Below are 57,671 nucleotides of genomic sequence, written 5' to 3' on the forward strand. Positions count from 1 at the left end.
GTCACGAAATATCCCTGTCAGTGGTGGTATCGGCGCCGACGAGGCGGCGCTCAGCGGTAGTGGCCCCGGAAGTCCGGCTGCCGGAGCGTCGATGACGTTGACGCAGTCGATGGTGTTGACGCATGAGGGATGTCTGTCGTCCTGATGAGGCGACAACGCGGCGAGCGTGCCTGCCAGGCGTCGCGGGCCAGGCGGGACTTTCGCAACAGTCCCTAGTCCGTAGCGGCTGGATCCGCCCGGCGCGCCAGGCCGATCTGGAAGCTCCGGCCCCACGCGCGCTGGATCTCTCCGCGCTCGGCACGCTTCTGCCACCGGTACAACTGGTCTGCGAGCAGTCCGTAGTCGAGAGGGACCGCGTCCGCACGCAGCAGCAGGACGAGCTCCCGCAGCCGCTGCGCGAGACTGTCCAGCGTCTGAGCCGTCCCGGCCCGGACAAAACGCTTACGGATGGGCTCATCGATTTCGCCCTCGGGCATCAGCCGACGTACGGCCGCGCCCAGCCCAGGCCCAGTGAGATGCATATTGGCCTCACGATGGCCCTGCTGGTGCAGCGCCCACAGTGTCACCGAGATATGCAGAGCCTCGTCGGCCCTGTCCACATCGAGGCCGGCCAGAGCCGCGTCGTCCAGTAGCTCCAGACCGGTCATGCCCCACAGGTCGGGAACCGCGCCGGCCGCTTTGCCCGCGCCCCTGCGGATGCGGGCCGACGCGGACACCGGGCCAGGAATGTCCTCGCGATAGCCGTACTGGAGGGAGCGGATACGCGCGGCCGCCGCGGTGCCCACCGCTCCCGGGCTCTTGCGGCGTGCACGTCCTGAGGATGGTGAGGGAGACGGGTCCGGCGCGGTGGTGGTCGTCGTGGTGGTCATGCGGGCGCCTCCGAGGGCTCGTCCGTGAGCGGGGTGACGGCGGCGGGCAGGGCCCTTCTCAGCAGGCCCTTGAACCAGACGTCGGCGAGAGTGTCGTTGAGCCAGCGCGGACCCGAGCGGGTGTCGATCATCCGGCCCTCCCAAGCCGCTGTCCCCGCCGCGTCCAGCAGGCCGGTGCCCAGCTCACGGATGAGCCGGTGTGCCGTCACCTGCCAATCGCGGCGGGCTCGATGCGGGTCGTCGCTCTCGCCCAGCCCGCGCAGCCACTGGCGGTACGGGCCGTCGAGCGCGGCGAATCCGAGGTCGCGGGCGGTCTCGGAAGGCGCACCCGGCTCGGCTCCGCGCGCCCTGGCGAGGTTGTCCGCGAGAGCCCCGAGCGCACCGACAGCGGCATCGGCGTCCTCGACGGCACCCACGGCGGACTGTCCGTAGCGGTGATCTCTCTCGTGCAGCAGGACGACGGCGAGGGTGACTCCGTCATCGACCATTTCGTCGAACACGGACTGCTGGGTGCCGTACACGGCACCGATCGTGCGCGCGCGGATCAGCGAACGGCGCGGCAAAGCACCCTCGTTGACAAGCCGGGACACCCAGTCCAGCACCGCCGGCCGCAGCCGAGGAGCTGCTTCCTGGCGCTGATCCTTTCCGTCCTGAGCCCGCCCGGCGAAGAGCAGGCTTTCCAAGCCCCGCCACGCGGCCCGGCGCGGATCGTGTTCCTGCGGCATGTAGACGAGCGGCTTGTGGTGCTTCTTCTCCTGTGCCGCGCTGCGCCGCCAGCCCGTCATGGGCTCTCTGTGCTGCATGTTGCGCGGGGCGAGCGGATCACCATAGGCGAGGACGACCCCGGTGACGGCGCCGCCTGCGACCGGATCCTCGTCGATGTGCAGGCGTACCCGCCGGGACTGCCATGTATAGAGATCGCGCGGGCCCGATGGCCGGAGCTCGCCATCGTCCATGTCCGGATCCGACTCCAGAGGAGCGGGTCCGCCCGGGTCCCGGCGCCAGGCCGGTCGGTCGTCCTTGTGCGTCCGAGGCGAGTCGTTGTCCGCCGCGATCAGGTTCAGCAACAGCGTCTCGCGCAGTGTCTTGCCTTCGGCGAAGACTCCGCCGAGGTTTCCCGCCCAGGCCACGCCCTGGGGATAGCCTTTGCCCGCCTTCACCCGAGGATCACCGACGGCTCCGGACTTGATGCCGGACGGGTCGAACGCGTGCGCGTGCACCAGCCAGCGGGCGGCTTCCGCGTAGGTGAGCCGGTCCGCGCCGGGCCGGCGCATCGAGAAGAACGGCTCGCCGTTCGGCACATCGGCGACGATCCGGTTCAAGGAGGTGACTTCGCCCTTTTCCGTGTGGAGCCCGGCCACTTGGAAGAACGGCGTGTCCGGATGCAGCAGATCGAAACGGTCCCGGTGGCGGTCCAGATACGCGGGCACCTCGCTGAAGGGCCGCGCCGCCGACCACAGCGCCTCCCAGGCGTCCACATCCTCCGGCCCCTCCAACGCGTCGTGCGCGACGGCCAACAGCACTCTCAGCAGGGCGAACTCCTGGGTGGGTACATCACCGACGAGACGTCTCACTTCTCCCGCCCGGACGAAGACATCACGCAGCGACAGCTCCGCGGTCGTCCCGTCGAGCCACTGGACCGGAAGCCAGGGCCGGGAAACCAGATCGAAAGAAGCCACGCGATCCACCACCCTCGTGTTCCGCGCGCCGACGGGCGTCACCATCAGTCCGTCGGCACGGTCGTACCGGAGTTCAAAGCCTGACAGGTGGGTCTGACAATGCTCGTCCAACACCATGATCAGCTCGCCGGCCAGCCAGGGACACTCCTTCACCTGCCAGGCGGGCACGACGAACCGCTCCAGCTCGGCGATGGTGCGATCCACCATCCATGGCTTGGAGAAGTGATACGGGAGCCTCAGCGCGCTCGCCGCCACCGCGCGGGCGGCGCGAGGGGAGGGCACGGCGTCCGTGGGCAGTTCCAGCCCGCCCCGACCCCTGTCCAGCCATGGCACCGTGATCAGCGTGCCGTCGCCGCGCCGCTGTACGACCAGGACTTCCAGGCTCTCTTCGCTGTCCCTGACCTGTGCCCGGCCCGCGGGTGTGTCGTCGGCGTCGCCGACACCGGCGTCGATCCAGCCGATCAACGGCCGCCCGGGGCGACCCACCTCACCGAGCCGGAACACCTCGGCACGCGACCGTTTGTCGGCGAGGCGGGCCCGGTGCTCACGCCGGGCCTCCGCCATGGGTTCCGTCCAGGTGTCCGGTCCTACCGGCTGGTCACCGTAAGCCTGCTGGACCAGCGGGCTGATGTCGGACGGAAGGCGGACCGGCAGCCCCTCCAGGTGCGGACGCAAGACGGCCAGGGCCCGGAGCAGCGTATGGCGGCCCTGGTACACACCAAGCGAACCGGCCACCGGCTCCGGCGGCTCCGCGCGCCAGTCGACGCCGGTCACCAGGCATCGCGCCGTGCGCAGCCGAGGCGGACGCGGCCGTGGATGGCGGTGCAATCTGCCCATCCGCTGAAGCATGAGGTCTACCGGTGCCAGGTCGGTCACCAGCAGGTCGAAGTCGATGTCAAGAGACTGCTCGACCACCTGGCTGGCCACGACGACATGACCCCCGGCGGGCCGCTGCCCGTCCCGGCCGAAACGAGCCAGCAGATCGGAGTCCTTCCGGGCCCGGTCCTCGGCCAGGAACCGGGAGTGCGCCACCGTGACCCGGTCCTCTCCCAGCCTCTCCCGCAGATACGCGGCGGCCTCCAGCACACGGTCCACGGTATTGCGGACCACCAACGCGCAACCGCCCTCAGTGAGTTCCTCCTCGACGCGGTCCACCAGCAGCGGCAGATCGTCGTCGAACGGTTCCAGTTGGATGTCCGTACGGCGATCGGCGGCGGCGGGCGGCCGGGCGGTCACGACTTCCGGCGCACCCGGAGCCGCCGCGGTCAGCAGGGGATAACTGTCGGAGGACGTGTCGACTTCGGCCACGTCCCCGGCATACGCCTTCACCAAGGCGCGACGCCGTCCGGCGGGAAGCGTCGCGGACAGCATCACCACGGGCACCCGGTAAGCGCTCAGCCAGTGCAGAACCCGTTCGAGGTAGGCGTTCATATACGCGTCGTACGCGTGTACTTCGTCAATGACGACGACCTTGCCCGCCAGAGCGAGGTGCCGCAGGGCGAGATGCCGGCTCTTCAGCCCGGCGAAAAGGACCTGGTCGATGGTCCCGACCGCGAACGACGCCAGCAGACCTTTCTTCCGCCCGCGCAGCCATTGGTGCGCGACGAGTCCGGCGGGACTCGACCGGGACGTCTGTCCCGGCTCCGGGAACTTCCCGGAGCCGTCCGAGTCGACGGCCGCGATCGTACGAGCCCCCGCCCGCAGCAGACCCGCGAATTCGTCGTTGAGTACGGCTTTGGCGTGCGCGAGGAAGACGGATCGCTGCTCCTCACCTGGCAGATGCTTCAGCCAGTTCAGCAACCGCGAGAACATGGCATCGCCGGTGGCCCTGGTCGGCAGCGCCACGAAGCAGCCACCCGCTCCAGTGCGAGCGGCGAAGATCTCCGCGACGGCGAGGGCGGCCTCCGTCTTGCCTTCGCCCATCGGTGCCTCGATCACCAACAAGCCCGGTTCCGGCATCGTGCGGGCCATCCGTACGGCCGCGTCCTGCACGGGTCTGACCGACGCACCCTCCGGCAGGTCGAATCGCGACGCGAACAGCTCCGCTGCCTCGCCCGACGGAACGTCCGGCGACCACGGCCCCGGCAGATCGAGGCCACGCCAGGCCGCCTCCAGCCTGTCCTCATCGCCGCCGGAGCCGCGGGGGGCGTAGTAGGGGAACAGCTCGGACGCACTGGCGACCCAGTCCGCGAGGATGACCAAACCGGTCAGCACCGCCTGCACGGGCTGGGCCAACTTGACGCCTTGCCAGTCGGCGAGCCGATCCCGCACGAGAGCGGTTTCCGCACAGGCGTCGAGCAGTTCGTACTGCACCGCACGCCAGAGCGGCTCACTGACCCCAGGGGTGCGCAGCAGCTCTTCGTGCAGATCGAGGTTGTGGACCTGGGCGTGGCTCGGCGGTACGCCATGATGCCCGCCGGTGACGACGGCGAACTGACCGGCGGCGCGGCCCGACCATCCGTGCCGCTCCGACAGCCACTCCTGAATAAGAAGTTGCCCGGCCAGCCCATGTGGCGCCAGTCGCCGGTCATCTCCGAACTGCTTCTGGTACGGCATCTCCAAACCGGCTTCGCGCATACGGTCGGCGAGGGCGTCGACTTGGCAGGAAAAGGCAGGCGAAGCCTTTCCCGCGTCGTGGCTCGCAGCCAGCCACACCGCGAGCCGGCGTGCGTCTTCCTCGCCCTCCGGCAGGGCCCCTGCCACCAGCCGCTTTACGTTGCCGGGAACCCACTCGTCCCACAACGTGCCTGCGACAGCGGCGCTGTCGGCCATATGCCGCCAGAGAGGCAGCCAGCCGTCGGTGTCCCTGTCGTGCTTTCCCCATACGAGCCGGGCCGCGTCGGACAGCTGTCCGAAGGGTCCCGGAGGTTTGGGACGTCCTTGCGTCATTGCGGAATTGAACATCGTGGGCTCACGCCGTGGGGTTGCTAGCCAAAGATCTGACAGCAATTGACAGAAGGTATGGGCAAGCGGACTGATCCTGAACGGAATTATCGTCAGTTGTCGTTATCAGAGTCAGCTCGGAGCGGGCTTGCCCGGTGAGCACGGGAGTACAAGGGACGAGGAGGCCGGCGGCCGACCGTCATGATCGCGACAGGCCACCAGCCGGCGGTGTTGGTCGCCAGGCGCAGGTGAAGGCGCCGAGAGCGAGGCTTCCGGCTCAGCTCGTGAGGCTGGGGGTCACGTGGTGGCCCGACTGGGCCACCACGACTCCCTGCTCTTCCATCTCGAAGTACCGGTGACAACGACGAGGATCACGATGACAATTGCGGCTGAGCGGAGGCCGGTGCACCGTGGGTCCTTCTTCGATTTTCGGGTGTTGGTCGAACCCCACAGTCGTGGGGAGCACTGTGATCCCCTGTGATCGTCTAAGGGGCAGCCCCGTGCACGCGGGGACCACACGCCCACGACGGCTCGGTGGCCCGCATCCAGCCGGGACCAACCCCGCGTGCGCGGGGAACACAGCGGACCAGGATCCCTCACCGGTCATGCTCCGGGACCAACCCCGCGTGCGCGGGGAACACCGACTACGTGCACGCGCCGCTGTTACCCGACGTGGGACCAACCCCGCGTGCGCGGGGACCACGACGGCCGGTACCACTCCGTCCCCCAGCTTGCGGGACCAACTCCGCGTGCGCGGGGACCACTCTGGTGTAGGAGATGCCGGCTTCGGTCGCGAGGGACCAACCCCGCGTGCGCGGGGACCACCGGCAGGGACGTGGCGAGCAGGACCAGGGCCCAGGGACCAACCCCGCGTGCGCGGGGACCACGCCGCGCGTGATTAGCCAGGCACGGCGGCGGCGGGACCAACCCCGCGTGCGCGGGGACCACCCGTTCGCGGTCGGCCTGGACCTCAACACCGCGGGACCAACCCCGCGTGCGCGGGGACCACCTCGCTGCCGGATGGCCCGACTACGCCGCCGCGGGACCAACCCCGCGTGCGCGGGGAACACTCTCGTGCTCGTCTGTCAGGAACCAGGTCATCGGGACCAACCCCGCGTGCGCGGGGACCACGACTGCTCCGCGTCGGTCATGAGCCGAATGCCGGGACCAACCCCGCGTGCGCGGGGACCACCGGACCGCCTCGGCGGCGAGCGCCAGGAGCCGGGGACCAACCCCGCGTGCGCGGGGACCACCGCTTCTCGCCGAACGTCGTGGCCTCGCCATCGGGACCAACCCCGCGTGCGCGGGGACCACAAAGTGCTGGCCTCGAACAAAACCCTCACCGAGGGACCAACCCCGCGTGCGCGGGGACCACAGCCTTTGCTACGGCCTCAGTCTGGTCACGCACGGGACCAACCCCGCGTGCGCGGGGACCACCCAACTGGGTATCCCTTGTCCTGGACTCTCCGGGGACCAACCCCGCGTGCGCGGGGACCACCATGTTGGAGATCGCCTCACAGGGCGGCACCAAGGGACCAACCCCGCGTGCGCGGGGACCACTACGTAAGGAGGTCCAGAGACCGTTGCTCAACGGGACCAACCCCGCGTGCGCGGGGACCACCCGGCCTCGATCTGCTGCTGCCAGTTGGAGATGGGACCAACCCCGCGTGCGCGGGGACCACCAGTGGCCCACGACGCCCACCCGTTCCGCCTGGGGACCAACCCCGCGTGCGCGGGGAACACAGGAGCTGAGCTGCAGCTTTACGTGGCCAAGCGCGCGGTTTTACTTACTTGCGGGAACTCCGACATAGAGGTGTTTCTGCTTTTTCTGGATGAATTCGCAGTGGCTTTCCTGTCAGTCATGGGCACCACCGTCTCTGTCGGCGCGTTCAGGAGATCCTTTGCACCTGCCAGCGTACTTGCGGAGATGCTCAGTCGCGTGCCCGGTGACCGATCGGTCAGGTCTTCGCCTTCCTCAGTTCTCGGAGCATCGACCGAGTCGACCCGCGCAAGGATGACTGGGCCCGGACGCGAAGCGCGGGCCGGTGAGCTGTCGGTTCCGGGTGTGGCGGCGGGACATGCGCTATCGGTGCGAGTGGACTGCCGGAGTTGGCGGTCGGACGTCGTGCCGCGCCCGTTGTTCGCCACCGTGGAGCGGACTTCAGCCTCGTGGTGAGGCGATCGAATCCGGGCGCCTCCGGCGCGTACGGCGCGTCAGATGCGCTGGTCGCCGATGACCGAGAGGAGTTGGAGCTTGCCGTAGCTCTCGGTGCCCGGTACGGCGGTGAAGACCAGCAGCGCCTGGGACTGGTCCGGGTCGACCAGGGTCTGGCAGTGCAGTTCGAGCAGCCCGAGCTGCGGATGCTGGATGCGCTTCGGCGCGCAGTACGGGCCCAGGACGGGATGCTCCCGCCAGAGCGCGGCGAACTCCGGGCTGGCAGCCAGCAGCGCGTCGACGATCGTCGCGGCGCGCGAGCCCCGGCCGTCCCTGGTGTACGCGCCATGCAGGTTCGCCGCGAAGAGACGGCTGTGCGTGGGATGGTCTTCCTCGGGATAGATCAGCCGCGACGCCGGGTCGGTGAACCACCGGTAGTGCATGCTGCGCGCCAGCCCCGTGTGCTCGCTGTCGTCGCCCATCAGCGCGACCGCGGGACGGGTCTGCTTCAGCGTCTCGCCGACGAGGTTCACCACCTGAGCGGGCGTGTCCTCCAACCGGTCGAGGATGCGCATGATGCCCGGGTTGATATGGTCCGCGCGCATGATCCGCTGCGGTGTGGCGTAACCGGCGAGGCGGAAGAGGTGGTCACGCTCTTCGAGCGAGAGATGCAGGCCGCCGGCGATCGCGGCGAGTATCTGCTCGGACGGATGCGGCCCGCGCTGCTGTTCGAGCCGGCTGTAGTAGTCGGCCGACATGTCGCACAGCATGGCGACCTCCTCGCGGCGCAGCCCGCCGGTACGACGTCGCCGGCCGCGCGGCAGCCCCACGTCCTCCGGTTGCAGCGCCTCGCGTCGCGTCCGCAGGAAAACAGCGAGTTGAGCTCTGTCCATGATTCCAGTGTCTCGTCTCCCGATGCCGGACCGATCGGGCGGGAACGCTCATCGGGCGGGAACGCTCATCGGGCGGGAACGCTCAGCGGACGGTGACGCTCATCGGACGGTGACGCTCATCGGACGGTGACGCCCGTCGGACGGTGACGCTCAGACGGTGGCGAACCGGACCTCGGCCAGCCGCTCCGAGACGTCCCAGAGCCGGGCCGCGGCGGCCTCGTCACGAGCCGACTTGTAGACGGCCAGCTCGGTCGGGCCGCCGGTGAACTGGCCGAGGCCGTCGGGGCCGTAGAAGCCGCCGCCGTGCGCCTCCGGGCTGGTGGCCGCGTACAGGGCGGGGAGCAGTCCGGCGTCCACGGAGTGCACGAACACACCCCAGCCGGCCAGCCGCGTCATGATCGCCTCATACGGTGAGGGCCGCGAGCGGCCCATGTTCGGGCCGGACGCGTAGAGGTTCGTCAGGGTCGTGCCGGGGTGTGCGACATTGCTCACAATGCCCCAGCCGCCCGCCTTGCTGCGCCGGTCCAGTTCGAGGCCGAAATGCAGATTGGCCAGCTTCGACAGGTTGTATGAGCGGATCGGCGAGTACTTCCGCTCGCTCTGCAGGTCGTCCCAGTCGATCTTGCCGGAGCGCGCGGCGCTGCTCGACATGGTGGTGACCCGCGCCCGGCCGGCGCGCAGCAGCGGCAGGAGCCGGGCGGTGAGAGCGACATGGCCCACGTAGTTCGTGCCGAACTGCAACTCCAGGCCGTCGGCCGTGGTGTGCCGGGTGGCCGGCGCCATCACGCCCGCGTTGTTGACGAGGATGTGGATCGGCCGGCCCTCACGGTTCAGGGTGTCGGCGAGCGCGGCCACCGAGTCCAGCGAGGCCAGGTCGAGCACGCGGGTGGAGACCGCGGCTCCTGGCACGGCCGCGCGGATCTTCTCGATCGCGGCCGCGCCCTTGGTGGCGTTGCGGACCGGCAGGATCACCTCGGCGCCCGCTCGGGCCAGCCTCTCGGCCAGGCCGAGGCCGATGCCGTCGCTCGCACCGGTCACCACGGCGAGCTTCCCGGTCAGGTTGGGTACGGACACATCCTTCACGGCGAACTCCCTGGTCAGCGGTGTTTCTCTGGGCTGAACCAAGAGTCGCACCGCGTGCGGGAGGGATCCATGCCATGCGTATCCATGGATTGGCATTCCATGGATAAACGCGACTGAATGCTTCCAAGTGCGGCCAAATGCTCCTGAACCACCTGGCCCGGCCCCGACAACTCGGGCCCCGACTACCCGGCCCCCAGCACCGCCGCGACCACCGGGCCCGCCGCGTCGCCGCCGTGGCCGCCGGACTGGACGACCGCCGCCGCGGCGAGATCGTCCTGGAAGCCGGTGAACCAGCTATTGGACGTCGCCTGGCCGTCGACCTCCGCCGAGCCGGTCTTCGCGCCCTTGTCGCCGCCGAGCCCGGACATCGCGTTCGCGCCCGTGCCGCTTGTCGCCGTGAGCCGCATCATGTCGCGAAGCTGCTGCGCCACGGAGTACGGCAGCGAGCGCGTGGCGGTGGCCCGTTCCCGGTCGTCCAGCGAGAGCGGCACGATGATCGGCTGCTTGAACGTGCCCTGCTTGGCGGTGGCGGTGATGGACGCCATGTTGAGGACGTTCATCTGTACCGTGCCCTGCCCGATGTACTGCGCCGCCGCCTCGCCGCCGGTCGCGGACGGGACGGTGCCGTCGAAGGACGTGATGCCGGTCTGCCAGTTGTCGAGGCCGATGCCGAAGACCTGCTCGGCCTCCTCCTTCAGCGCGGAGTCGTCCTTCGTGTCGTCGATCAGCTTGATGAAGGCGGTGTTGCAGGAGCGGGCGAAGCTCTGCGCGAAGGTGCCGCTCGGGATCGAGAATCCGTCCAGGTTCTGGAACGTACGGCCCTGGTACATCACATTCGGCGGGCACTCCGCCGGCCGGTTCGCGGCGGCCAGGCCCTTCTCCATCAGCATCGCCGCCGTCACGATCTTCATCGTGGAGCCCGGTGCCTGCTTGCCGAGCATCGCCGCGTTGAAGCCGTCCGCGCGGTTGTTGGCGACGGCGAGTATCTCGCCCGTACTCGGCTTGACCGCGGCGACCGACGCCTCGCTGAACTTCTTCACCGCCCGCTCGGCGGCCGCCTGTACGTTCGCGTCCAGCGTGGTCCGCAGCTTGCCCGTCCTGCCCTTGGCGAGCGTGAGCAGTGTCTGGTCCGGCACGGTCTCGTCGTTGCTCTTCAGCATGAGCTCGATGCCGGGCGAGCCGCCCGCGTCGGCGCCGTAACGTTCCCGCAGTTGATCCAGGACGGGCCCCAGCGACGGGTATTTCTCCTTCGTCAGCTTCGTGCCGTTGCGGTCGACGGCCTCGATCGGCGGAGCGTCGGCCTCGCTCGTGACGAGGTGGTTCTCCGCCGTGAGCTTCGGATGGATCACGGAAGGTGCCCAGTCGACCAGCGGCCGCCCGGTGGTGAGCCCGCGTACGACGGTCAGCTCGGAGCTGTACGACCAGGGCTTGCGCGCCCCGTCCAGCTCTACCGTGGCCTTGACGGTGAACGGCACCTTCGGGCCGACCGCCTTGCCCGGTGTGATCACCGCTTCGACGACCCGGGCCTGGTCATGGAAGCCGTCGATGACGGGCTCCGCGGCGGCCGCGTCATTGGTGAGCTGGGCGACACCGGCCGCGTCGCCTCCGCCGGCCCACCCGGTCAGGAAGTCCTTCGCGGCCTTGTCGATCTCCTCGGCGCTCAGCGGCCCGGTCTTGACCTCCTGCGACGCGGAGGTGGTCGTGGCGCCTCCGCTGTCGCCGGTGAGGCCGTCGTAGATGTTGTAGGCGCCGTACCCCACCCCGCCGGCGAACACCACGAACACTCCGCCGATCACGGCGAACTTCACTCCGCTGCGCATGTGTGCGGTCCCCCTCCCCAGGAGCTTCCTTTGAACGTGTTCAAGGAAGTAGTCGGGAGCACTCTACGGGACGGGTGTGTCACACGGGGCGAGCGTTATCGGACTGCGACGCGTACCGGTGGTACCGCGAGCGCGCACGCCACCGGTACTCCGGGCGTCGCACGCGGCCGGTACCGCGTCCCGCTCGGCGGTGTCCCACGCGGCCGTCGCCGCCGGTGTCACACCCAGGTGTCGAACCACATCCTGTTCCGCCAGGAGTCGACCGGGATCGCCTGGCCCGTGTACAGCGGGAAGAAGTAGATGAAGTTCCAGATGATCAGCAGGACCAGCACACCCGCGCCGACCGCGCCGAGCGTGCGGCGTCTCTCGTCGGAACCGGCCGGGCCCACGATCGCGCCGACCAGCATCGCGACCGCGAGACAGAGGAACGGCACGAACACGACCGCGTAGAACAGGAAGATCGTCCGCTCCTGGTACATGAACCACGGCGCCCAGCCGGCCGCCACGCCGCAGGCGATCGCGCCCGCGCGCCAGTCGCGGCGGAAGAACCAGCGCCACAGGACGAAGCAGAGCGCGAAGCCCGCCGCCCACCACAGCAGCGGGGTCCCGATCGCCAGGACCTCGCGAGCGCATTTGCCGACGGTCGACGCCGGACAGCCGTCCTTGCCGGCCGCCGGGTCCTCGTAGAAGTACGAGACCGGGCGGCCCAGGACGATCCAGCTCCAGGGGTTCGACTGATAGGTGTGACCCGAGGTGAGGTTCACATGGAAGCTGTAGACCTCGTTCTCGTAGTGCCACAGACTGCGCAGCCAGTCCGGCAGCCAGCCGGGGCCGCCCGAACCCGCCGGGGTCTCGGCCCAGTTCCTGAAATAGCCCTTGTCGGTGACGATCCAGCCGGTCCAGGACGCGATGTACGTGATGATCGCGACCGGCACCGTCGAGAAGAAGGCGGGCACGATGTCCCGCCGGAGGACGGCCGACCAGGGCCGCACCGCGCCGGCCGTCCGCCGCGCTCCCACGTCCCACACCACGGTCATCAGCGCGAAGGCCGCCAGGATGTAGAGCCCGTTCCACTTCGTCGCGAAGGCCAGGCCGAGCATCAGCCCGGCCGCGAGCCGCCAGGGCCGCACGCCGAGCCGCAGGGTCTCGGCGATCGAGGCGTCCGGGCGCAGCACACCGTCCTCGTCCTCCGGCAGTGCTCCGGCGAGCCGCCGCCGCGACCAGTCGCGGTCGATCAGCAGACAGCCGAAGGCGGCCAGCACGAAGAACATCAGCACGAGGTCGAGGAGCGCGGTACGGCTCATCACGAAGTGCAGGCCGTCGACGGCGAGCAGCGCGCCCGCCAGGCAGCCCAGGAACGTCGAACGGAACAGCCGGCGTCCGATCCGGCACAGCATCAGCACCGACAGCGTGCCGAGCACCGCCACCATGAACCGCCAGCCGAAGGGCGTGAACCCGAAGAGCTGCTCACCGATGCCGATGACCCATTTGCCGACCGGCGGATGGACCACATAGCCGGGATCGGTCGGCACGGGGACGGACGACGGATCGGCCAGGATCTGTTTGTCGATGTCCTTGGGCCAGCTTCCCTCGTACCCCTGGTTGATCAGCGCCCAGGCGTCCTTGGCGTAATACGTCTCGTCGAATATCACCGCCTTGGGGCTGCCCAGGTGCCAGAACCGCAGCACACCGGCGACCAGCGCGACGAGCAGCGGACCGCCCCACGCCGACCAGCGGACCAACCGGTCCGCCAGGAGCGGTGGCACTCCGAGCACGGCCCAGAGCCGCTCCGAGGGCTGGTTGTACGGCGGTACCAGCCGCTCGCGCAGCCCTGTCACCTCCCGGGGCACATGGCCGAATCGGCGCAGCCGCTGAGGCCATGCGGGCGGCTTGTCGCCGGCGTCGTGCCCGTGAAGGGCTTCTGGCGCAGTACTGGTCACCGCGCCATCGTAGGGAACACTGCTGTGCGAGGGGCGCGTCGCGCCCTGCGAGGATGGCGGATGTGAACGGAACGCTGGTACTCGCAGGGACGCCCATCGGCGATGTCACGGACGCGCCGGCCCGGCTCGCCGCCGAACTGGAGACCGCGGACGTGGTCGCCGCGGAGGACACCCGGCGGCTGCGCCGGCTCACTCAGGCGCTCGGAGTGCAGACCCGCGGCCGGGTCGTGTCGTACTTCGAGGGCAATGAATCGGCCAGAACGCCGGAGCTGGTCGAGGCGCTGCTGGGCGGGGCGCGGGTGCTGCTGGTCACGGACGCCGGGATGCCGTCCGTCTCCGATCCCGGATACCGCCTGGTGGCGGCGGCCGTGGAGCGGGACATCAGGGTCACGGCCGTGCCGGGTCCTTCGGCGGTGCTGACGGCGCTGGCGCTCTCCGGCTTGCCGGTGGACCGCTTCTGCTTCGAGGGTTTTCTGCCGCGCAAGGCGGGTGAGCGGCTCGGCCGACTGCGTGAGGCCGCCGGTGAGCGGCGCACCCTTGTCTACTTCGAGGCGCCGCACCGGCTCGACGACACGCTCGCGGCGATGGCCGAGGTCTTCGGCTCGGAGCGCCGGGCCGCCGTCTGCCGCGAGCTGACCAAGACGTACGAGGAAGTGCGGCGCGGCGGTCTCGGGGAGCTGGCGGCCTGGGCCGCCGAGGGCGTACGCGGCGAGATCACCGTGGTCGTCGAAGGCGCGCCGGAATCCGGGCCGGGCGAGCTGGACCCCGCCGAACTGGTGCGGAGGGTGCTGGTGAGGGAGGAGGCGGGAGAGCGGCGCAAAGAGGCGATCGCCGCGGTCGCCGCCGACGCCGGAGTGCCCAAGCGCGAAGTGTTCGATGCCGTTGTGGCGGCGAAGAACGCGGCGCACAGCGCCCCGTCGAACGGCAAAGGACTATCGTGAAAAGCAAAGCGCAGACCGCGTGCCGGGCCTTTTGGGCATGAGAAGGCCAAGAGCATTCCATTAATCGACAGGCGCTGATGCGCTCCCGCCGTCAAAGGCGTCCACTGGGTCGAGTGGAGAGGAGCTGGCATGAGTGAGATCATGGGCACCGCCGTAGCCCACGAGGCATATGCCTTTTGCTGTATGCACTGCGGGCACGGCTGGGAGCAGGCATACGACATAGAGCATCACGTCGACGGCTCGGGCCAGAATTTTGTCGTTTACAAGTCGGACGGCGTGAGGGTTCCCTCGCCGCTGTCGAGCCCGTCCTGCCTGAATTGTGGCGGGCACATCGTGCGCATCATGCGTTCGGGACAGGTGTCGTCCGTACGGGCGGCGCTGATGATGGAGCAGTACCGGCCCGCCAAGGGCAGGCGGGCGCAGGACACAGGGGCGGGGAAGACGGAGCCGGCGGAGGCGCCGGCGCGGCCGGCGGACGGGACAGCCGCCGGACCGGGGGAGGGCATATCCGCCGGCGCGAGCGCGGCCGGGCCCGTCCACCACTGGCATCTCTCCGATCTCCTGCACCCCTTCCACCACCGCAAGTGATCCGGTGGCATCACCGCACGTAAGCTCATGGGCGCGATCCTCGTAGGATCGCGCCCATGAGTTCGAAGCAAGCCGCACCGCCACTGCCCGAGCCCCTCAGAGTGCCGGTCGCGGACTCGCACACACATCTGGACATGCAGGACGGCACGGTCGCTGACGGCCTGGCCAGGGCCGCTTCGGTCGGTGTGACCACCGTGGTCCAGGTGGGATGTGATCTGGCTGGTTCCCGCTGGGCCGCCGAGACCGCCGCGGCGTACGAGAACGTCCACGCGGCGGTCGCGCTGCATCCCAACGAAGCGCCCCGCATCGTGCACGGCGACCCCGACGGCTGGTCCCGGCAGGGTGACCGCGAGGGCGGCGGCGACAAGGCGCTGGACGACGCGCTGGCCGAGATCGACCGGCTGGCCTCACTGCCGCAGGTGCGGGCCGTCGGCGAGACGGGGCTGGACTACTTCCGCACGGGACCCGAGGGCGTGGCCGCCCAGGAACGGTCCTTCCGCGCCCATGTCGAGATCGCCAAACGGCACGGCAAGGCGCTGGTCATCCACGATCGCGAGGCGCACGCCGATGTGCTGCGTATCCTCGCCGAGGAAGGCGCTCCGGAGCGCACCGTCTTCCATTGTTATTCCGGTGACGCGGAAATGGCCGAGGTGTGTGCGGCGGCCGGTTACTACATGTCCTTTGCGGGCAATGTGACTTTCAAAAACGCTCAGCCGTTGCGCGACGCGCTCAAAGTAGCGCCGATGGAGCTTGTTCTCGTTGAGACGGATGCGCCTTTTCTCACTCCGGCGCCTTATCGTGGCCGGCCCAATGCGCCGTATCTCATTCCCGTCACGCTGCGCGCCATGGCGGAAGTGCGCGGGATCGGTGAAGACGCCATGGCGGAGGCCATCGCGGCCAATACGGCCCGGGCATTCGGTTACTGACGTACCGTCCTCCGGAAGTCCGGCGCGCGCGGCGGCGGAGGAGCATTGCCGCCACACTGGGTAATCGAACGGATGTGGAGAGTGACGAGGACTCCGCCGCGGCGGGTCCCGGCGAGCCCTCGGCGGCGGCGGACGCCCGCAGGACGCGCCGAACAGACCTTCCGGGCGAAGAAGCGCTACGCGCGGCGGCGGGCGAGCCCGTGGCCGCACCGCGGCCGTAGGCTGACCGGGTGAGCACCACTGAGTCCGACGCCCTCCTGGGCCCCGCAGACATCCGCGAACTGGCCGCAGCCCTCGGCGTACGTCCGACGAAACAGCGCGGGCAGAACTTCGTCATCGACGCCAACACCGTCCGCAGGATCGTCCGCACCGCCGGGGTGCGCCCGGACGACGTGGTCGTGGAGGTCGGTCCCGGGCTCGGCTCGCTGACACTCGCGCTGCTGGAGGCGGCGGACCGGGTCACGGCCGTCGAGATCGACGATGTCCTGGCCGGCGCGCTGCCCGCGACGATCGAGGCCCGTATGCCGTCGCGCGCCGGGCACTTCTCGCTGGTGCATTCCGACGCCATGCGCGTACGGGAGCTGCCGGGCCCCGCACCGACCGCGCTGGTCGCCAACCTTCCGTACAACGTGGCCGTGCCGGTCCTGCTGCACATGCTGGAGCGCTTTCCGACGATCGAGCGGACCCTGGTGATGGTCCAGGCCGAGGTCGCCGACCGGCTGGCCGCCGTGCCGGGCAACAAGGTGTACGGCGTGCCGTCTGTGAAGGCCAACTGGTACGCCGAGGTGAAGCGGGCCGGATCGATCGGCCGCACGGTCTTCTGGCCCGCGCCCAATGTGGACTCCGGACTGGTCTCGCTGGTGCGCAGGGCCGCGCCGCCGCGGACCACGGCGTCCAGGACCGAGGTGTTCGCGGTCGTCGACGCGGCCTTCGCGCAGCGCCGCAAGACCCTGCGGGCGGCGCTCGCCGGATGGGCGGGCTCCGCGCCGGCGGCCGAGGCCGCGCTGGTCGCGGCCGGGATCTCACCGCAGGCGCGCGGCGAAGCGCTGACGGTGGAGGAGTTCGCGCGGATCGCGGAGGCCAAGCCGGCCCGCGACGAGAAGCGCGACGAGAAGCTGGACCGGACGTCGGACGAGACGCCGGACGACAAGGCGAGGGAGGCCGACGCGTGAGCGTGACGGTACGGGTACCGGCCAAGGTCAATGTGCGGCTGGCGGTGGGCGCGGCCCGTCCCGACGGCTTCCACGATCTGGCGAATGTGTTTCTGGCCGTCGGTCTCCATGACGAGATCACGGTGACGCCGGCGGACGAGCTGCGCGTCACCTGCTCGGGCCCGGACGCCGATCAGGTCCCGCTGGACGCCACGAACCTCGCGGCACGGGCGGCCCTCGCGCTGGCGCGACGCCATGGCATCGACCCGCGCGTCCATATCCATATCGCCAAGGACATCCCGGTCGCCGGCGGTATGGCGGGCGGCAGCGCGGACGGCGCCGGCGCGCTGCTGGCCTGTGACACGCTCTGGTCGCTGGGCTCGTCGCAGGACGAACTCCTCGCCATCTGCGCCGAGTTGGGCAGCGATGTGCCGTTCAGTCTGCTCGGCGGCGCGGCGCTCGGCACCGGCCGCGGCGAGCAGCTCACGCCGCTGGAGGTCGGTGGCGCCTTCCACTGGGTGTTCGCGGTCGCCGACGGCGGCCTGTCCACGCCCGCCGTGTACCGGGAGTTCGACCGGCTGACCGACGGCACGGACATCCCGGTCCCGGCCGCCGACGCCGCGCTGCTCGACGCCCTGCGCACCGGCGACGCCGTCGCGCTGGCCGGCGCCCTGGCCAATGACCTCCAGCCCGCGGCGCTCTCCCTGCGGCCGTCCCTGGCGGACACGCTCGCCGCGGGCACCGCCGCCGGCGCGCTGGCCGCGCTGGTCTCGGGCTCGGGTCCGACGACGGCCTTCCTGGCCAAGGATCCGGAAGCGGCGGCCGAGATCGCCGAGGCCCTGCTCGCCTCGGGCACCTGCCGGACGGCCCGGGTGGCTTCGGCGCCGGCCGAGGGCGCGACGGTCGTACAGCACACGACAGCCGTACGTCACTGAGCCATTCGATAAAACAAGTTGCCTTCACGGCAGCGGTTTGCTGTACTCCCAGCGCAAGCCGGTCGACCTGGGAGCTGATTATGCGCGGAACGTCAATGTCCATTCAGAAGGGAACTTTCGCCTATTCAGAGGACTTGACGTTCAGTGAGCACGTTGAATTTGGGGATTCTGGCGCATGTGGACGCCGGTAAGACCAGCCTGACCGAGCGGCTTCTTCATGCCGCCGGTGTCATCGACGAGATCGGCAGTGTCGATGAAGGCAGCACGCAGACCGATTCGCTGGAGCTGGAACGCCGGCGCGGTATCACCATCAAATCCGCCGTCGCGTCGTTCGCCGTCGGCGAGGTCACGGTCAATCTGATCGACACTCCCGGCCATCCGGATTTCATCGCCGAGGTGGAACGGGTGCTGAACGTGCTCGACGGCGCCGTGCTGGTGATCTCCGCCGTCGAAGGCGTGCAGGCGCAGACCCGCGTACTGATGCGGACGTTGCAGCGGCTGCGCATTCCCACACTCGTCTTCGTGAACAAGATCGACCGTGGTGGCGCGCGGTACGAAGCCGTACTGCGCGGGATTTTGGCGAAGCTGACGCCCGCGATCGTCCCGATGGGCGCGGCGCGCGGCCTCGGCACGCGCGACGCGGAGTTCACGCCTTACGGCGCGGCCGACGCCGCGTTCACGGCCGGGCTGACAGAGCTGCTCGCCGACCACGACGACGCGTTTCTGGCCGCCTGTGTCGACGACGAGACACCGGTGTCGTACGGCAGGCTCCGGGAGGAGCTCGCGGCGCAGGCCGGACGGGGTCTGGTCCATCCGGTGTTCTTCGGATCGGCGGCGACGGGCGCCGGCGTCGACGCGCTGACCGCCGGGATCAGCGAGCTGCTGCCCACCGCCGAGAGCGACGCGGAGGGTCCGGTTTCCGGCACCGTCTTCAAGGTCGAGCGAGGCGCGGCCGGAGAGAAGATCGCGTACGTCCGGATGTTCTCCGGCACGGTACGGGTCCGCGACCGGCTGCGCTTCGGCCGGGCCGGCGAAGAAGGCCGGGCCGGCGAAGAAGGCCGGGCCGGCGAAGAAGGCCGGGCCGGCGAAGGGAAAGTGACCGCGATCAGCGTCCCGGACCATGGCCCGGCCGCTTCCCGCGCCTCGGTCGCCGCGGGCCGGATCGGAAAACTCTGGGGCCTCGACGCCATTCGCGTCGGCGACACGATCGGTGTTTCCAGGAAAGCCGCGGCACCTCACCATTTCGCGCCGCCGACCCTGGAAACCGTCGTCTTTCCCTGCCGTCCGGCGGACGGCGGCGCACTGCATGGCGCGCTTTCCCAGCTCGCCGAACAGGATCCGCTGATCAATCTGCGACAGGACGGCACGAGCCAGGAAATGCTGCTCTCGCTCTACGGAGAAGTACAGAAAGAAGTCATCCAGGCGACATTGGCGAATGAGTTCGGCATCGACGCCGGATTCCGGGAGACGACGACCATCTGTGTCGAACGGCCCGTCGCCACCGGAGCGGCCGTCGAGATCATGGGCAAGGAACCCAATCCGTTTCTCGCGACGATCGGACTGCGCGTCGCTCCGGCCGCCGTCGATTCCGGAGTGCGCTACCGGCTGGAGATCGAGCCCGGGGCGCTGCCGCTCGCGTTCCGCAAGGCGATCGAGGAAACCGTCCGGGAGACACTGCGCCAGGGCCTGCGTGGCTGGCAGGTCACCGACTGCACGGTCACTCTGACGCGCTCCGGCTACGCGCCCCGGCAGAGCCACTCCCACGGCACCTTCGACAAAAGCATGTCGAGCACCGCCGGAGACTTCCGCATCCTGACGCCGCTGGTGCTGATGACCGCGCTGCGGCGGGCCGGCACCCAGGTGTGCGAACCGATGCACCGCTTCCGCCTCGATGTCCCGGCGGACGCGCTGGGAGCGGTCCTGCCGGTGCTGGCCCGGCAGGACGCCGTCCCGCGCACCACGACGCGGCTGGGCTCCTCGTACGTACTGGAGGGCGACATCCCGGCGGCCCGGACGCATGGCCTCGAACAACTGCTGCCGACGCTGACCAGCGGTGAGGGAGTGCTGGAAGCGGCCTTCGACCACTACCGGCCGGTGACCGGCACGGTCCCGTCCCGGCCGCGCACCGACCACGATCCGCTCAACCGCAAGGAGTATCTGCTGAGCGTCGTACGCCGGGTCACCGGAGGCCGGGACGGCGCGTGACGCGGAGCCTCGTCCGAGGCCGTGGTCCCGCCCAGGGCCAGGTCCGCGGCCTCGGACGGCCAGGGGCCGGTCCGGCACGACGGCGCACCGGCCAGGGCGATTACCCTGGGACGTCGATCGATCCCCCTGTACAGGAGTGAAATGGCCGTCAATCTGGTCAATGTCGAGGCAGTCACCAAGGTGTACGGCACCCGTGCGCTGCTCGACGGTGTCTCTCTCGGCGTCTCCGAGGGAGACCGGATCGGCGTCGTAGGGCGCAACGGCGACGGCAAGACAACCCTCATCCGGCTGCTCAGCAAGCTGGAGGAGACCGACACCGGGCGTGTCACCCACAGCGGCGGACTGCGGCTCGGGGTGCTCACGCAGCACGATTCGCTCGATCCGTCGGCCACGGTCCGGCACGAGGTCATCGGCGATCTCGCCGACCACGAGTGGGCGGGCAACGCCAAGATCCGGGACGTGCTCACCGGGCTCTTCGGCGGACTCGACCTGCCCGGCTTCCCGCAGGGACTGGACACCGTCATCGCGCCGCTGTCCGGCGGCGAGCGGCGCCGTATCGCGCTCGCCAAACTGCTCATCGGCGAGCCGGACCTGATCGTGCTCGACGAGCCCACCAACCACCTCGATGTCGAGGGCATCGCCTGGCTGGCGGAACATCTGCGGGCCCGGCGGTCCGCGCTCGTCTGCGTCACGCACGACCGGTGGTTCCTCGACCAGGTCTGCACGCGGATGTGGGACGTCCAGCGCGGTGCGGTGCACGAGTACGAGGGCGGCTACTCCGACTATGTCTTCGCCCGCGCCGAGCGTGAGCGCATCGCGGCGACGGAGGAGGTCAAGCGGCAGAACCTGGTCCGCAAGGAGCTGGCCTGGCTGCGCCGCGGCGCACCGGCCCGTACCTCCAAGCCGCGCTTCCGGGTCGAGGCGGCCAATGAGCTGATCGCGGACGTACCGCCGCCGCGCGACACGTCGGAGCTGATGAAGTTCGCCAACGCCCGGCTCGGCAGGACCGTCTTCGACCTGGAGGACGTGACGGTCCAGGCGGGTCCCAAGGTGCTGCTCACCCATCTCACCTGGCAGCTCGGCCCCGGCGACCGGATCGGCCTGGTCGGGGTCAACGGCGCGGGCAAGACCTCGCTGCTGCGCGCGCTCGCGGAGGCCGCCCGCAGCCAGGGCGATGTCCAGCCCGAGGCCGGGAAGATCATCGTCGGCAGGACGGTCAAGCTGGCGTATCTCTCCCAGGAGGTCACCGAACTCAAGCCGTCCCTGCGGGTGCTGGAGGCGGTACAGCAGGTACGCGACCGGGTCGACCTCGGCAAGGGCCGCGAGATGACGGCGGGTCAGCTCTGTGAGCAGTTCGGCTTCACCAAGGAGAAGCAGTGGACGCCGGTCGGTGATCTGTCCGGTGGTGAGCGGCGCAGGCTCCAGCTCCTGCGGCTGCTGATGGACGAGCCGAATGTCCTCTTCCTCGACGAGCCCACCAACGACCTCGACATCGAGACGCTCAACCAGCTTGAGGACCTCCTCGACGGCTGGCCGGGATCGATGGTCGTCATCTCCCACGACCGGTTCTTCATCGAGCGGACCACCGACAAGGTGATGGCGCTGCTCGGCGACGCGACACTGCGGATGCTGCCGCGCGGCATCGACGAGTATCTGGAGCGCCGCCGGAAGCTGGCCGAGGCCACCGTCCCGGCGCCCGCCGCGCCCGTCGCCGCGGAGCGGCCCGTCGGCGGCGCCTCGGCCAAGGACGGCCGGGCGGCGAAGAAGGAACTGCAGAAGATCGAGCGGCAGCTCGACAAGATCTCGGGCCGCGAGACCACGCTCCATCAGCAGATCGCCGACAACGCCACCAACTTCGAGAAGGTGGCCGAACTCGACGCGGAACTGCGCGGGCTCTCCGGCGAGCGTGAAGAGTTGGAGATGCGCTGGCTGGAGCTCGCGGAGGACGCGTAGAGACGGCGCCAGGAGCGCGTAACAGGCGCATCACGGGCCGGTGCTCCCTTGGGAACAGGGGCGCACCGGCCCGTCCCGTACGCCTGTCCGAGTGATAGAAAGTAGGCCCCGCTCGACTGATGTGACGATGCGGATTCCACGCCCGAATCGCTCCATTCCGGAGGCCAGTCACCGGAATCGCGGGGGAGGCCGACCGGGCGGCGGACCGTGATCAAGGGGGAACGCGCTGATGACCCAGCCGCCCAGTCAGCAACCGCCGCAGGGAGGCTTCGGCGCTCCGGAGGATCCGGCGCACGGCACTCCGGGGCCACCGGCGCAGCCGCCGCGGATGCCGCCGGAGCCGCCGCAGGGCCCGCCGCCCGCGCCGCCCGGATACGGCTATCCGCAGGGACCGGGCCCGTATCAGCAGCAGCCGGGACCGTACGGTGCGCCGGGCCCGTACCAGCAGCAGCCGGGACCGTACGGTGCCCAGCCGGGCCCGTACGGGCAGTTGCCCAATCCGTACGGTGGCGGCCATCCGCCTCAGCACTTTCCCGGCCCGCCCGTCCCGCCGCCAGGAGGCGGCGGCAAGAGCTTCTTCCGGAGCAGGGCCGGTGTCGTTGTCGCGGCGGCCGTCGCGCTGCTGGTCGTCGGCGGCGGTAGCTGGGTGCTGCTCGGCGGCGAAGGCGACGACGGCGCGAAGCCGGCGGTGAGCAAGAGCGACGACGCCAAGCCGAGCGGTTCGTCCGGCGTCGACCAGGGCGACGGCAGCGGCGGCGGCCGTGCGGCCCAGGACGATCTCAACGCCGGGCGCAGGGACGGCGAGTCCAAGGTGCTCTGGCTGGCGACCAACGATGTGGACCTGCCGCGCAACGGCGCGGACGTGTACGGCCCGTGGTTCGCCGGCGACACCGTCGTCAAGGCCATGTACAGGCAGGTGGTGGGCTATTCCGCCGCCGACGGCACGAAGAAGTGGACGCTGCCGCTGCCCGCGGAGGTGTGCGCGGCGCCGGTCGCGCCCACGGCGGACGGCAAGCTCGTCATCGGGATCAAGAACGGCAGCACCGACAAGAGCGTCTGCAACCAGCTCCAGATGGTCGACCTCACCACCGGCAAAGGCGGCTGGAAGAAGGAAGTCGCCGAGCAGGGCGCCTTCGACATGCTGACCGACATCACCCTGGCGATCAGCGGAGACACCGTCACCGCCGCCCGCACCGGCAACTCCAACGCCTACCGGGTGAGCGACGGCAAGGAACTCTTCGGCAGGCAGCCGGGCCAGTGCCAGCCGTACGCGTTCGCCGGCGGCCCCAGGCTGATCGCCGCCGAGAGCTGTCCCACCGGCGACCTGGATGTCTCGCAGAACCAGGTACAGGAACTGGACGCCGTCACCGGCAAGCCCAAGTGGACGTACAAGCTGACCAAGAACTGGGTCGTCGACAAGGTCTACTCGGTCGAACCGCTGGTCGTCTCCATCAAGAACGACGAGAAGAAGACCTGGAGCGTTGTCGCGCTCAACGCCGACGGCACACCGCGCTCGCAGATCCAGGGCGGCGACGACACGTTCCAGCCGAGCTGCGGCGGCAGCTTCGTCGTCTTCGGCCAGAACCTGGAGGGCTGCGTCGGCGTCGCGGCCGACGCCGGTTCCTTCTACATGTCGACCGCGCCCGACGGCAGCGGCCTCACCCGCACCAATGAGCTCGTCGCCTTCGACCTGGACACCGGAAAGCCCAAGTGGCGTGCCAAGGCGCCGGCCGGCCGCATGATGACGCCGCTGCGGATGGAGGGCGGAAACGTCCTGGTCTATCTGGAGGCCACATACGACACGGGCGGCGCGGTCGCGACCGTCGCTCCGGCCGGTGGCGCTCCCAGGACGCTTCAGCGGCATCCCGCGTCCACGGCCGAGATCGAGAGCTCCTTCTACTCGCCCAAGTACGCCTACGCGGGCGGCCGGTTCTATGTGACCGGCGGCCGGGTCAGCGCCGGTAACGACGCCGAGGAAAAGGCGACGAAGACCATGATGGCCTTCGGCGAGTGATCGCGGCCCGGCCCCTTCCGTCCCCGACATCCGCACTCCCGAAGCTCCTCGCGGGCTTCTTCGAGCTTCCTTCCGAGGTACGTACGCCATGACGCAGCCGCCACAGCCACCCAACGAGCCACCGCAGGAAGGCTTCGGCGCTCCGCAGGAGCCACCGGCCGGAGGCTTCGGCGCTCCGCAGGACCCGCCTCCCGGCGGTTTCGGCGCGCCGGTGCCGCCTCCGACGAACCCTCAGTACGGCTATCCGCAGCCGCCGCCACAGGGCCCGCCGGGACAGCCGCCGGGCGGGCCCGGATACGGCTACCCGGTTCAGCCCGGTCAGCAGCCCGGATACGGCTATCCGTACCAGCCGCCGTACCAGCCGCCTCAGCAGAGCGGCGGGCGCGGGAAACTGACCGCTCAGACGCAGATCATCATCGCCGCGGCCGTTGCCGTGGTGCTGATCATCGGCGCCGGCATCTGGTTCGCCTCCTCCGGTGACGGCGACGGCGGCACGAAGGCCGACACCAACAGCGGCTCCTCCGGCGCCTCCGACGGCGGTGGGAAGGGCATCGGTGGCGGCGGCAAGGAGAAGGCACCGGCCGACACCAGGTCCGAGGTCGCGTTCCAGCTCCCGGCGCCCAAGGTCACCGACATCACCGCCGTCGACGGCTCCTGGATCACCGGCACCGCGTATGTGAAGACCGGCGTCAACGAGATCGTCGGCTACGACCCCGCCCAGGGCAGCCCGCTCTGGGCGATCCCGCTGCCGGGCCAGGTCTGCGCGGCGTCGCGGCATGTCAGCGAGGACAACAGGACCGCGATCGCCTTCGAGGCCGCCAGGCGGACCGCCGCCTCCGACTACCAGCCGTGCACGGAGGTCGGCGCGGTCGACCTGGAGACCGGCAAGCTGCTCTGGACCAAGTCCGTGAAGGGCTCCAACGCGGGCGACGAGAAGGTCCGTTTCTCCGAGATCACTCTCAGCGGTACGACGATCGCGGCCGGCGGCACGGACGGCGGCGCCGCCTTCGACCTCGCCACCGGCAAGAGCCTCTGGAAGCCCGAGGTCAACGCCGAGGGCTGCTACGACATGGGCTACGGCGGCGGCGCCGGACTCGTCGCGGTCCGCAAGTGCGGTTCGTACGACGACCCGCAGCTCAGCGTCGAGAACCTCAACCCGCTCTCGGGCGCGCCGGTCTCCTCGTACAAGATGCCGTCCGGAGTCGAGTACGCGAGCGTCGTCTCCACCAGGCCGCTGGTCGTCGCCGCCGACGTCGGCGACACCGCGGGAGACGGCAGCGGCATCTCGGACCTCTTCTCGATCGACGAGAAGTCCGGCAAGCTGCGCGCCAAGATCCCGGCCGACGCCGACACGTACGCGGCCCGCTGCGCGGCGACCGAGGTCGAGTCCTGCCAGCACCTCGTGGTGGGCAACGGGCGGATCTATCTGCCGACCGAGGAGCACGAGGGCGGCGGCGAGTACGGCAACACCAACGAGATCCTCTCCTTCGACCTGGCCACCGGCAAGGCCACCTCGGACCGCGCGGACGCGGGCGACCGCTACACGATGGTTCCGCTGCGCATGGACGGCACCGACATCATCGCCTACAAGCGGCCTCCGTACGACAAGGGCGGACAGATCGTCTCCATCGACGGCGGCACCTTCAAGCAGACGCTGCTGATGGAGAATCCGGCCGACGAGAGCGTCCGCGACGCGGAGAGCGGCTTCTCCGCGGACTACGCGGAGATCCTCTACGGAGACGGCCGGATGTTCCTCTCCGAGGTGATGCTGAGCAAGCCGTCGGTCTCGTCCCAGGACGAGAAGGCGTATCTCGTTCTCGCGTTCAGCACCACATAGCGCCACCGGCGAGGCCGGTGCCGGCCCCGGCCGCGGACGACCCGCGGCCGGGGCCTCCCGGTGACCGCTCCTCGGTGGTCCGTGTCCACCGGCTCAGTCCTGAATGGCTGGGAATTCGGCAATCCGGGGGCTTCTTCCCGGTAAGGGGCGCGCGATGTCGAACAAGCGTGTAGCTTGCCGGGTCAAGAGGCCGGGGGCCGGGCCGGAGCTGTGACGGGGGGTTGGCCGATGGGCGTACGGCTCATGGTGGTCGATGATCACAGACTGCTCGCCGAGGCGCTCGCCTCGGCGCTGAAACTGCGCGGGCACCGCGTGCTCGCGGCGGCGGCGCCCACCGCCGGCGTCGCGGAGCTGGTGGTGAGCAGGGCGCCCGAGGTCTGTCTGATGGGCACGGCGATGCCCGCCGAGCCAGGGGTCTTCGACCCGATCGTACGGATCAAGCGGGAGCGTCCGCAGGTGGCGGTGGTGGTGCTCGGGCCCGTGCCCAGCCCGCGCGGGATCGCCGCGGCCTTCGCGGCGGGCGCCTCCGGTTATGTACGCCACGACGAGCGCATCGAAGGCGTCGAGCGGGCCATGGCCAAGGCACGGGCGGGCGAGGCCGCCGTCGCGCCGCAGCTTCTCCAGGGCGCCTTCACCGAGCTGCTCAATCCGGCGGCCCAGCCCGACGACGAGGGACAGCGGCTGCTGAGCATGCTCACGCCGCGCGAGATCGAGGTGCTGGTGCGGGTCGCGGAGGGCGAGGACACCCGGCTGATCGCCGCCGGGATGCGCATCGCGCCCAGCACGGCCAGGACCCATGTGCAGCGGGTGCTGATGAAGCTGGGAGTCGGCTCCAGGCTGGAGGCCGCCGCGCTGGCGGCGCGTACGGGACTGCTGGACCGGGCCGCGCCGGGCGGCGGCGCCGGAGACACGGCGGCGGGGCCGGACCGGCGCGATTCCCGCGCGTGAGGTCCGGCCCCGCCGGAAGGCGCCGGCCCGCCGTCAGTCGACCGGCTGATCTCCGGCCGGCGGGGTCGGCGGCGCCGTCGGCCGCAGCTTCAGCCACACCAGGAAGAACACGCCGAGCGCCAGCATGCCCAGCCCTGTCCACAGATTGATGTTGATGTCCTGTGCCTTCTTCAGATCGGCGTCGGACGCGGTGATCCCCGCGATCGTGACGATGATCCCGTAGAGCACGAAGAGTCCGCCGATGATGCGGCGTATGTCGAAGAGCCGCGCCGCCGTCGCGGACTTGGCCTCCAGCTCCTGGACTTCGTTCTGGTACTCGCTCATGGTGATGCGTTCCTCTCAGCCTCGGTCGGAAGCCGGTCAGAAGGAGAAGGGGACGTAGCAGACGGCGGCGAGGACGATCGCGCCCCAGCCCAGCAGGGCCGGCTTGCGGTACCACGCGTCGTCACCCTCGGCGGAGAGCTCGTCCATTCCGGGCGAGCGGGTGCCGTACACCAGGCCGGCGAGCTTCTCGGCCGGCTTGGGTTTCGTGGCGTACGAGACGACCACCATCACCACGGCACCGACGACGAACGCGACGATCGAGGAGACGAAGTTCGCGCCCTGGTCGCTGGGGATGTCGATGACGCCCTGCTTGTAGAGCCAGAAGTAGTTCACCATCGCGGCGACCGTGCCGGAGAGCAGACCCCAGAAACCGGCCGCGGGGCTCGTCCGCTTCCAGAACATGCCGATGATGAAGACCACGAACAGCGGGACGTTGAAGAAGGAGAACAGCGTCTGCAGGTAGTTCATGATGTTGCTGAAGCTGGACGCGATGAAGGCCGTACCCATGCCGATCAGCACACCGACCGCCGTGACGACGCGTCCGGTCTTGAGGTAGTAGGCGTCCTCGCGGTCCTTCTTGAGGTACGCGCCCCAGATGTCGTTCGTGAAGACGGTGTTGAACGACGAGACGTTGGCGGCCATACCGGCCATGAAGGCGGCCAGCAGACCGGTCACGGCGATGCCGAGCACGCCGTTGGGCAGCAGATCGCGCATCAGGACCGGGATGGCGTCGTTGTACTGGAGGCCGCTGCCGGCCTTGCCCAGCGTCGGCTCCATGACGAGCGCGATCAGACCGGGCACGACCACGACCAACGGTATGAAGATCTTGGGAAAGGCCGCGATCAGCGGGGTGCGCTTGGCGGCGGAGAGGTTCTTCGCGGACAGCGCGCGCTGCACCTCGGCGAAGTTGGTGGTCCAGTAGCCGAAGCTCATCACGAAGCCGAGACCGAGGACGATCGTCAGCCAGTTCGCGCCGAGCGAGTTCGGCGAACCGACGCCGGTGCCCTCCCAGGCGCTGAGGAAGGCGCCGCCGTGCGAGCCGGTGAGGGAGTCGGTCAGCCCGTCCCAGCCGCCGACCCGCTTGAGACCGACGATGGTCAGGGGTATGAGCGCCGCGAGGATCACAAAGAACTGGAGCACTTCGTTGTAGATCGCCGAGGAGAGTCCGCCGATGGTGATGTAGGCGAGGACGAAGAAGCCCGCGATCACGATCGCGACCCACTCGGGCCAGCCCAGCAGCGCCTCCAGCACGATCGCCATCGCGTAGAGGTTGACGCCCGCGATCAGCACGGACGACACCGCGAAGATGATCGAGGAGAGCAGATGGGACGACGGCCCGAAGCGGTGCAGCAGGAACTCCGGTACGGAGCGCACCTTCGAGCCGTAGTAGAAGGGCATCATCACCAGGCCGAGGAAGACCATGGCCGGGATGGCGCCGATCCAGTACCAGTGCACGGTGTACACGCCGTACTGCGCGCCATTGGCGGCCATGCCCAGAATCTCGGTGGCGCCGAGGTTGGCGGCGACGAAGGCGAGGCCCGTCACCCAGGCAGGCAGGGAGCGCCCGGAGAGAAAGAAGTCGAGGCTGGTCTTCACACTGGCGCGGGCCGCGAACCCGATGCCGAGGACCACTACGAAGTAGATCGCCAGGATTGTGTAATCGAGCCCGTTTGTGGGGAGCCGGAGCCCTTCGGCCAGGTATCGCATGGGGTACTCGCTTCGTCGCAAGAAATAACTCAGCCGGAACCTACGCCTCCGCGTTCAAGAAATGAACAGTTTTGTTGGTGTACTTTGTTCGACTGTGATCGAGTTAGCGGATATATGGGTCATCTCGGGCATATCGTTCCTGTACGCGGTGCGTGGCGTCTGCTCGTATGCCCGCCGTTCGAGCGTTGACGCAACTGTTGATTTGTGGTTTGTTGTGTTCGGTTCTGTTTGAGTATGGGCCGGGAGGCAAGCGATGAAGAAGACGGTGACGAGGCTCGCCGACGGCCGCGAGCTGATCTACTACGACTCCCGGGACGACGCCGTGCGCGACGCCGTCGACCGGCGGCCCCTCGGCCCGGTCGCCACCACCTCGGAGATCCGCCGCGACCCGCTGCTCGGAGACGCCGTCGCCATCGCCTCGCACCGCCAGACCCGTACCTACCTGCCGCCCGCCGACCAATGCCCGCTCTGTCCCTCCCGGGACGGCCGGCTCAGCGAGATCCCGGACTCCGGCTACGACGTCGCCGTCTTCGAGAACCGCTTTCCCTCGCTCGCCGGAGACGCCGGACGCTGCGAGGTCGTCTGCTTCACCTCCGACCACGACGCCTCGTTCGCGGACCTCAGCGAGGAACAGGCCGCACTGGTGCTGGACGCCTGGACCGACCGCACCGCCGAACTGGCCGAACTGCCGCAGGTCGAGCAGGTCTTCGTGTTCGAGAACCGCGGCGCCGAGATAGGTGTCACGCTCGGCCATCCGCACGGACAGATCTACGCGTATCCCTTCGTCACTCCGCGGACCGAGCTGATGCTCCGCTCGGTCCGCGAGCACGGCGCGGAGACCGGCCGCAATCTCTTCGACGAGATCGTCGGACGGGAGACCGCGGCGGGCACCAGAGTGGTGCTGGAGAGCGAGCACTGGATCGCGTTCGTGCCGTACGCGGCGCACTGGCCCTACGAGGTCCATCTCTATCCGCGGCACCGGGTGCCCGATCTGCGGGCGCTCGACGACGCGGCGCGCGCCGAGTTCCCACGGCTCTATCTCGAACTCCTGAAGCGCTTCGACCGGCTCTTCGGCGAAGGCGAACCGCCGACGCCGTACATCGCGGCCTGGCACCAGGCGCCGTTCCGGGCCGCCGGACGTGACGATTTCGCGCTTCACCTTGAGCTTTTCACCGTTCGCCGAACTTCCGGCAAGCTGAAGTTCCTCGCGGGTTCCGAATCCGGCATGAGTGTGTTCATCAACGACGTGCCGCCGGAGACCGCGGCCGAGCGACTGCGAGAGGTAGCGAGCGAGTGAGCAACAAGTACCTGGTCACGGGTGGCGCGGGATATGTCGGCAGTGTGGTGGCGGCACATCTGCTGGAGGCGGGGCACGAGGTGACCGTGCTCGACGACCTTTCCACCGGATTCCGGGAGGGCGTCCCGGCGGGTGCCGAGTTCATCGAGGGCCGGATCCAGGACGCGGCCAGGTGGGTGGACTCCTCGTACGACGCGGTGCTGCACTTCGCCGCGTTCTCGCAGGTCGGCGAATCCGTCGCCAAGCCCGAGAAGTACTGGGACAACAATGTCGGCGGCTCCATGGCGCTGCTGGCCGCGATGCGCGCCGCCGGCGTACGCAAACTGGTCTTCTCCTCCACCGCCGCCACCTACGGCGAGCCCGTCTCCACGCCCATCACGGAGGCCGACCCCACCGCGCCGACCAGTCCGTACGGCGCGACGAAACTCGCCGTCGACCACATGATCGGCGGAGAGTGCGCCGCACACGGTCTCGCGGCCGTCTCGCTGCGCTACTTCAATGTCGCGGGCGCCTACGGCGGCAGCGGCGAACGCCACGACCCGGAGTCGCATCTCATCCCGCTGGTCCTCCAGGTCGCGCTCGGCCGCCGGGAGTCGATCTCGGTGTTCGGCGAGGACTATCCGACGCCGGACGGCACCTGTGTCCGCGACTACATCCATGTCGCGGATCTCGCCGAGGCCCATCTGCGCGCGCTGGACGCGGCCGTCGAGGGCGAGCATCTGATCTGCAACCTCGGCAACGGCAACGGCTTCTCGGTCCGCGAGGTCATCGAGACCGTACGCAAGGTCACCGGGCATCCCGTCCCGGAGGTCGTGGCCGAGCGGCGCGGCGGCGACCCCGCCGTGCTGGTCGCCTCCGCGGAGACGGCGCACCGCCGCCTCGGCTGGACCCCGAGCCGCGCCGATCTGTCGGGCATCGTCGCGGACGCGTGGGCGTTCGCACGCCGGAAGGAGAACCAAGGGTGAGTGACAGCGTCGGGGCGGAACGGGTCGCGCGGGATTTCCGCCGGCTGTACGGGGCCGGGCCGGAAGGAGTCTGGGCGGCCCCGGGCCGGGTGAACCTGATCGGGGAGTACACCGACTTCAACGACGGCTTCGTGATGCCGCTGGCGCTGCCGCACACCGCGGTCGCCGCGGTGTCCCGCCGTACGGACTCGGTGCTGCGGGTGCACTCCGCGGATGTCTCCCAGGGCGTGGTCCACCTCGGCGCCGACGCTCTCGTCCCGCGCTCCGACACCGGCTGGGCGGCCTATCCGGCGGGCGTCGTCTGGGCCCTGCGGGAAGCAGGCCATACGATCACCGGCGCCGACATCCATCTCGCCTCGACCGTCCCGACCGGCGCGGGTCTCTCGTCGTCCGCGGCGCTGGAGGTTGTCACCGCGCTCGCTCTGAACGACCTGTACGGACTGGGCCTGTCGGGAGCGGAGCTGGCGGTGATCGCGCAGCGCGCCGAGAACGACTTCGTCGGTGTCCCGTGCGGGATCATGGACCAGATGGCGTCGGCGTGCTGCACCGAAGGCCATGCGCTGTATCTGGACACCCGTGACCTGACGCAGCGTCAAGTGCCGTTCGACCTGGCGGCCCGGGGACTGCGGCTGCTGGTCGTCGACACCAGGGTCAAGCACGCGCTCGGCGACGGCGCGTACGCCGAGCGGCGCGCGGGGTGCGAGGCGGGCGCGCGGGCCCTCGGGGTCCGCGCGCTGCGCGACATCGCGTACGAGGAACTGCCGGCGGCGCTCGGCCGGCTGTCGGCGGAGGGCGAGAACGTCCGCCGTTACGTCCGCCATGTCGTGAGCGACGACCACCGGGTGGAACAGGTCATCGGGTTGCTGGACGCGGGCGATGTCCGCGCCGTCGGCCCGGTCCTCACCGAGGGCCATGCCTCGCTCCGCGACGACCTGCGGGTCTCCTGCCCGGAGCTCGACCTGGTGGTCACCGCCGCCACGGCGGCCGGCGCCCTCGGAGCCCGGATGACCGGCGGAGGCTTCGGCGGTTCCGCGATCGTGCTGGTCGAGGAGTCCGACGCGGAGGCGGTGTCGAAGTCGGTGACGGAGGCCTTCGCGGCGGCGGGCCACACGGCGCCGCGTATCTTCCCGGCCATCCCGGCGCGTGGCGCGCACCGTCTGATCTGAGCCCGGCGCGCGGCCCGCTCCCGCGCCGGCGGGCGGGCCGCGCGCGCGGCGCGGGACGGCGGCGTCCGGTTCAGACCAGGGTCTTGATCAGGATGTACTCCGTCACGCCCGGCGGATAGTCGGTGACCTGACCGGCGATCTCGTAACCGTGCCGCCGGTAGAAGGCCGGAGCCTGGAAGTCCCAGGTCTCCAGGCGCGCCCGCGCGCAGCCGCGTTCCGTCCGTGCCGTCCGCTCCGCCTCGGCCAGCAGGCGCGTCCCGAGGCCCGCGCCGCGATGGCGTTCGTCGACCCAGAGCAGATCCACATGGAGCCAGCGGGCCCAGGTCCGGCCCGTGAGACCGCCGGCCAGATCGCCGGAGGACTCGTCCAGCAGCCAGACATGGAGCGGGACTTCCTCGCTCATAGGTCCGTCGCGCAAAGCCCGCATCACCGGCGAACGGTCGGCATTGGCCTCGCGCAGCCGCTCACCGAGCAGCGAGCGCCATTCCTTGTCGACTTCTGTTTCCATACGGAACATGGGTCTCACCCTAAACAGACCAGTCGATGAGTTCTGCGAATTTCCTTCCGCTACGGGCCCACAGCCGTACCCTGATGCACAGCACCGGTGGGGGCCGGTGCTGTTCAGGGGTGGAGACAAGTCGGGTACGACGCCCGGGGCAGGTGGCGGTCATCACACGGCGGCGGCCGTGCCACTGACGTACCACGCGCACCGGGCGCCGCACCCGCGCAGTCCGCTCCCCACCTTCAGGGGGTGTCCATTGGTACGTATCCGGGTGCTGGTCGTGGACGACCACCGCATCTTCGCCGAGTCGCTCGCCGCAGCTCTCGCGGCCGAGCCGGACGTGGACGTCGCGGCGGCCGGCAGCGGTCCCGCCGCGCTGCGCTGTCTGGAACGCGCGGCGGCCGAGGGCCGCAGATTCGATGTGATGCTCGTCGACGCCGAACTGGGCGCGGCGGTGGGACCGGTTCAGGTGCCGGTCGCCCGCGCCGTGCCCGACAACGGCGAAGTGACGCCGGTCGACGGCATCTCGCTGGTCGCCGGCGTCCGTTCGGGCCAGCCGTCCGTCCGTACGGTCGTGCTCGCCGAGAAGGACGACCAGCGCCGCGCCGCGCTGGCGCTCCAGGCGGGCGCCTCCGGCTGGGTCGCGAAGGACTGCTCGCTGCAACGGCTCCTCGCCGTCATACGAGGCGTCCTGCGCGACGAGACCCATCTGCCGCCCGCCCTGCTCACGGGCGTACTGCGGGAGCTGACAGCCGCGCGCAAGCACCGCACGGAGAGCGAGCAGCTCGTCGAGTCGCTGACCCCGCGCGAGCGCGAAGTGCTGCGCTGCATGGTCGCGGGACTCGGGCGCAAAGCCGTCGCCGAGCGCCTTTTCCTCTCTCCGCACACCGTCCGCACGCATATGCAGAACGTGCTGGGAAAGCTGGGCGTGCACTCCACGCTGGCCGCCGTCGCGCTGGCGCGCCGGGCCGGCGTCGGGCCGGCCGACCTAGCTGGGGACGTTGTCGAACGGGGCGGTCAACTGGCGTAGCAGAGCGGCCAGTTCACCACGCTGCGCCCGGGAGAGCTCGGCGAGGATCGCGCGCTCCTGGGCGAGCAGCCCGGCGAGCGCCTGATCCGCGCGGTCCCGCCCCTCCGGAGTGAGCCGGACCAGCACGCCGCGCCGGTCGCTGGGATCCGGCAACCGCTCGACCAGGCTCTTCTTGGCCAGCCGGTCGATGCGGTTCGTCATCGTGCCCGAAGTGACCAGGGTCTGCGTCAGCAACTGGCCGGGAGAGAGCTGATACGGCGCTCCCGCGCGCCGCAGCGACGTCAGTACGTCGAACTCCCACGGCTCCAGGCTGTGCTCGGAGAACGCGATCCGGCGCGCGCGGTCAAGATGGCGAGCCAGTCTGCTGACACGGCTGAGCACCTCGAGTGGTTCCACGTCGAGGTCGGGGCGCTCCCGGCGCCATGCTGCGACCAGTCGGTCGACCTCGTCCTCCATAACGGTCAGTGTAAAGGGTCCCTCGACATGAAGTCTCTTGACGTCAAGATATATTGCGGTGCAGGCTGGGCCGGAACAAGCGCGAAGGCCCTGCCGCCCACCGCCGGCACCCGAATTGGCGCTCCGTAACCGCAAGGGAGCTCGACCGTGCATTCCTCACCGACCTGGGACCCGAACCAGTACCTCAGGCACTCCGGGCATCGCACCCGCCCGTTCCTGGACCTGCTCGCCCGTATCCCCGATCCGCCGGGCGGCGCGCCCACCACGATCGCCGACCTCGGCTGCGGCCCCGGCAATGTCACCGCACTCCTCGCCGACCGCTGGCCCGGCGCCTCGATCACCGGCTTCGACAACTCGCCGGAAATGCTCGACCGCGCCCGGAAGGAGTACGCCGGCCCCACCCGGGGCGGCGGCACCATGACCTTCCGCGCCGCCGACGCCGCGCACTGGACGCCCGGCGAACCGTACGACCTGATCGTCTCCAACGCGGCCCTGCAATGGGTACCGAACCATCCCGACTCCTTCGCCGGCTGGATCGAGAGCCTCGCGCCGGGCGGCACCTTCGCCTTCCAGGTCCCGGGAAACTTCCACCAGCCCAGCCACACCCTGCTCGCCGAACTGACCGCCGGCCCGCGCTGGCGCGAGCGGCTCGGCCGCCTCGGCGCACACCCGGGCCATGTCCTGGAGCCCGCCGACTACCTCGCGCGCCTCACGGACCTCGGCTGCGCCACGGACGTCTGGGAGACCACCTATCTTCAGCTCCTCACCGGAGACGACCCGGTGCTCGACTGGGTGAAAGGCACCGCGCTGCGGCCCGTCCTCAGCGCGCTCGACGGGGACCAGGACGCCACGGAGGAGTTCACCGGGCAGTACCGCGAGCTGCTCCGCGAGGCCTATCCGCCGGGCCCGCACGGCACGGTCTTCCCGTTCCGCCGGATCTTCGCCGTCGCCCGCAAGGAGAGCTGATACCGGCGGCGGTCGACCGGGCGCAGCCTCAGAGCTCGTTCAGCGCGTCCAGCGTGATGTCGATGTCGATGGTGTGCGGAACACCGGTCTTGAGCCGGTCGTGGTGGATCCCCGTCAGCGCGTACGTCTTGGACAGCGGATCCAGCTCATAGACACGCACGACCGGGTGCTGGTCGGCGCCGGCCATCTCCACCAGCCAGAAATTCGGGATGCCGGCCGCCGCGTACTTCTGCGGCTTGCTGTCGCGGTCACGAGCCTCGGAGTCCGGCGAGACCACCTCGACGGCCAGCAGCACGTCGGAGGCCGGAAAGCTCGTCTGCTCCAGACCGGTGACCGCCTTGGCACGGACGACGGACACATCGGGCTCCGGGCCGTTGCGCCGGTCCAGCACCACTGTCATCTCCCGGCGGACCTTCAGCTCCGGCGGCGCGGTACGGCGCAGCCCGGTCACCAGCAGGTCAATCATGATGCTGTGGAAATCCCGCTGCGGACTCACGAAAACAAGGCTCCCGTCGATCAGCTCAGTGTGCGGCGGGAGTCCCGGCAGCGTGAACAGATCGTCCACGGTGTAGCCGTCCTGTGGGGGCACAGGCCACTGGTGTGCGGCCCTTACTGGCTCGGCGGTCATGATTCCTCCCATGGACGGAATGCTCGGCCCTGCCTCTTCACGGTAGCGGCGGAATCCGACAGCGTCATCACAACGAGTGACCAAGGCAGTCCGAGGGTGACCCAGGAGCGTTTCAGGACTTGCGGTGGCCTATCAGCCGGGGCTTCGGCTCCAGGCCCTCCAGACCGTGCCAGGCGAGATTCACCAGATGCGCGGCGACCTCCGCCTTCTTCGGTCTGCGGGCGTCCACCCACCACTGGCCGGTCAGCGCCACCATGCCGACCAGGGCCTGTGCGTACAGCGGAGCCAGCTTCGGATCGAAACCGCGCGCCTTGAACTCCATGCCCAGAATGTCCTCGACCTGCGTGGCGATATCGCTGATCAGCGACGCGAAGGTGCCCGTGGACTGGGCGACCGGCGAATCACGCACCAGGATGCGGAAACCGTCCGTATACGTCTCGATGTAGTCGAGGAGAGCGAACGCCGCCTGCTCCAGCAGCTCACGCGGATGACCGGCGGTCAGCGCGCCGGTCACCATGTCCAGGAGCTGGCGCATCTCACGGTCCACGACAACCGCGTACAGCCCCTCCTTGCCGCCGAAATGCTCATAGACGACAGGCTTCGAAACTCCGGCCTTCGACGCGATCTCCTCGACCGACGTGGCCTCGAAACCCTTCTCGGCGAAGACGGTGCGGCCGATGTCCAGCAGTTGCTCGCGGCGTTCCGCACCGGTCATACGCACCCGCCGGGCACGTCGGCCCACCGGGGCCCGGCCCTTGTCGGTACCGCCCGCGCTGTTCGTACTGCCGTCGATCGCCACAATGCCCATCATGCCGCGTTGGAGGGTGCGCCCTTGCGCCGGGAGTCCAGACGTGAAGCACTCGGCCAGCGGACGTCGGACGCCCAGCCGAGCAGCTCGAACCAGCGGATGAGCCGGGCGCTGGAATCGACCTGGCCCCTCAGCACGCCATGGCGGGCGCTGGTCGGATCCGCGTGATGCAGGTTGTGCCACGACTCGCCGCAGGACAGCACGGCGAGCCACCAGACATTGCCCGAACGGTCCCGCGACTTGAACGGACGCTTACCGACCGCGTGACAGATCGAGTTGATCGACCAGGTCACATGGTGCAGCAGCGCCACCCGGACCAGCGATCCCCAGAAGAACGCCGTGAAGGCGCCCCACCAGGACATCGTCACCAGACCGCCGACCAGCGGCGGGATCGCCAGCGAAACGACCGTCCACAGAGCGAACTGCCGCGAGACCGCGCGGATGGCCGGATCCTTGATCAGATCAGGGGCGTACTTCTGCTGCGGTGTCTGCTCCTCGTCGAACAGCCAGCCGATGTGGGCCCACCACAGGCCCTTCATCAGCGCCGGCAGCGTCTCGCCGAACCGCCACGGCGAATGCGGGTCGCCCTCCGCGTCCGAGAACTTGTGGTGCTTGCGGTGGTCCGCCACCCAGCGGACCAGCGGGCCCTCCACGGCGAGCGACCCGGCCACGGCCAGCACGATCCGCAGCGAGCGGTTCGCCTTGAACGCGCCATGGGTGAAATAGCGGTGGAAGCCGATCGTGATGCCATGGCAGCCGATGTAGTACATCGCCACCATCAGGCCCAGATCGAGCCAGCTCACACCTCCCCAGCGCCACGCCAGCGGCACCGCCGCGAGCAGGGCCAGGAAAGGCACGGCGATGAAGAGCAACAGAGCGAACTGCTCGATCGACCCCTTGCTGTCCGCGCCGAGCGTGGCGGAGGGAATCGGGGCGCCGTCAGCCGGCGATGGAGGTGTGGAGGAGTCTTCGATCACGTCGTCGGGGGTCGTCGTCATGGGGGGTCCCCTCGGGGTGAGGAATACGGCAGATGCCTGGATACGGGTGCGTAACCTACGGCATCGTAAGTATGGCAGCGTCCAACGCCGCGACAAGAGACCTGTGGATAACGCCAGGGAAAGGCCACCTATCCTTGGAGTCGTCGGACAGCGCGGTCCGCGAAGTCTCCAGAACCCTCCAGACGTGCTCAAACACTGCAAGGAGCCGCACCTGTGAGCAGTGCCGACCAGACCTCATCCGCCAGCGCGGAGCTGCGCTCCGACATCCGCCGTCTAGGTGACCTGCTGGGCGAGACCCTCGTACGCCAGGAAGGCCCGGAGCTCCTTGAGCTCGTCGAGCGAGTACGCGCACTGACGCGCGAGAACGGCGAAGCCGCCGCCGAGCTGCTCGGCGACACCGACCTGGAAACCGCCGCCAAGCTGGTACGCGCCTTCTCCACCTACTTCCACCTGGCCAATGTCACCGAACAGGTCCACCGCGGCCGGGAGATGCGCGCCCGCCGCGCCGCGGAGGGCGGACTGCTCGCCCGGACCGCGGACCGGCTCAAGGACGCCGACCCCGAGCATCTGCGCGAGACCGTCAAGAACCTCAACGTACGGCCCGTGTTCACCGCGCACCCCACGGAAGCCGCACGCCGCTCCGTACTGAACAAACTCCGCCGCATCGCCGAACTGCTGGAAGCCCCGGTCATCTCCGCCGACCGGCGCCGCCACGACCTGCGGCTCGCCGAATCCATCGACCTCATCTGGCAGACCGACGAACTCCGCGTCGTCCGGCCCGAACCGGCCGACGAAGCCCGCAACGCCATTTACTACCTCGACGAACTGCACGCCGGCGCCGTCGGCGACGTACTGGAAGATCTCGTCGCCGAGCTCGAACGGGTCGGTGTGGAACTGCCCTCCGGCACCCGCCCGCTCACCTTCGGCACCTGGATCGGCGGTGACCGCGACGGCAACCCCAACGTCACTCCCGAAGTCACCCGCGAAGTGCTGATCCTCCAGCACGAGCACGGCATCACCGACGCACTGGAACTCATCGACTACCTGCGCGGCCTCCTCTCCAACTCCATCCGCTACACCGGCGCCACCGAGGAACTGCTCGACTCGCTCCGCACCGACCTCGAACTCCTCCCCGAGATCAGCCCCCGCTACAAGCGGCTCAACGCCGAAGAGCCCTACCGCCTCAAGGCGACCTGCGTCCGCCAGAAGCTCGTCAACACCCGCGAGCGCCTCGCCAAGAACACCCCGCACGAAAACGGCCGCGACTACCTCGGCACAGCCGAACTCCTCGACGACCTCACCCTGATCCAGACCTCGCTGCGCGAACACCGCGGCGGCCTCTTCGCCGACGGCCGCATGGACCGCACCATCCGCACCCTCGCCGCCTTCGGCCTCCAGCTCGCCACCATGGACGTGCGCGAACACGCGGACGCCCACCACCACGCCCTCGGACAGCTCTTCGACCGCCTCGGCGAGGAGTCCTGGCGCTACGCCGACATGCCGCGCGACTACCGGCAGAAGCTGCTCGCCAAGGAACTGCGCTCACGCCGCCCGCTCGCTCCCACTCCCGCGCCGCTCGACGCCGCCGGCGAGAAGACCCTCGGCGTCTTCCACACCGTCCGGCAGGCATTCGAACGGTTTGGCCCCGAGGTCATCGAGTCGTACATCATCTCCATGTGCCAGGGCGCGGACGACGTCTTCGCCGCGGCCGTCCTGGCACGCGAAGCCGGCCTGCTCGACCTGCACGGCGGCTGGGCCAAGATCGGCATCGTGCCGCTGCTGGAGACCACCGACGAACTGCGCGCCGCCGACGTCATCCTCGACGAGATGCTCGCCGACCCCTCCTACCGCCGGCTCGTCTCCCTCCGCGGCGACGTGCAGGAAGTCATGCTCGGCTACTCCGACTCCTCCAAGTTCGGCGGCATCACCACCTCCCAGTGGGAGATCCACCGCGCACAGCGGCGGCTGCGTGATGTCGCGCACCGCCACGGCGTGCGACTGCGGCTCTTCCACGGCCGCGGCGGCACCGTCGGCCGCGGCGGCGGCCCCTCGCACGACGCGATCCTCGCGCAGCCCTGGGGCACGCTCGAAGGCGAGATCAAGGTGACCGAACAGGGCGAGGTCATCTCCGACAAATATCTGATCCCCTCCCTGGCCAGGGAGAACCTGGAACTGACCGTCGCCGCCACCCTCCAGGCATCGGCGCTGCACACCGCGCCGCGCCAGTCCGACGAAGCACTGGCCCGCTGGGACGCGGCCATGGACACCGTCTCCGACGCGGCCCACGGCGCCTACCGCAAGCTCGTCGAGGACCCCGACCTGCCCGCGTACTTCTTCGCCTCCACCCCCGTCGACCAGCTCGCCGATCTCCACCTCGGCTCCCGGCCCTCCCGGCGGCCCGACTCGGGCGCGGGCCTCGACGGCCTGCGGGCCATCCCATGGGTCTTCGGCTGGACCCAGTCACGGCAGATCGTGCCCGGCTGGTACGGCGTCGGTTCAGGACTGAAGGCACTGCGCGAAGCCGGCCCCGACACGGTGCTCGACGAGATGTACGGCCAGTGGCACTTCTTCCAGAACTTCCTCGCCAACGTCGAGATGACACTCGCCAAGACCGACCTGCGGATCGCCCGCCACTACGTGGACACCCTCGTGCCCGACGAGCTGAAGCACGTCTTCGCCGGCATCGAGGCCGAACACGCCCTCACCGTGCGGGAAGTACTGCGGATCACCGGCGGTGAGAAGCTGCTCGACTCCAACCCCGTCCTCCAGCAGACCTTCGCGATCAGGGACGCCTACCTGGACCCGATCTCCTACCTCCAGGTCTCGCTGCTGGCCCGCCAGCGCGCCGCCGCCGCGCGAGAGGAAGACCCCGATCCGCTGCTGTCCCGAGCGCTGCTCCTGACGGTCAACGGAGTCGCGGCAGGTCTGCGCAACACCGGCTGACCCGTCCTCGGCACCCGTACACGCCAAGAGGCTGCTTCCGTTCCGGACGTCCGGAACGGAGGCAGCCTCCTTGTACGCGGTGATACGCGGTGCTGCGCGACGACGCCGGTCAGAGCGCGAAGAACGCCGCGAGCAGCAGCGCCCCGCCCGCCAGCGCCGTACTCCACGCCGTCCGCGTCAGACGCAGCCCGCCACCGATCACCAGCGACGCCAGCAGCAGCCCGCCGCCCAGCGGCACCCACGCGTACAGCAGACCCGGCGTGCCCGTACGGACCAGCTCATTCGTGTCCGGCTTCACCACGACCGGAAACCGCCCGCCCTTCTTGACAGCCACCGACTGCTCGATGGTCATCCCGCCACGCGGACCGGCGGCGCCCTCCGGGTCGTACGAGCCCGTACACATCCCGTCCTCGCAGCCCGTGACTGAGAACACGCCGTGCTCACGCCCCTTCGCGAGCATCACATGCTGCGCGGCGCTCCAGGACGACCAGACACCCGCGGCCAGCAGCAGAAGGACGACACAGCCCATCGCGGCCCGACGGCCGAACGACAGCAAAGGATGGGGCGAACTCCGCTTCATGCAGCGCGATCTTTGGCCATGGGAACACATCCGGTCAACCTGCGGACCTTGAATGCGGGGTCTTGTCAGGAGTTGTACGCGCCCTGCGCCCGCTCCAGCCCCTCCGTCACCAGACACTCCACCGCGTCGGCCGCACGATCCACGAAGTAGCCCAGCTCCTTGCGGTCCGCCGACGAGAAATCCTTCAGCACGAAATCGGCCACCTGCATCCGACCCGGCGGCCGGCCGATCCCGAACCGCACCCGGTGATACTCGGGACCCATCGCCTTCGTCATCGACTTCAGACCGTTGTGCCCGTTGTCCCCGCCGCCCAGCTTCACCCGCAGCACGCCGTAATCGATGTCCAGCTCGTCATGGACCGCCACGACATTCGCCGTCGGCACCTTGTAGAAATCACGCAGCCCCACCACCGGGCCACCGGAAAGATTCATGAACGACATCGGCTTGGCCAGCACCACCCGCCGGCCCGCCGGACCCGGCGGCCCGAGCCGGCCCTCGATCACCTGAGCCTGCGCCTTCTGCGCCCGCTTGAACGAACCGCCGATACGTTCCGCGAGCAGATCGGCCACCATGAACCCGACGTTGTGCCGGTTGGCCGCGTAGCCGGGCCCGGGATTCCCGAGACCCACGATCAGCCAAGGGGCATTCGCATCCGTCGTCATCCGCGCTGCGTCTCCTCACATACCGGCATCAGGTGAATCAGAAGTCGTACACGGGCCCGTGGACAGCCCGCGGTCCCGAACAGACGAACGGGGTGGCGGGCCATGGCCCGCCACCCCGTGGGGCACAGCAGAGGATCAGGCCTCGGCGCCCGCACCCTCGCCCTCGCCGGCCTCGTCCGCGGCCGGCTCCTCCGCCTGCGCGGCCAGAATCTGCAGGACGACAGCGTCCTCGTCGATGGCCAGCGTCGTACCGGACGGCAGCGGAATGTCCTTCGCCAGGATCGACGCACCCGCGTCCAGACCCGCGATCGACACCGTCACGGACTCCGGGATGTGCGTCGCCTCGGCCTCGACGGTCAGCGTCGAAAGCACGTGCTCCAGCAGGTTCGCACCCGGAGCCAGCTCACCCTCGGTGTGCACGGCCACCTCGACGGTGACCTTCTCGCCCTGCTTCACCGCGAGCAGGTCGACATGCTCGATGAAACCCTTGACCGGGTCACGCTGCACGGCCTTCGGGATCACCAGCGACTGGCGGCCGTCCAGGTCCAGACCGATCAGCACGTTCGCGGTCTTCAGCGCCATCATCAGGTCATGACCCGGCAGCGTCACATGAACGGTGTCGGCGCCGTGACCGTAGATCACCGCGGGAACCTTGCCGGCACGACGCGTACGGCGCGCGGCGCCCTTGCCGAACTCGGTACGGGTCTCGGCGGTGAGCTTCAGCTCAGCCATGATGCACTCCTCGTAGTAGGTGACAGAAAGTCGGCCGTCACCCGGCCACGACAGGCCTGCTACGAAGAGCGCGTCGATAACGGACCGCCGCACAGAAGTGCGGCCTCCCTCGCCGAGCAACTCCGTGAGTCTACCCGGCGGGAAGGCCGCCTCAGAAATCGATCTTCCGCACCCGGACACAGGCCCGGACACAGCCCTACGACTACGCCTGCTCCTCGAAGAGGCTGGTCACCGAGCCGTCCTCGAACACCTCACGCACCGCACGCGCGATCGTCGGCGCGATCGACAGAACCGTGATCTTGTCGAGCTCCAGATTGCCCGGATCCGGCAGTGAGTTCGTAAAGACGAACTCACTGACCTGCGAATTCTTCAGACGGTCCGCCGCCGGACCCGACAGCACCCCGTGCGTCGCCGTCACAATGACGTCCTCCGCACCATGCGCGAACAGCGCGTCCGCCGCCGCACAGATCGTCCCACCCGTGTCGATCATGTCGTCCACCAGCACACACACCCGGCCGGCCACATTTCCGACGACCTCATGGACCGTCACCTGATTCGCGACATCCTTGTCACGCCGCTTGTGCACGATCGCCAGCGGCGCCCCGAGACGGTCACACCAGCGGTCCGCGACCCGCACCCGGCCCGCGTCCGGGGACACGACCGTCAGCTTGGACCGGTCCACCTTCCCCGCCACATAGTCCGCCAGCACCGGCAGCGCGAACAGATGATCAACCGGACCGTCGAAGAAGCCCTGGATCTGATCCGTGTGCAGATCCACCGTCAGAATCCGGTCGGCGCCCGCCGTCTTCATCAGATCCGCCACCAGACGGGCCGAAATCGGCTCACGCCCACGGTGCTTCTTGTCCTGCCGCGCGTAACCGTAGAACGGCACGATCACCGTGATGCTCCGGGCCGAAGCCCGCTTCAGAGCATCAATCATGATCAACTGCTCCATGATCCACTTGTTGATCGGAGCGGTATGGCTCTGAATCAAGAAGCAGTCCGCACCACGAGCCGACTCCTGATAACGGACATAAATCTCACCATTGGCAAAATCAAACGCCTTGGTCGGCACAATCCCGACACCAAGCTGTTGTGCGACCTCCTCCGCCAGCTCGGGGTGGGCGCGGCCGGAAAAGAGCATCAGCTTCTTCTCGCCGGTCGTCTTGATCCCGGTCACAGCACTGTCTCCTCAGACGTGTCGACGGCCACTGCACCCGCGCGTCCCTGCGAGCCAGCCGAATCGTGCAGATATCACGGTACGCCGAGAACGACGCACCTGTTTCCGGTCAGCTTTCGTTCTCAGCCGACCCACCCGCCTCCCGCGCGGCCAGAGCGGCCCGCGCCGCAGCGCTGCCCGGACGCTTCCGAGCCACCCAGCCTTCAATATTCCGTTGCTGGCCCCGGGCAACCGCCAGCGAACCAGCCGGCACATCCTTCGTGATGACCGACCCCGCCGCCGTGTAAGCACCGTCCCCCACCGTGACGGGCGCCACAAACATGTTGTCCGAACCCGTCTTACAGTGTGAGCCGACCGTCGTGTGATGCTTCGACTCACCGTCGTAGTTCACAAAGACACTCGCCGCGCCGATATTCGTGTACTCACCAATCGTCGCGTCACCCACATACGACAGATGCGGCACCTTCGTGCCCTCGCCGATCGTCGCGTTCTTCATCTCCACATACGTGCCGGCCTTCGCCCGCACGCCAAGCCTCGTACCCGGCCGCAGATACGCGTACGGCCCCACCATCGCCGCCTCACCCACCACCGCGCCGTCCGCCACCGTGTTGTCCACCCGCGCACCCGCACCCACCGACGTGTCCCGCAGCCGCGAATTCGGCCCCACCTCGGCACCCTCACCAAGATGCGTGGCACCCAGCAACTGCGTCCCGGGATGCACCACCACATCCTGCTCGAACGTCACCGTCACATCGACGAAGACCGACGCCGGATCCACCACCGTCACGCCCGCCAGCATCGCCCGCACCAACAGCCGGTCATTCAGCAGCCGACGCGCCTCCGCGAGCTGCACCCGGTTGTTGATCCCCACGATCTCCCAGTGATCCGCCGCCACGGCCGCACCCACCCGGTGCCCCGCCTCCCGCAGAATCCCGAGCACATCAGTCAGATACTCCTCACCCTGACTGTTGTCCGTACGCACCTTCCCCAGAGCATCCGCCAGCAACTGCCCGTCGAACGCGAACACACCCGAATTGATCTCACGGATCGCGCGCTGCGCCTCGGTGGCGTCCTTGTGCTCCACGATCGCCGTCACCGCACCACTCGCGCCGTCCCGGACGATCCGCCCGTATCCCGTGGCGTCCGGAACCTCGGCCGTCAGCACCGTCACCGCGTTGCCGTCCGCCGCATGGGTCGCGGCCAGCGCGTTCAGCGTCTCGCCGGAGAGCAGCGGAGTGTCTCCGCAGACGACGACCACGGTCCCGTCCGGAGTGCTCCCCAACTCCTGGAGCGCCATCCGGACGGCATGGCCGGTGCCGTTCTGCTCGGCCTGCAGAGCGGTGCGCACGCCGGGGTAGGCGTCGCTCAGATGCCCCTCGACCTGCTCACGGGCATGGCCGACAACAACGACGAGATGCTCGGGACCGAGCTCACGGGCCGCGGACACGACATGTCCGACGAGCGAGCGCCCGCAGACCTCGTGCAGAACCTTGGGAGTCTTCGACTTCATGCGGGTTCCCTCACCCGCTGCGAGGACGATGACGGCTGCCGGGCGGTTGGCGCTCACGGGAATGTCCTTCGGCTTCGAGTGGTGGACAACCGCAGGATACCGGGGGGTCTCGGAGGGGAAACGAATACGGGTCCCGACCGGTGTGGTCGGAACCCGTGACGAGCGGCTCCCGGGGAAGGAATCGAACCCTCATTCAATGGACCAAAACCATTTGTCCTGCCTTTAGACGACCCGGGATGGTTTGCCGTCTATGTCCGATTTTTAGGATCGGGCGCGAGTGCAGCAACTACTATGCCGTACCACCAGCCCTCGATGCGACGGTACAAGTCGGCACTTCGCAGGACCCGAATGGCGAAACAGCCGCGATAGTCCTCGCCGACATTCTTTCGAACGGTCTTCGGGTTGTGCCTCTTGAGTGTGGTCTTGCCGAGGGCCTCGACGTCGACGCCCGCGACGCCTGCCCAGAAGCGCTCCGCTGCGGAGACATTGGCCGACTCGTGGATCTGGACCTGGTATCGCAGCCGGTCGCGGCTGACGCCCAGCAGATCGAGCCATGCGAAGAAGACCTCGATCATGTGTGGATCACTGTTGATGAATGTGACCCGTTCCTGTGGGCGGTGCTGCTTGGCCTTTGAGCCTTCGGCCCAGTAGAGCCCGACCCCCAGCAGGAACAGCTCGCGCTCGGACATCGCTCCGATGTCGTTGGTGGCCGCCGCCTTCGTCCGCCGGCGTCGCTCCTCCCGGACGGCCAGCTCGTGATCCCAGCGCTTCCGGGCCGCCAGCTTCGCCTGTTCCACCGAGTCGCGCCGCTCCGGCTTCGGCAGATCCCGTACCCACAGGGAGATCGAGCTCTTCGAGCAGCCCAGCTCAAGCTGAATCTGGTCGTAGGTGAGGCCCTCGCGGCGCAGCTCGCGGGCCTTTTCGCGCAGGTCGTCCTTGGCGTTCGGGCGTTTGGTCCATTCCGGTGGTGGTTCGCCTTTGACGAGGCGGTTGAGGATGTCGTTGTTGTGGATCTTCAGGCGGTCGCGGATCTGGCGCAGGCTGAGGCCCTCGCGGCGCAGCGCGACGGCTTGTTCGCGGAGTCCTTCGAAGTCGGCGTACGGGCCGTGGATCGCTGTCATGTCGGAGATCATCGTCCGGAATGCGGACGTCCGGCTCGAATGTGTGGGCGATTCGCCAGTTCGAGGGATCGATGGTTGTTCTGGGTGTGTGTGGTCGCTTTCTGTGCTGTCGCGGTCGCCGGAAATTGAGTCGCGGGCGCCCGTAGGCTGGGAGACATGACCACAACGGGGGCACACCAGGACGCTGCGGGCGCGACCGCTCGCGGCCTGTGGTGGTGGGCGCGGCGGCGCAGTGTCGTGCTGGATGTGGGGCTGGCGGTCGTGTCGGCTCTGGAGTGCGGGCTGGAGGGGGTGCGGTTCGCGGATACGGCGGCGCTGCCGGTGCCGGTGGGGGTGGTGTTCGGGCTGCTGGCCGGTTCGGTGCTGTTGGTGCGGCGGCGGTGGCCGCTGGCGGTGGTGCTTGTCACGATCGCGATCACGCCGGCGGAGATGGGTTATCTGATGGGGCTGGTGGGGCTGTATACGCTCGCCGCTTCTGAGACTCCGCGCCGGCTGATTGTCGCGTTGGCCGGTATGTCGCTGGTGGGGACGTTGATTGTGACGTTTGTGCGGACGCGGCAGAACGTGGCGGACACGGGGTTTGACTCGGGCCGGTGGTATGTGCCGCTTGTGGCGGTTCTGATGTCGGTGGGGCTGACGGCGCCGCCGGTGTTGTTCGGGCTGTATGTCGGGGCGAGACGGCGGTTGATGGAGAGTCTGCGGGAGCGGGCGGACAGCCTGGAGCAGGAGTTGTCGCTGCTCGCTGACCGTGCGGAGCAGCGTGCGGAGTGGGCGCGTACGGAGGAGCGGACGCGGATCGCCCGTGAGATGCACGATGTGGTGGCGCACCGGGTGAGTCTGATGGTGGTGCACGCGGCGGCGTTGCAGGCGGTGGCGTTGAAGGATCCGTCGAAGGCGGTGAAGAACGCGGCGCTGGTGGGAGACATGGGGCGGCAGGCGCTGACGGAGTTGCGGGAGATGCTGGGGGTGCTGCGGACGGGGGAGCGGGTGGCCGCGCGTAAGGCGGCGGATGTGGGGCCGGTGCCGGCGGTCTCGGTGCCGTTGGCGGCGGTGGGGCTGGCGGCGGCTGCCGCTGCGGCGGCCGCGGCGGCTGAGGACGGTCCGGGTATGGGGGACATCGAGGCGTTGGTGGGGCAGTCCCGGGACGCGGGGATGGTGGTGGAGCTGTTGGTGCAGGGGGAGTGGCGTTCGTATGCGCGGGAGGTCGAGCAGACGGCGTACCGGGTGGTGCAGGAGGCGTTGACCAATGTGCACAAGCATGCTGCGGGCGCGAAGGTGAGGGTCCGGCTGGCGCATCGTGATGCGGAGGTGGCGATGCAGGTGGAGAACGGGCCTTCGGACGGTGGCGCGCAGGACGCCGGGTTGCCGAGTGGCGGTAATGGTCTGGTGGGGATGCGGGAGCGGGTGATGGCTCTGGGTGGGGCGTTTGTGTCGGGGGAGACGGACGCGGGGGGTTTCCGGGTGTCGGCGGTGCTGCCGGATCGTGGTGCGGCTGCCTGAGCCGGGGCGTGGTGGCCGGCGGTGCGGGGTGCTGGGTCAGCTTGAGGTGAGCCGGGCGGGTTCGAGGCCGGTGAGCAGGGTGCTGAGCGCGTGGTCGATGTCGGGTCCGAGGTACCAGTCGCCGGTGTGGTCGATGCTGAAGACGCGGCCTTCGGTGTCGATGGCGAGGACGGCTTGTCCTTCGCCTTCTTCGCCGATTGGGCTGATCTGGGTGTCGAGGGACCGGCCGAGGTCGGCGAGGGTGCGGGCGAGGTGGATGCCGGCCATGGGGTCCATGCGCAGGGTGGCGGGGGCGATTTGCCGTCCTGGTCCGGACGCGGTGATGCGGAGTCCGCCGAATTCGGCCCAGACTTCGACGGCGGCGGGGAGGACGGTGTGGCGGTGGCCGGCGGGGGTGATGTGGGCACTGAGGGTGTCGGCCCATTCCTCGGCCTGTTTTATGTCCCAGCGGCCGGGCTGCCAGCCGGCTTCGCGCAGTGCGGCGTCGACGGGGACGGGGAAGCGGGTGGTGCTGAGGTCGGGCATGGTCAGCCGTTCTCGGTGGGGTCGACGGGCCGTACGCCGAAGTGGGCGAGGAGCGGTGTACAGGAGCGGCAGGGCGGGGCGTAGCTGCCGTGGAGGGGGTCGCCGTCTTCGCGGATGTGGCGGGCGGTGAGTTTGGAGTGTTTGAGGGAGCGGCGTGCCTCGCTGTGGGTGAGGGGTTTTCGCCGGGCTCGTTTGGAGCGGCTGTCCTCGGTGGCGGTGAGGTGGCGGGAGAGCAGTATGGCTTCGGGGCAGCGGCCGGTGAACCGTTCCCGCTGTCCGCTGGTGAGGGTGTCGAGGAAGTCCTGTACGAGCGGGTGGAGCGTGGGTGGCTGGTCGCCTTTGCCGGCGGTGCTGGTGAGGGTTTCGCCGCGTACGGAGAACGCGGCGGCGACGGCGGGCAGGATGCCGTCGCGGCGCCGGTGGAGTGCGGGTGGCCGGCTTGGTTCCGTGCTGCTCCAACTGAGGCGTGGGTCGCCGGATGTGCCGGTCGGTGCTGTGTGCAAGGTGCTGTCCCTCCCGTGCCCGCGGCGGGTAGCCGCTGTGTCACGTCCCCCGAGTTTGCGGGGACAGCCTGCCAAATGTGACGGGCCGTGGGGAAGCTGGGGCGTGTTTCGGGGGGTTGTGTCGGCTCTGGGTCACTCTTGAGTGACAGTTGGTCACGGGTTGGAAGGGTCGTGGCGGCGGCTGGGAGGAGTGCCTGAGCCCCTGTTGCCTCACCGCATAGGCTGTGCTGAACCAGGGCTGTGCTGAACCAGCCGGAAGCAGCAGGGGGCAACCGCCATGACGACAGGTCGGCTCGGGCAGCAAGCCGCGCCACCGAATGCGGCCTACGCCGGGCAGGTCGTGCATTTCCCGGACCCGGTCCGGGCTGCTCGCCATCCGAGAGGTGTGCGGGTGGACGAGGACGGCTATCCGGATTTCTCGCCGTACGCGCGCGCCGCCGCGGAGATCGCGGAGCCTCCGGAGGGGTTCGGCGTGGATGAGCTGCGTCTCACGGATTATGTGTCGGCGAACGCGGCGCTGCACGCGGCGGGGCACGAGTTGTGGGACACGATTCCTTCGGTGGCCACTCCGCATGGTCTGACCTGGCATCATGTGCCGGCTTCGCGTCGGCTGGTGCTGGTGCCGGTCGAGGTGAAGGCGTTGCTGCGGCATCACGGTGGTCTGGCGACGACGCGTGTGGATCATGAGAAGCGCGGTACGCGGCCGTTGCGGGAGACCCGGCCGGTGCATTTCGGGCTACCGAAGGCGTCGTTGTCGGTGAGTGAGCAGCAGCTTCTGGGTGTGGAGGAGGATCTGGGTTATCGGCTGCCGGGTGCGTACCGCGCGTTTCTGAAGGCGGCGGGCGGTTGCGCGCCGGTGGGCGTGGCGCTCGATCCGGAGCTGGGTCTGCTGTTGGATCAGCCGTTTTTCACGGTGCGGGACGAGGCCGCGGTCAATGACCTGGTGTACGTCAACAAGTGTCTGCGGGACCATCTGACCAAGGATTATCTGGGTGTCGGTTTTGTCCAGGGCGGCATTCTCGCGGTGAAGGTGAAGGGCGAGCGGCTCGGTTCGGTCTGGTTCTGCGCGTACGACGATGCCCGGGACCGGGGCGAGTGGGATGTGCGGGAGCGGGTGGAGCGGCTGTTGCTGCCGTGCGGGGAGGACTTCGATGTCTTTCTGGGGCGGTTGGCGGGCAGTCCGCCCGAGTTGGAGACCGTGGCGAATCTGATGGTGGACGGCGGCTTCGCGCACGCTGTCCCGGTGGAGGGATGAGCGCGATGGTGACCTTCGCGCAGGCGCAGGAGCGCGCGGACGACTGGGTCAATGGCGATGTGCCGGGTTACCAGCATCGTGAGGTGCGGGTGCGGGAGTTCGAGCTGGGTTTTGTCGTGTGGGCGGAGGACCGTGAGGACGGTCCCACGTCGGACGGCGGCCGGCAGCGGCTGGTGATCGCCCGGGACAGTGGTGAGGCGACGCTGTGGCCGGGGCTGCCGGTGGGTGAGGTGATCCGGCGGTACGAGGAGGAGTACGGGGCGCCGGTCGCGGCGCCGGTGGCGGCCGAGCCGCCGCAGCGGATCGATCTGAATCAGACGTCGTTCTTGTTGACTCCGCCGGAGTGGCTCCAGGAGGCGGCGGACAGGCTGGGGATTCCGGACCGGCGGTCGTCGGCGGCGGCGGCAGCGTCCACGGGGTCTGTGGCCTCTCCGGCTTCTTCGGGTTCCTCCTCCGGCGCCGGTGTGGCGGCCAACGGGCCGGGAAGCGGCTCTCCTTGGGCCGCTCCCGGGTCGGCTGGCGGTCGCGGCGCGGAGTATGTGCCCACGGCCAACGACGGTGTGCCGGTCGCGGCGCCGGCCGGGGCCACGCCCTGGGCCGGTACCGACACCAATGCTTCGCCCGGTTCGGCGGAGGACGGTTCCGTACCGCTGCCGGCGACGGTCTTCGCGCCGCCGCTCCTGGCGGCGGACGAGGTGCGCACGCCGCCGCCGGTGGCGCCCGGTGACGCGCCGACCACGCTCCTCCCGGGCGGCGGCGAGCTGCCGCCGACCACGGTGACTCCGCTGCCGGGCGGCCAGGTGCCGGGTCCTGGCGCGCCGGGGCCGGCCGGTGCCGGCGCCGCCGACATCTCCGACGCCGCGACCAGCAAGGCGCAGGCACCACGGCGCGGTCCGGGCGGTGGCGGAGCGACGCCTCCGCCGCCGCCCGGCGCTCCGGGTGTTCCGGGCGCGCGGCCGTCCGTTCCGGCGCCGCCGCCTTCGGGTCCCGGCGCGCCCGGTGCTCCGGCGGCCGGTTATCTGCCGACGCAGCTTGTCCCGCATCCCGGTCCCGGCGGCCCGCGGCCTCCGGCGCCTCCCGCCGCGCCGCCGCCCGGCGTGCCCGCCGGCGCGCCGCATCACGCGCCGACGATGTTCGCGGGCCCGCCTCAGGGTCATCAGGCTCCGCCCGGGCCTCCTGGTCCGCCGGGTGCGCCGGGTGGCGCGCAGCACGCCGAGACGATGCTCGCCGGTCCTGGCCGGTCCGGTCCGCCGCCGGGTCCTCCCGGCCCGCCCGGTATGCCGCCGGCCGTCCCGGCGCCCGGTCCGGCGGCGTACGGCTATCCGCAGCAGCCGCCCGCGCTTCCGACGGTCGGTCCCGGCTATCAGGCCGTGCTGCGTTATCGCGCGCCCGACGGCTCCGAGGCCCGGCTCATCCGCCGTTCCGCGCCCGGCACTCCGCATCCCGAGTGGCAGATCCTGCATGAGCTGCGCGCCATGAACGTGCCGCCGCAGCAGGTGCTGGAGCTGCACACGGAGCTGGAGTCGTGCGAGCTGCCCGGCGGTTACTGCGCGCGGATGATCCGGGAGACCTGGCCGCAGGTGCGGATCACCAGTGTCGCTCCGTACGGCCAGGACCACGCCGGCCGGCAACAGGGCATGCGGCATCTCCTCACTCATCAGGGTGAGTTGCATCAGGTCGCGGACGGCCCCGCGCGGCCCGCGCCGGTGCGTGCGCCGCTGCCGCCGCTGCCGCCCGCTCCGCCCATCCCGCCGGAGGGGGTCGCGCAGGAGCTGATGGGGGCGTTCGGCCCGGCGGGCATCTGCCGGTTCGACCAGCGGGCGGTGTCCCGTCAGGGAGTGCCGGAGATTGTGGCGCGCACGCTGGTGTGGGCGGGGCTGCCGGCCGATTTCGGGCCGTTCTTCTGGGCCCAGCCGCCGCAGCCGGTGGTGCCCACGCTGGCGGAACTGGCCGCGCAGCGGCAGGTGCCGGCGGCGCCGGACGCGAACTCGTATCTGGTGATGGGCAGCGACTTCGGCCGGGCGATCTGTGTCCAGTACGGCACGGCGCACATCATGGCGGTGCCGGTCGAGGCGGGTCCCGGCGGGCAGTCGTCGCCGCCGCAGTTCGTGAACACCGGCCTGCCGGAGTTCACGCGGTCGCTGGCGCTGCTGGGCCGGATGTGGCGGCTGCGCTTCGGTCTCAACCCGGAGCAGGCGGGCCGCTGGACGGTCGACTTCCAGGCGCAGCTCGCCGCGCTCGATCCGGCGGCGCTGTCGTCGCCGGAGAGCTGGTGGTCGGTGCTGCTGGAGCAGATGTGGGACGGACTGCTGTGAGCTGACCGCGGCCCGGTGGCCGTGCGGCAGGTGAATGACCGAGGCGCTCTCCGCGAGATGCGGTGGGCGCCTCGGTCGTTCGCGTTTGCGGTGCCGCACCGCGCACGCCGTGTCCTGGACCTGGGCGGTCGGGGGGAGTGTCGCGGTATGGGCAGTTCGGTCCTTTCCGACAGGATTACTCCGGATGGTGTTTTGTGTCGGAAAGGGGTTTCAGGATGGGTGCTGCATGGCTGTCGGCTCATGGCTTCGCGTCGGTGCGGGGGCGCGGCTACTGCCCGGCGCAGGTCGATCAGCGGGTCACGGCGCTGTACCGGGAGCGCGCCGACGCCTGGGAGCGCGCGGCGCGGCTCACCGGGATCGCCACGCGGATGGAGGACGAGACGGTCGAGTTGCGCAAGCGGGTGTCGTCCCTCGCGCCGCAGTCGTACGAGACGCTCGGCCATCGCGCCCAGCAGATCCTGCTTCTCACGATGGAGCAGGCCGAGGCGGTACGGGCCCGGGCGCGCGAGGATTCGAGGGCGGTGCTCGACATGGCCGGGGACACGGCGGGGCAGCTCCAGGAGAGAGCCTGTGCACAGGCCGATTCCGTGGGGGCGGCGGCGGAGCACTACGCGGGGCGGGTCCTGGAGGCCGCCAGAAGCGCGGCCGACGCGGAGCTGGCGGAGGCGCGTCGCGACGCCGAGGAGCAGCGCGAGGCGGCGTTGGAGATGCTGGCGGAGACGCGCCGGCGGGCCCAGGCCGCGGTCGGCGGTCCGCAGCAGGGCCAGATCGAGCGGCTGGTGGCGGCGGAGCGGGAGTTCGCGGAGCGGGAGGCCGCCGTGGAGCTTCAGCAGGCGGAACTCGCGGCGTACGCGGAGGTCCGGCTCATGCACGCGCAGCGACTCTTCTTCGAGGCGGGCGAGCGGGCGCGGTACGGCCAGCAGAACGCCCGGGCCAGGGCCGCCGAGTTGGTCGGGCAGGCGCGGGCGCGGGCGGAGCGGATCGCGCGGGACACGGAGCGGGTGCTGCGGGAGCACAACGAGGCATGTGAGGAGATGCGGTCGCACTTGGCGCAGGTACGGAGCAGTCTGGCGGCGCTGACCGGGCGCGTCCCGGTGACGGGCTGAGCCGGCGGGATGGTCGGCGGGGGCGCGTGTCAGTCGCCGTCCTTCTCCGGGATGACCGGGAAGCGGTGCGGTGCCACGAAGAGGAGCACCAGCAGGGCGACGGCCGCGGCTCCGGCCGCGCCGAGATAGACGTGGTCGACCGCCGCGTCCACCGCCCGGCGCAGATAGTCCGTGGCTTCGGCGGTGAGTGCGGCGGGATTCTCCAGCGCGCGCGAGACCGAGTCCAGGTCGTCCGGGAGTCCCGGCGAGGGCGGGTCGGCGAGCCGGGCGGCGAGGACGGTGTTGGCGACGGCACCGAACAGCGCGGCGCCGACGCTCTGCCCGACCTGGCGGCAGAAGAGTATGGACGCGGTGGCCGTGCCGCGCTCCGACCAGCCGACGGTCGACTGGACGCCGATGATCAGCGGGAGCTGGAAGAGCCCGAGCGCGCCGCCCAGCAGCAGCATGATCAGTGCCGGTTGCCAGGGCCGGCCGGGGAAGGGAAGCAGCGGGAAGGCGAGCAGCACCAGCATGGCCAGTGAGATTCCGATGATCGCGGTCCGGCGGAAGCCGATGCGGTTGTAGAGCCGGTTGGAGAGGGCCGCGGAGACCGGCCAGCTCAGCGTCATGGCGGAGAGGACGAAGCCGGCCGCTATCGGGCCGAGGCCGAGCACGGACTGCGCGTAGGTCGGGAGGAAGACGGTCGGCGCGACCATCAGCAGACCGAGGGCGCCGAGCGCGAGATTGACGGCAGCGATGGTCCGGCGGCGCCAGACCCATCCCGGAATGATCGGCTCCGCCGCGTGTCGCTCGATGACCACGGTGAGTGCGGCGAGGACGGCGCTGCCGCCCAGGAGGGCGAACGAGGGCGCGGACAGCCAGGGCCAGGCGACGCCGCCCTGGACGAGGGCGGTGAGCAGCAGTGCGCCGGTGGCGAAGACGGCGAGGGCGCCCGCCCAGTCGATACGGGTGCGGGGCGCCCGTACGGTACGGGCACCGGTGTGGCGGGACGTATCGGCGGGCGCTGGGGACATGTCTTTCCGGACGGCCGGCGTGTCGAGGGCGGTGGCGGGTGCCGCCGGTGCGGTGGTGGTGGCAGGCGTACGGCCGGGCTCGCGCAGATGCCTGACCACCAGCCAGAGCGCGACGGCGCCCACCGGCAGATTGATCAGGAAGATCCAGCGCCAGTCCGCGTATCCGGCGAGCAGTCCGCCGAGAGCGGGTCCCGCGATGGACGACATGGCCCAGACCGTCGACAGCTTGGCCTGGATCCTGGGACGTTCCTTGAGCGGGTAGAGGTCGGCGGCGATGGTCTGCACCGTGCCCTGGAGCGCGCCGCCGCCGAGGCCCTGGACGACGCGGAAGGCGATCAGGGAGGCCATGTTCCAGGCGGTCGCGCAGAGCAGTGAGCCGATGAGGAAGAGGATGATTCCGGCGATCAGCACCGGTTTGCGGCCGAAGGTGTCGGAGAGTTTTCCGTACACGGGCAGGGTGACGGTCACGGCGAGCAGATAACCGGAGAAAAGCCAGGAGAAGACGGCGAATCCGCCGAGGTCGCCGACGATCTGCGGGACGGCCGTGGAGACGATGGTGCCGTCCAGCGCGGCGAGCGCCATGCCGAGCATCAGTGCGGCGACGACCGGCCCGCGGCCTCGCGCACGGTCCGGCCGGCTTCCGCGGCGGCGTCCGCGTCCGGGTGGCGCGGGGACGGCCGGCGGTGCCGGGGCCTCTGGTATCGCTTCGGTACGTCCGGTGTTCTCGGTACTTCCGCCGGCGCCGCTCACGGGATCCCTTCCCTATGCATGTATTTCCGTGGGACACCTTCTCACTCGCGCCGCGTGGTGCGGGAGGGCGCGGGATTCGCCCGGCGCCACGCCCCGCCGCTCCGGCGGTCTCCACCCAGCGGCTCCACCCAGCGGCTCCACCCAGCGGCTCCACCCAGCGGCTCCACCCGGGGGCTCCACCCGGGGGCTCCACCCGGGGGCTCCACCCGGGGGCCGAGTCCCCTAGGGGGTTCTCCTTACATGTGGCCAGGGGCCGGTCGTCCCGGCGGACGACGAGAAGACGGCCGCTCGTTCCTTAACTTTGTCTTACGGCTACGGAGAGCCCGCGGGTGTTCGGCGGGGGCTCACCGGAGCAGGGGGGTGGGGAAAACCCCAGGCGAAGACTGCGCTGCGCACCAGCGCGCCGGGGCCCTGAAACCAGCAGACTCAGAACACGCGGGACGACAGCGGTGATTCGACCTCATCACGGGCTGTTGCGCATTCATCGAAGTATCGACCGACATAGGAGACTTACCGTGGCAACGGCTGTGACCATTCCCAGGCACGGGGGTACTGGAGGGCGTACGGCCGTCGCGGCGCGAGCGCGGCAGGTCGTCAAGGCGTACGGCTCGGGAGAGACGCGGGTGGTCGCGCTCGACCATGTCGATGTGGACATCGCCCGGGGGCAGTTCACCGCGATCATGGGTCCGTCGGGCTCCGGCAAGTCGACGCTGATGCACTGCCTCGCCGGTCTGGACACCGTCACCTCGGGTGAGATCCACCTCGACGAGACGGAGATAACGAAGCTCAAGGACAAGCGGCTCACGCAACTGCGGCGGGACCGCATCGGCTTCATCTTCCAGGCGTTCAACCTCCTGCCGACGCTCAACGCCCTGGAGAACATCACGCTGCCCATGGACATCGCCGGCCGTAAGCCGGACGCCGCGTGGCTGCGGCAGGTCGTGGAGACGGTGGGGCTCGCGGACCGGCTCAAGCACCGGCCGACGCAGCTCTCCGGCGGTCAGCAGCAGCGGGTCGCGGTGGCCAGAGCGCTCGCCGCCCGCCCCGAGATCATCTTCGGTGACGAGCCGACCGGAAATCTGGACTCGCGCGCCGGCGCGGAGGTGCTGGGCTTTCTGCGCCGGTCCGTCGACGAGCTGGGCCAGACGATCGTGATGGTGACGCACGACCCGGTCGCCGCGTCCTACGCGGACCGTGTGCTGTATCTGGCGGACGGCCGGATCGTCGACGAGATGATCCGGCCGACGGCCGACGCCGTCCTCGACCGCATGAAGGACTTCGACGCGCGGGGGCGGACGTCGTGACCGTCGTCAAGACCTCCATGCGCAACTTCCTCGCGCACAAGGGGCGGATGGCGCTCTCCGCCGTAGCCGTCCTGCTGTCGGTCGCGTTCGTGTCGGGCACGCTCGTCTTCACCGACACGATGAACACGACATTCGACAAGCTCTTCGCCGCGACCTCCGCCGACGTCACGGTCAGTCCCAAGGCCGCCAAGGGCCCGGACGAGACCCCGCAGACGGGCAAGCCCGAGACGCTGCCGGCCTCGGCCATCGAGACGGTCGGGGCGGCGGACGGTGTGAAGTCCGTCGAGGGCGCCGTCAGCAGCATGAGCGTGACCGTCGTCAACGCCGACAACAAGAACGTGGGCGCGACCAGCGGCGCGCCGACCATCGCGGGCAACTGGACACGGAACGACCTCCGTTCGATGGAGATCACCTCCGGCCACGCGCCGCGCGGCCCCACCGAGGTGATGGTGGACGCCGACACCGCGGAGAAGCACCATCTCGCCATCGGTGACTCGTTGCGGACCATCGCCGTCACGGGTGACTTCACGGCGAAGGTCTCCGGTATCGCGACATTCAAGGTCACCAACCCGGGTGCGACAGTCCTCTACTTCGACACCGCCACCGCTCAGCGTCAACTGCTCGGCGCCACCGGCCGGTTCACTCAGCTCAATGTCACCGCGGAGCAGGGCGTCAGCGACAGCCGGCTCAAGCAGGACGTGGCGGCCGCGCTCGGCGCCGGTCCGTACAAGCTCCAGACGCAGCAGGAGGCCGCGGACGCGAACCGCTCGGACGTCGGCTCCTTCCTGGACGTGATGAAGTACGCGATGCTCGGCTTCGCCGGGATCGCCTTCCTCGTCGGTATCTTCCTGATCGTCAACACCTTCTCGATGCTGGTCGCCCAGCGGACCCGTGAAATCGGTCTGATGCGGGCGCTCGGCTCCAGCCGCAAGCAGGTCAACCGCTCGGTGCTGCTGGAGGCCGTGCTGCTGGGGATCTTCGGCTCGGTGGCCGGTGTCGGCGCCG

45 protein-coding genes, 1 tRNA gene, 1 pseudogene and 1 CRISPR repeat array (2 of these 48 running past the window's edge) are annotated in these 57,671 nt (G+C 69.6%); of the genes and pseudogenes, 23 read left to right on the top strand and 24 right to left on the bottom strand.

What is annotated here, in order from left to right; all coding sequences use genetic code 11:
* The 7 genes from cas7e to PV679_RS11990 form a co-directional block, all read right to left on the bottom strand.
* A protein-coding gene (gene cas7e, locus PV679_RS11960) for a type I-E CRISPR-associated protein Cas7/Cse4/CasC (protein WP_319680118.1) crosses the window boundary here: on the bottom strand, positions 1–5 show its 5' end (the start). 1,204 nt of this gene lie to the left of the window's left edge; the window shows 5 of its 1,209 coding nt (coding positions 1–5); it begins with the start codon at positions 3–5; its stop codon lies beyond the left edge, outside the window.
* Between the two features lie 207 nt (positions 6–212).
* Positions 213–869 carry a type I-E CRISPR-associated protein Cse2/CasB gene (gene casB / locus PV679_RS11965; RefSeq protein WP_319680119.1) on the bottom strand — a complete coding sequence of 219 codons (657 nt, stop codon included), beginning with the start codon at positions 867–869 and terminating at the stop codon, positions 213–215.
* On the bottom strand, positions 866–5,437 hold the full coding sequence (gene casA / locus PV679_RS11970) for a type I-E CRISPR-associated protein Cse1/CasA (RefSeq protein ID WP_319680120.1): 4,572 nt from the start codon (positions 5,435–5,437) through the stop codon (positions 866–868). The genes casB and casA overlap by 4 nt, the downstream gene beginning before the upstream one ends.
* Before the next feature lie 545 nt (positions 5,438–5,982).
* Positions 5,983–7,174: a CRISPR direct-repeat array (repeat unit 29 nt; unit sequence GGGACCAACCCCGCGTGCGCGGGGACCAC).
* A 471-nt stretch (positions 7,175–7,645) separates the two neighbouring features.
* Positions 7,646–8,479, bottom strand: a complete 834-nt coding sequence (locus tag PV679_RS11975; protein ID WP_319680121.1) for a helix-turn-helix transcriptional regulator — start codon at positions 8,477–8,479, stop codon at positions 7,646–7,648.
* A 150-nt stretch (positions 8,480–8,629) separates the two neighbouring features.
* Positions 8,630–9,604, bottom strand: coding sequence for an SDR family oxidoreductase (locus tag PV679_RS11980; RefSeq protein WP_319680122.1), 975 nt, complete (start codon positions 9,602–9,604; stop codon positions 8,630–8,632).
* Between the two features lie 140 nt (positions 9,605–9,744).
* Positions 9,745–11,382 (bottom strand): penicillin-binding transpeptidase domain-containing protein, encoded by a 1,638-nt coding sequence (locus PV679_RS11985; RefSeq protein WP_319680123.1) that lies wholly within the window; start codon positions 11,380–11,382, stop codon positions 9,745–9,747.
* Positions 11,383–11,600: 218 nt separating this feature from the next.
* Complete coding sequence (locus tag PV679_RS11990) at positions 11,601–13,322, bottom strand: dolichyl-phosphate-mannose--protein mannosyltransferase (protein WP_319680124.1); 1,722 nt, start codon at positions 13,320–13,322, stop codon at positions 11,601–11,603.
* A gap of 62 nt (positions 13,323–13,384) precedes the next feature.
* Between PV679_RS11990 and rsmI the strand changes: the two genes are divergently transcribed.
* From rsmI to PV679_RS12040, 11 genes and pseudogenes are all read left to right on the top strand, one after another.
* On the top strand, positions 13,385–14,263 hold the full coding sequence (gene rsmI / locus PV679_RS11995) for a 16S rRNA (cytidine(1402)-2'-O)-methyltransferase (RefSeq protein ID WP_319680125.1): 879 nt from the start codon (positions 13,385–13,387) through the stop codon (positions 14,261–14,263).
* A 129-nt stretch (positions 14,264–14,392) separates the two neighbouring features.
* Positions 14,393–14,851 carry a hypothetical protein gene (locus tag PV679_RS12000; protein WP_319680126.1) on the top strand — a complete coding sequence of 153 codons (459 nt, stop codon included), beginning with the start codon at positions 14,393–14,395 and terminating at the stop codon, positions 14,849–14,851.
* Between the two features lie 56 nt (positions 14,852–14,907).
* A complete protein-coding gene (locus PV679_RS12005) occupies positions 14,908–15,777 on the top strand; it encodes a TatD family hydrolase (protein WP_319680127.1) in 870 nt (289 codons plus the stop codon).
* A gap of 112 nt (positions 15,778–15,889) precedes the next feature.
* A pseudogene (locus PV679_RS36180) lies at positions 15,890–16,011 on the top strand (resuscitation-promoting factor); the annotation flags it as partial.
* Positions 16,008–16,949, top strand: coding sequence for a 16S rRNA (adenine(1518)-N(6)/adenine(1519)-N(6))-dimethyltransferase RsmA (gene rsmA, locus PV679_RS12010; RefSeq protein WP_319680128.1), 942 nt, complete (start codon positions 16,008–16,010; stop codon positions 16,947–16,949). The pseudogene PV679_RS36180 and the gene rsmA, both read left to right, overlap by 4 nt.
* Positions 16,946–17,863, top strand: coding sequence for a 4-(cytidine 5'-diphospho)-2-C-methyl-D-erythritol kinase (locus PV679_RS12015; RefSeq protein ID WP_319680129.1), 918 nt, complete (start codon positions 16,946–16,948; stop codon positions 17,861–17,863). The genes rsmA and PV679_RS12015 overlap by 4 nt, the downstream gene beginning before the upstream one ends.
* A gap of 144 nt (positions 17,864–18,007) precedes the next feature.
* Positions 18,008–20,068, top strand: coding sequence for a translation factor GTPase family protein (locus PV679_RS12020; protein ID WP_319680130.1), 2,061 nt, complete (start codon positions 18,008–18,010; stop codon positions 20,066–20,068).
* 141 nt (positions 20,069–20,209) lie between these two features.
* Positions 20,210–22,021: an ABC-F family ATP-binding cassette domain-containing protein gene (locus PV679_RS12025; protein WP_319680131.1), complete on the top strand. Its 1,812-nt coding sequence runs from the start codon at positions 20,210–20,212 to the stop codon at positions 22,019–22,021.
* Positions 22,022–22,250: 229 nt separating this feature from the next.
* Positions 22,251–24,035, top strand: a complete 1,785-nt coding sequence (locus PV679_RS12030; protein ID WP_319680132.1) for a PQQ-binding-like beta-propeller repeat protein — start codon at positions 22,251–22,253, stop codon at positions 24,033–24,035.
* Positions 24,036–24,123: 88 nt separating this feature from the next.
* A complete protein-coding gene (locus PV679_RS12035) occupies positions 24,124–25,872 on the top strand; it encodes a PQQ-binding-like beta-propeller repeat protein (RefSeq protein ID WP_319680133.1) in 1,749 nt (582 codons plus the stop codon).
* A 228-nt stretch (positions 25,873–26,100) separates the two neighbouring features.
* Positions 26,101–26,820: a response regulator transcription factor gene (locus tag PV679_RS12040; RefSeq protein WP_319680134.1), complete on the top strand. Its 720-nt coding sequence runs from the start codon at positions 26,101–26,103 to the stop codon at positions 26,818–26,820.
* A 33-nt stretch (positions 26,821–26,853) separates the two neighbouring features.
* Here PV679_RS12040 and PV679_RS12045 read toward each other — a convergent pair whose 3' ends face one another.
* Positions 26,854–27,144, bottom strand: coding sequence for a hypothetical protein (locus PV679_RS12045; protein WP_319680135.1), 291 nt, complete (start codon positions 27,142–27,144; stop codon positions 26,854–26,856).
* A 36-nt stretch (positions 27,145–27,180) separates the two neighbouring features.
* A complete protein-coding gene (locus PV679_RS12050; RefSeq protein WP_319680136.1) occupies positions 27,181–28,851 on the bottom strand; it encodes a sodium:solute symporter family protein in 1,671 nt (556 codons plus the stop codon).
* Between the two features lie 253 nt (positions 28,852–29,104).
* Between PV679_RS12050 and galT the strand changes: the two genes are divergently transcribed.
* Genes galT through galK form a run of 3 tightly spaced genes read left to right on the top strand, consistent with a single transcriptional unit; the run spans position 29,105 to position 32,279 of the window.
* Positions 29,105–30,148 (top strand): galactose-1-phosphate uridylyltransferase, encoded by a 1,044-nt coding sequence (galT, locus tag PV679_RS12055; RefSeq protein WP_319680137.1) that lies wholly within the window; start codon positions 29,105–29,107, stop codon positions 30,146–30,148.
* The gene (gene galE / locus PV679_RS12060) at positions 30,145–31,113 is read left to right on the top strand and encodes a UDP-glucose 4-epimerase GalE (RefSeq protein ID WP_319680138.1); all 969 of its coding nucleotides are present in this window, start codon (positions 30,145–30,147) and stop codon (positions 31,111–31,113) included. The genes galT and galE overlap by 4 nt, the downstream gene beginning before the upstream one ends.
* Entirely contained in the window at positions 31,110–32,279 is a 1,170-nt protein-coding gene (gene galK, locus PV679_RS12065) for a galactokinase (protein WP_319680139.1), read from the top strand. Before galE ends, galK begins: the two co-directional genes overlap by 4 nt.
* A gap of 70 nt (positions 32,280–32,349) precedes the next feature.
* On the opposite strand, the gene PV679_RS12070 is transcribed toward galK, so the two are convergent.
* On the bottom strand, positions 32,350–32,796 hold the full coding sequence (locus PV679_RS12070; protein ID WP_319680140.1) for a GNAT family N-acetyltransferase: 447 nt from the start codon (positions 32,794–32,796) through the stop codon (positions 32,350–32,352).
* 241 nt (positions 32,797–33,037) lie between these two features.
* On the opposite strand from PV679_RS12070, the gene PV679_RS12075 reads away from it, so the two are divergent.
* Positions 33,038–33,811 (top strand): response regulator transcription factor, encoded by a 774-nt coding sequence (locus tag PV679_RS12075; protein WP_319680141.1) that lies wholly within the window; start codon positions 33,038–33,040, stop codon positions 33,809–33,811.
* Here the strand turns inward: PV679_RS12075 and PV679_RS12080 are convergent.
* The gene (locus PV679_RS12080) at positions 33,770–34,267 is read right to left on the bottom strand and encodes a MarR family winged helix-turn-helix transcriptional regulator (protein WP_319680142.1); all 498 of its coding nucleotides are present in this window, start codon (positions 34,265–34,267) and stop codon (positions 33,770–33,772) included. The two genes, PV679_RS12075 and PV679_RS12080, sit on opposite strands and share 42 nt — an antisense overlap.
* A 147-nt stretch (positions 34,268–34,414) precedes the next feature.
* Here PV679_RS12080 and PV679_RS12085 point away from each other — a divergent pair, with 147 nt between their 5' ends.
* The gene (locus PV679_RS12085) at positions 34,415–35,233 is read left to right on the top strand and encodes a trans-aconitate 2-methyltransferase (RefSeq protein WP_319680143.1); all 819 of its coding nucleotides are present in this window, start codon (positions 34,415–34,417) and stop codon (positions 35,231–35,233) included.
* Positions 35,234–35,261: 28 nt separating this feature from the next.
* On the opposite strand, the gene PV679_RS12090 is transcribed toward PV679_RS12085, so the two are convergent.
* The 3 genes from PV679_RS12090 to PV679_RS12100 form a co-directional block, all read right to left on the bottom strand.
* Complete coding sequence (locus PV679_RS12090) at positions 35,262–35,861, bottom strand: Uma2 family endonuclease (RefSeq protein WP_319680144.1); 600 nt, start codon at positions 35,859–35,861, stop codon at positions 35,262–35,264.
* Between the two features lie 112 nt (positions 35,862–35,973).
* A complete protein-coding gene (locus PV679_RS12095; protein WP_319680145.1) occupies positions 35,974–36,672 on the bottom strand; it encodes a TetR/AcrR family transcriptional regulator in 699 nt (232 codons plus the stop codon).
* On the bottom strand, positions 36,669–37,667 hold the full coding sequence (locus PV679_RS12100) for an acyl-CoA desaturase (RefSeq protein WP_319680146.1): 999 nt from the start codon (positions 37,665–37,667) through the stop codon (positions 36,669–36,671). The genes PV679_RS12095 and PV679_RS12100 overlap by 4 nt, the downstream gene beginning before the upstream one ends.
* 213 nt (positions 37,668–37,880) lie before the next feature.
* Between PV679_RS12100 and ppc the strand changes: the two genes are divergently transcribed.
* A complete protein-coding gene (gene ppc, locus PV679_RS12105) occupies positions 37,881–40,610 on the top strand; it encodes a phosphoenolpyruvate carboxylase (RefSeq protein WP_319680147.1) in 2,730 nt (909 codons plus the stop codon).
* 109 nt (positions 40,611–40,719) lie between these two features.
* On the opposite strand, the gene PV679_RS12110 is transcribed toward ppc, so the two are convergent.
* From PV679_RS12110 to PV679_RS12140, 7 genes are all read right to left on the bottom strand, one after another.
* Positions 40,720–41,190: a hypothetical protein gene (locus PV679_RS12110; RefSeq protein ID WP_319680148.1), complete on the bottom strand. Its 471-nt coding sequence runs from the start codon at positions 41,188–41,190 to the stop codon at positions 40,720–40,722.
* A 65-nt stretch (positions 41,191–41,255) separates the two neighbouring features.
* Positions 41,256–41,852 (bottom strand): aminoacyl-tRNA hydrolase, encoded by a 597-nt coding sequence (gene pth / locus PV679_RS12115; protein ID WP_319680149.1) that lies wholly within the window; start codon positions 41,850–41,852, stop codon positions 41,256–41,258.
* Positions 41,853–41,987: 135 nt separating this feature from the next.
* Positions 41,988–42,584, bottom strand: coding sequence for a 50S ribosomal protein L25/general stress protein Ctc (locus PV679_RS12120; RefSeq protein WP_319680150.1), 597 nt, complete (start codon positions 42,582–42,584; stop codon positions 41,988–41,990).
* A 202-nt stretch (positions 42,585–42,786) separates the two neighbouring features.
* Positions 42,787–43,764, bottom strand: a complete 978-nt coding sequence (locus PV679_RS12125) for a ribose-phosphate diphosphokinase (protein ID WP_319680151.1) — start codon at positions 43,762–43,764, stop codon at positions 42,787–42,789.
* A 109-nt stretch (positions 43,765–43,873) separates the two neighbouring features.
* A complete protein-coding gene (glmU, locus tag PV679_RS12130) occupies positions 43,874–45,331 on the bottom strand; it encodes a bifunctional UDP-N-acetylglucosamine diphosphorylase/glucosamine-1-phosphate N-acetyltransferase GlmU (protein WP_319680152.1) in 1,458 nt (485 codons plus the stop codon).
* Between the two features lie 109 nt (positions 45,332–45,440).
* Positions 45,441–45,511 (bottom strand) — tRNA-Gln (locus tag PV679_RS12135).
* Between the two features lie 11 nt (positions 45,512–45,522).
* Positions 45,523–46,395, bottom strand: coding sequence for a hypothetical protein (locus PV679_RS12140; protein ID WP_319680153.1), 873 nt, complete (start codon positions 46,393–46,395; stop codon positions 45,523–45,525).
* 156 nt (positions 46,396–46,551) lie between these two features.
* Here PV679_RS12140 and PV679_RS12145 point away from each other — a divergent pair, with 156 nt between their 5' ends.
* A complete protein-coding gene (locus PV679_RS12145) occupies positions 46,552–47,895 on the top strand; it encodes a sensor histidine kinase (protein ID WP_319680154.1) in 1,344 nt (447 codons plus the stop codon).
* Between the two features lie 36 nt (positions 47,896–47,931).
* Here the strand turns inward: PV679_RS12145 and PV679_RS12150 are convergent, their stop codons facing one another.
* Positions 47,932–48,420 (bottom strand): SUKH-3 domain-containing protein, encoded by a 489-nt coding sequence (locus PV679_RS12150; RefSeq protein ID WP_319680155.1) that lies wholly within the window; start codon positions 48,418–48,420, stop codon positions 47,932–47,934.
* 2 nt (positions 48,421–48,422) lie between these two features.
* Positions 48,423–48,923: a YwqJ-related putative deaminase gene (locus PV679_RS12155; RefSeq protein ID WP_319680156.1), complete on the bottom strand. Its 501-nt coding sequence runs from the start codon at positions 48,921–48,923 to the stop codon at positions 48,423–48,425.
* A gap of 277 nt (positions 48,924–49,200) precedes the next feature.
* Between PV679_RS12155 and PV679_RS12160 the strand changes: the two genes are divergently transcribed.
* The 3 genes from PV679_RS12160 (at position 49,201) to PV679_RS12170 (ending at position 53,599) form a co-directional block, all read left to right on the top strand.
* Positions 49,201–50,178: an SMI1/KNR4 family protein gene (locus PV679_RS12160; protein ID WP_319680157.1), complete on the top strand. Its 978-nt coding sequence runs from the start codon at positions 49,201–49,203 to the stop codon at positions 50,176–50,178.
* Entirely contained in the window at positions 50,175–52,493 is a 2,319-nt protein-coding gene (locus PV679_RS12165) for an SUKH-4 family immunity protein (RefSeq protein ID WP_319680158.1), read from the top strand. Before PV679_RS12160 ends, PV679_RS12165 begins: the two co-directional genes overlap by 4 nt.
* A gap of 215 nt (positions 52,494–52,708) precedes the next feature.
* The gene (locus tag PV679_RS12170; RefSeq protein WP_319680159.1) at positions 52,709–53,599 is read left to right on the top strand and encodes a cellulose-binding protein; all 891 of its coding nucleotides are present in this window, start codon (positions 52,709–52,711) and stop codon (positions 53,597–53,599) included.
* Between the two features lie 29 nt (positions 53,600–53,628).
* Here the strand turns inward: PV679_RS12170 and PV679_RS12175 are convergent, their stop codons facing one another.
* The gene (locus PV679_RS12175) at positions 53,629–55,362 is read right to left on the bottom strand and encodes an MFS transporter (protein ID WP_416069701.1); all 1,734 of its coding nucleotides are present in this window, start codon (positions 55,360–55,362) and stop codon (positions 53,629–53,631) included.
* Positions 55,363–55,877: 515 nt separating this feature from the next.
* Between PV679_RS12175 and PV679_RS12180 the strand changes: the two genes are divergently transcribed.
* Together PV679_RS12180 and PV679_RS12185 are read left to right on the top strand one after the other, a co-directional pair.
* Positions 55,878–56,666 carry an ABC transporter ATP-binding protein gene (locus tag PV679_RS12180; RefSeq protein WP_319680161.1) on the top strand — a complete coding sequence of 263 codons (789 nt, stop codon included), beginning with the start codon at positions 55,878–55,880 and terminating at the stop codon, positions 56,664–56,666.
* On the top strand, positions 56,663–57,671 hold the 5' portion of the coding sequence (locus PV679_RS12185) for an ABC transporter permease (protein WP_319680162.1). It continues 1,568 nt past the right edge of the window; only the first 1,009 of its 2,577 coding nucleotides appear in the window; it begins with the start codon at positions 56,663–56,665; its stop codon lies off the right edge, out of view. Before PV679_RS12180 ends, PV679_RS12185 begins: the two co-directional genes overlap by 4 nt.

This window comes from Streptomyces sp. AK02-01A (genome assembly GCF_033795305.1).
Classification (GTDB): Bacteria; Actinomycetota; Actinomycetes; order Streptomycetales; family Streptomycetaceae; genus Streptomyces.

Bases quoted from the DNA above. Each gene is read 5' to 3' on its own strand.
- casB (WP_319680119.1), bottom strand. From the start codon at position 869: ATGACCACCACGACGACCACCACCGCGCCGGACCCGTCTCCCTCACCA.
- casA (WP_319680120.1), bottom strand. From the start codon at position 5,437: ATGACGCAAGGACGTCCCAAACCTCCGGGACCCTTCGGACAGCTGTCC.
- PV679_RS11975 (WP_319680121.1), bottom strand. From the start codon at position 8,479: ATGGACAGAGCTCAACTCGCTGTTTTCCTGCGGACGCGACGCGAGGCG.
- PV679_RS11985 (WP_319680123.1), bottom strand. From the start codon at position 11,382: ATGCGCAGCGGAGTGAAGTTCGCCGTGATCGGCGGAGTGTTCGTGGTG.
- PV679_RS12000 (WP_319680126.1), top strand. From the start codon at position 14,393: ATGAGTGAGATCATGGGCACCGCCGTAGCCCACGAGGCATATGCCTTT.
- PV679_RS12005 (WP_319680127.1), top strand. From the start codon at position 14,908: ATGAGTTCGAAGCAAGCCGCACCGCCACTGCCCGAGCCCCTCAGAGTG.
- PV679_RS12025 (WP_319680131.1), top strand. From the start codon at position 20,210: ATGGCCGTCAATCTGGTCAATGTCGAGGCAGTCACCAAGGTGTACGGC.
- PV679_RS12030 (WP_319680132.1), top strand. From the start codon at position 22,251: ATGACCCAGCCGCCCAGTCAGCAACCGCCGCAGGGAGGCTTCGGCGCT.
- PV679_RS12035 (WP_319680133.1), top strand. From the start codon at position 24,124: ATGACGCAGCCGCCACAGCCACCCAACGAGCCACCGCAGGAAGGCTTC.
- PV679_RS12040 (WP_319680134.1), top strand. From the start codon at position 26,101: ATGGGCGTACGGCTCATGGTGGTCGATGATCACAGACTGCTCGCCGAG.
- PV679_RS12045 (WP_319680135.1), bottom strand. From the start codon at position 27,144: ATGAGCGAGTACCAGAACGAAGTCCAGGAGCTGGAGGCCAAGTCCGCG.
- PV679_RS12050 (WP_319680136.1), bottom strand. From the start codon at position 28,851: ATGCGATACCTGGCCGAAGGGCTCCGGCTCCCCACAAACGGGCTCGAT.
- galT (WP_319680137.1), top strand. From the start codon at position 29,105: ATGAAGAAGACGGTGACGAGGCTCGCCGACGGCCGCGAGCTGATCTAC.
- PV679_RS12070 (WP_319680140.1), bottom strand. From the start codon at position 32,796: ATGTTCCGTATGGAAACAGAAGTCGACAAGGAATGGCGCTCGCTGCTC.
- PV679_RS12080 (WP_319680142.1), bottom strand. From the start codon at position 34,267: ATGGAGGACGAGGTCGACCGACTGGTCGCAGCATGGCGCCGGGAGCGC.
- PV679_RS12090 (WP_319680144.1), bottom strand. From the start codon at position 35,861: ATGACCGCCGAGCCAGTAAGGGCCGCACACCAGTGGCCTGTGCCCCCA.
- PV679_RS12095 (WP_319680145.1), bottom strand. From the start codon at position 36,672: ATGATGGGCATTGTGGCGATCGACGGCAGTACGAACAGCGCGGGCGGT.
- PV679_RS12100 (WP_319680146.1), bottom strand. From the start codon at position 37,667: ATGACGACGACCCCCGACGACGTGATCGAAGACTCCTCCACACCTCCA.
- PV679_RS12110 (WP_319680148.1), bottom strand. From the start codon at position 41,190: ATGAAGCGGAGTTCGCCCCATCCTTTGCTGTCGTTCGGCCGTCGGGCC.
- pth (WP_319680149.1), bottom strand. From the start codon at position 41,852: ATGACGACGGATGCGAATGCCCCTTGGCTGATCGTGGGTCTCGGGAAT.
- PV679_RS12120 (WP_319680150.1), bottom strand. From the start codon at position 42,584: ATGGCTGAGCTGAAGCTCACCGCCGAGACCCGTACCGAGTTCGGCAAG.
- PV679_RS12140 (WP_319680153.1), bottom strand. From the start codon at position 46,395: ATGACAGCGATCCACGGCCCGTACGCCGACTTCGAAGGACTCCGCGAA.
- PV679_RS12145 (WP_319680154.1), top strand. From the start codon at position 46,552: ATGACCACAACGGGGGCACACCAGGACGCTGCGGGCGCGACCGCTCGC.
- PV679_RS12150 (WP_319680155.1), bottom strand. From the start codon at position 48,420: ATGCCCGACCTCAGCACCACCCGCTTCCCCGTCCCCGTCGACGCCGCA.
- PV679_RS12160 (WP_319680157.1), top strand. From the start codon at position 49,201: ATGACGACAGGTCGGCTCGGGCAGCAAGCCGCGCCACCGAATGCGGCC.
- PV679_RS12165 (WP_319680158.1), top strand. From the start codon at position 50,175: ATGAGCGCGATGGTGACCTTCGCGCAGGCGCAGGAGCGCGCGGACGAC.
- PV679_RS12170 (WP_319680159.1), top strand. From the start codon at position 52,709: ATGGGTGCTGCATGGCTGTCGGCTCATGGCTTCGCGTCGGTGCGGGGG.